The organism is Caballeronia grimmiae (assembly GCF_022879615.1).
Lineage (GTDB): Bacteria > Pseudomonadota > Gammaproteobacteria > Burkholderiales > Burkholderiaceae > Caballeronia > Caballeronia grimmiae.
The window spans coordinates 803890-861560 of sequence record NZ_CP084273.1 but is presented as its reverse complement, the minus strand read 5'-3'; the positions used below and the strand labels follow the sequence as shown (position 1 = coordinate 861560).

The 57671-nt window shown below is 61.4% G+C and carries 44 protein-coding genes and 1 pseudogene (2 of these 45 only partly in view); 19 read left to right on the top strand and 26 right to left on the bottom strand.

Annotation, left to right across the window (positions count from 1 at the left end):
• From glyA to LDZ21_RS23135, 4 genes are all read left to right on the top strand, one after another.
• Window positions 1-938 carry the 3' portion of a serine hydroxymethyltransferase gene (gene glyA, locus LDZ21_RS23150; RefSeq protein WP_244796292.1) on the top strand. Its footprint begins 325 nt before the window's first position, so 938 of the gene's 1263 nt are visible here — the last part of the coding sequence; its start codon lies off the left edge, out of view; the stop codon is at window positions 936-938.
• A gap of 593 nt (window positions 939-1531) precedes the next feature.
• On the top strand, window positions 1532-2332 hold the full coding sequence (locus LDZ21_RS23145) for a DUF4118 domain-containing protein (protein ID WP_244796291.1): 801 nt from the start codon (window positions 1532-1534) through the stop codon (window positions 2330-2332).
• On the top strand, window positions 2329-3210 hold the full coding sequence (locus LDZ21_RS23140) for an alpha/beta hydrolase (RefSeq protein WP_244796290.1): 882 nt from the start codon (window positions 2329-2331) through the stop codon (window positions 3208-3210). The genes LDZ21_RS23145 and LDZ21_RS23140 overlap by 4 nt, the downstream gene beginning before the upstream one ends.
• 11 nt (window positions 3211-3221) lie before the next feature.
• Window positions 3222-4016 (top strand): MipA/OmpV family protein, encoded by a 795-nt coding sequence (locus LDZ21_RS23135; protein WP_244796748.1) that lies wholly within the window; start codon window positions 3222-3224, stop codon window positions 4014-4016.
• Between the two features lie 82 nt (window positions 4017-4098).
• Here the strand turns inward: LDZ21_RS23135 and LDZ21_RS31215 are convergent, their stop codons facing one another.
• Both LDZ21_RS31215 and LDZ21_RS23120 read right to left on the bottom strand, forming a co-directional pair.
• Entirely contained in the window at window positions 4099-5769 is a 1671-nt protein-coding gene (locus tag LDZ21_RS31215; protein ID WP_280519434.1) for a methyl-accepting chemotaxis protein, read from the bottom strand.
• A 258-nt stretch (window positions 5770-6027) separates the two neighbouring features.
• Window positions 6028-7473: a glycosyl hydrolase gene (locus tag LDZ21_RS23120; protein ID WP_244796289.1), complete on the bottom strand. Its 1446-nt coding sequence runs from the start codon at window positions 7471-7473 to the stop codon at window positions 6028-6030.
• A gap of 414 nt (window positions 7474-7887) precedes the next feature.
• On the opposite strand from LDZ21_RS23120, the gene LDZ21_RS23115 reads away from it, so the two are divergent.
• On the top strand, window positions 7888-8301 hold the full coding sequence (locus LDZ21_RS23115; RefSeq protein ID WP_244796288.1) for a hypothetical protein: 414 nt from the start codon (window positions 7888-7890) through the stop codon (window positions 8299-8301).
• Between the two features lie 201 nt (window positions 8302-8502).
• On the opposite strand, the gene LDZ21_RS23110 is transcribed toward LDZ21_RS23115, so the two are convergent.
• Window positions 8503-9390: a LysR substrate-binding domain-containing protein gene (locus LDZ21_RS23110; protein WP_244796287.1), complete on the bottom strand. Its 888-nt coding sequence runs from the start codon at window positions 9388-9390 to the stop codon at window positions 8503-8505.
• A gap of 100 nt (window positions 9391-9490) precedes the next feature.
• Between LDZ21_RS23110 and LDZ21_RS23105 the strand changes: the two genes are divergently transcribed.
• Window positions 9491-10084, top strand: a complete 594-nt coding sequence (locus LDZ21_RS23105; protein WP_244796286.1) for a LysE family translocator — start codon at window positions 9491-9493, stop codon at window positions 10082-10084.
• 2 nt (window positions 10085-10086) lie between these two features.
• Window positions 10087-10479, top strand: coding sequence for a cupin domain-containing protein (locus LDZ21_RS23100; protein WP_244796747.1), 393 nt, complete (start codon window positions 10087-10089; stop codon window positions 10477-10479).
• Between the two features lie 29 nt (window positions 10480-10508).
• Here the strand turns inward: LDZ21_RS23100 and LDZ21_RS23095 are convergent, their stop codons facing one another.
• From LDZ21_RS23095 to LDZ21_RS23080, 4 genes are all read right to left on the bottom strand, one after another.
• Window positions 10509-11960 (bottom strand): MFS transporter, encoded by a 1452-nt coding sequence (locus LDZ21_RS23095; protein ID WP_244796285.1) that lies wholly within the window; start codon window positions 11958-11960, stop codon window positions 10509-10511.
• Window positions 11961-12062: 102 nt separating this feature from the next.
• Entirely contained in the window at window positions 12063-14021 is a 1959-nt protein-coding gene (locus tag LDZ21_RS23090) for an aconitase family protein (protein ID WP_244796284.1), read from the bottom strand.
• 95 nt (window positions 14022-14116) lie between these two features.
• Entirely contained in the window at window positions 14117-15007 is an 891-nt protein-coding gene (locus LDZ21_RS23085) for a LysR substrate-binding domain-containing protein (RefSeq protein WP_244796283.1), read from the bottom strand.
• A gap of 10 nt (window positions 15008-15017) precedes the next feature.
• Window positions 15018-15923 carry a LysR family transcriptional regulator gene (locus tag LDZ21_RS23080; RefSeq protein ID WP_244796282.1) on the bottom strand — a complete coding sequence of 302 codons (906 nt, stop codon included), beginning with the start codon at window positions 15921-15923 and terminating at the stop codon, window positions 15018-15020.
• 99 nt (window positions 15924-16022) lie between these two features.
• On the opposite strand from LDZ21_RS23080, the gene LDZ21_RS23075 reads away from it, so the two are divergent.
• Complete coding sequence (locus tag LDZ21_RS23075; RefSeq protein WP_244796281.1) at window positions 16023-19511, top strand: indolepyruvate ferredoxin oxidoreductase family protein; 3489 nt, start codon at window positions 16023-16025, stop codon at window positions 19509-19511.
• A gap of 67 nt (window positions 19512-19578) precedes the next feature.
• Here LDZ21_RS23075 and LDZ21_RS23070 read toward each other — a convergent pair whose 3' ends face one another.
• Complete coding sequence (locus LDZ21_RS23070; protein ID WP_244796280.1) at window positions 19579-20469, bottom strand: LysR family transcriptional regulator ArgP; 891 nt, start codon at window positions 20467-20469, stop codon at window positions 19579-19581.
• A gap of 112 nt (window positions 20470-20581) precedes the next feature.
• Between LDZ21_RS23070 and LDZ21_RS23065 the strand changes: the two genes are divergently transcribed.
• Window positions 20582-21202: a LysE/ArgO family amino acid transporter gene (locus LDZ21_RS23065; RefSeq protein ID WP_244796279.1), complete on the top strand. Its 621-nt coding sequence runs from the start codon at window positions 20582-20584 to the stop codon at window positions 21200-21202.
• Window positions 21203-21444: 242 nt separating this feature from the next.
• Here the strand turns inward: LDZ21_RS23065 and LDZ21_RS23055 are convergent, their stop codons facing one another.
• Both LDZ21_RS23055 and LDZ21_RS23050 read right to left on the bottom strand, forming a co-directional pair.
• Window positions 21445-23523: a TonB-dependent siderophore receptor gene (locus LDZ21_RS23055; protein WP_244796278.1), complete on the bottom strand. Its 2079-nt coding sequence runs from the start codon at window positions 23521-23523 to the stop codon at window positions 21445-21447.
• Between the two features lie 356 nt (window positions 23524-23879).
• Window positions 23880-25115 (bottom strand): RtcB family protein, encoded by a 1236-nt coding sequence (locus LDZ21_RS23050; RefSeq protein WP_244796277.1) that lies wholly within the window; start codon window positions 25113-25115, stop codon window positions 23880-23882.
• 714 nt (window positions 25116-25829) lie between these two features.
• Here LDZ21_RS23050 and LDZ21_RS23045 point away from each other — a divergent pair.
• On the top strand, window positions 25830-27371 hold the full coding sequence (locus LDZ21_RS23045; RefSeq protein WP_244796276.1) for a methyl-accepting chemotaxis protein: 1542 nt from the start codon (window positions 25830-25832) through the stop codon (window positions 27369-27371).
• A 1177-nt stretch (window positions 27372-28548) separates the two neighbouring features.
• On the opposite strand, the gene flhC is transcribed toward LDZ21_RS23045, so the two are convergent.
• The 3 genes from flhC to LDZ21_RS23025 all read right to left on the bottom strand — a co-directional run bounded on the left by flhC (window position 28549) and on the right by LDZ21_RS23025 (window position 31231).
• Window positions 28549-29133, bottom strand: coding sequence for a flagellar transcriptional regulator FlhC (gene flhC / locus LDZ21_RS23040; protein ID WP_244796275.1), 585 nt, complete (start codon window positions 29131-29133; stop codon window positions 28549-28551).
• Between the two features lie 2 nt (window positions 29134-29135).
• Window positions 29136-29438 carry a flagellar transcriptional regulator FlhD gene (locus LDZ21_RS23035; RefSeq protein WP_035963108.1) on the bottom strand — a complete coding sequence of 101 codons (303 nt, stop codon included), beginning with the start codon at window positions 29436-29438 and terminating at the stop codon, window positions 29136-29138.
• 983 nt (window positions 29439-30421) lie between these two features.
• Window positions 30422-31231, bottom strand: coding sequence for a PhzF family protein (locus tag LDZ21_RS23025; protein ID WP_244796274.1), 810 nt, complete (start codon window positions 31229-31231; stop codon window positions 30422-30424).
• 245 nt (window positions 31232-31476) lie between these two features.
• Between LDZ21_RS23025 and LDZ21_RS23020 the strand changes: the two genes are divergently transcribed.
• On the top strand, window positions 31477-33990 hold the full coding sequence (locus LDZ21_RS23020; protein WP_244796273.1) for a bifunctional diguanylate cyclase/phosphodiesterase: 2514 nt from the start codon (window positions 31477-31479) through the stop codon (window positions 33988-33990).
• 126 nt (window positions 33991-34116) lie between these two features.
• Window positions 34117-35454, top strand: a complete 1338-nt coding sequence (locus LDZ21_RS23015) for an MFS transporter (RefSeq protein WP_244796272.1) — start codon at window positions 34117-34119, stop codon at window positions 35452-35454.
• Window positions 35455-35539: 85 nt separating this feature from the next.
• Here the strand turns inward: LDZ21_RS23015 and LDZ21_RS23010 are convergent, their stop codons facing one another.
• Entirely contained in the window at window positions 35540-36646 is a 1107-nt protein-coding gene (locus LDZ21_RS23010) for a hypothetical protein (protein ID WP_244796271.1), read from the bottom strand.
• Window positions 36647-37195: 549 nt separating this feature from the next.
• Window positions 37196-38311 (bottom strand): purine-nucleoside phosphorylase, encoded by a 1116-nt coding sequence (locus LDZ21_RS23005; protein WP_244796270.1) that lies wholly within the window; start codon window positions 38309-38311, stop codon window positions 37196-37198.
• A 655-nt stretch (window positions 38312-38966) separates the two neighbouring features.
• On the opposite strand from LDZ21_RS23005, the pseudogene LDZ21_RS23000 reads away from it, so the two are divergent.
• Window positions 38967-39820 (top strand): annotated as a pseudogene (locus tag LDZ21_RS23000) (oxidoreductase).
• A gap of 143 nt (window positions 39821-39963) precedes the next feature.
• On the opposite strand, the gene LDZ21_RS22995 reads toward LDZ21_RS23000, so the two are convergent.
• The 11 genes from LDZ21_RS22995 to ehuB all read right to left on the bottom strand — a co-directional run bounded on the left by LDZ21_RS22995 (window position 39964) and on the right by ehuB (window position 51526).
• Window positions 39964-41157: a putrescine 2-hydroxylase Put2H gene (locus tag LDZ21_RS22995; RefSeq protein ID WP_244796269.1), complete on the bottom strand. Its 1194-nt coding sequence runs from the start codon at window positions 41155-41157 to the stop codon at window positions 39964-39966.
• 37 nt (window positions 41158-41194) lie between these two features.
• Window positions 41195-41989: a siderophore ferric iron reductase gene (locus LDZ21_RS22990; RefSeq protein WP_244796268.1), complete on the bottom strand. Its 795-nt coding sequence runs from the start codon at window positions 41987-41989 to the stop codon at window positions 41195-41197.
• Window positions 41986-43875, bottom strand: coding sequence for an IucA/IucC family protein (locus tag LDZ21_RS22985; protein ID WP_404980707.1), 1890 nt, complete (start codon window positions 43873-43875; stop codon window positions 41986-41988). Before LDZ21_RS22985 ends, LDZ21_RS22990 begins: the two co-directional genes overlap by 4 nt.
• Window positions 43876-43896: 21 nt before the next feature.
• Entirely contained in the window at window positions 43897-44499 is a 603-nt protein-coding gene (locus LDZ21_RS22980; RefSeq protein ID WP_244796267.1) for a GNAT family N-acetyltransferase, read from the bottom strand.
• The gene (locus LDZ21_RS22975) at window positions 44489-45718 is read right to left on the bottom strand and encodes an MFS transporter (RefSeq protein WP_244796266.1); all 1230 of its coding nucleotides are present in this window, start codon (window positions 45716-45718) and stop codon (window positions 44489-44491) included. The genes LDZ21_RS22980 and LDZ21_RS22975 overlap by 11 nt, the downstream gene beginning before the upstream one ends.
• The gene (locus LDZ21_RS22970) at window positions 45715-47076 is read right to left on the bottom strand and encodes a lysine N(6)-hydroxylase/L-ornithine N(5)-oxygenase family protein (protein ID WP_244796265.1); all 1362 of its coding nucleotides are present in this window, start codon (window positions 47074-47076) and stop codon (window positions 45715-45717) included. Before LDZ21_RS22970 ends, LDZ21_RS22975 begins: the two co-directional genes overlap by 4 nt.
• 651 nt (window positions 47077-47727) lie before the next feature.
• Complete coding sequence (locus tag LDZ21_RS22965) at window positions 47728-48180, bottom strand: monooxygenase family protein (RefSeq protein ID WP_244796264.1); 453 nt, start codon at window positions 48178-48180, stop codon at window positions 47728-47730.
• Window positions 48181-48374: 194 nt separating this feature from the next.
• Complete coding sequence (gene ehuA, locus LDZ21_RS22960) at window positions 48375-49199, bottom strand: ectoine/hydroxyectoine ABC transporter ATP-binding protein EhuA (protein WP_244796263.1); 825 nt, start codon at window positions 49197-49199, stop codon at window positions 48375-48377.
• A 73-nt stretch (window positions 49200-49272) separates the two neighbouring features.
• Window positions 49273-49941 (bottom strand): ectoine/hydroxyectoine ABC transporter permease subunit EhuD, encoded by a 669-nt coding sequence (gene ehuD / locus LDZ21_RS22955; protein WP_244796262.1) that lies wholly within the window; start codon window positions 49939-49941, stop codon window positions 49273-49275.
• Window positions 49938-50621, bottom strand: coding sequence for an ectoine/hydroxyectoine ABC transporter permease subunit EhuC (gene ehuC / locus LDZ21_RS22950; protein ID WP_244796261.1), 684 nt, complete (start codon window positions 50619-50621; stop codon window positions 49938-49940). The genes ehuD and ehuC overlap by 4 nt, the downstream gene beginning before the upstream one ends.
• Window positions 50622-50671: 50 nt before the next feature.
• Window positions 50672-51526, bottom strand: a complete 855-nt coding sequence (gene ehuB / locus LDZ21_RS22945; RefSeq protein WP_309774892.1) for an ectoine/hydroxyectoine ABC transporter substrate-binding protein EhuB — start codon at window positions 51524-51526, stop codon at window positions 50672-50674.
• Window positions 51527-51759: 233 nt separating this feature from the next.
• On the opposite strand from ehuB, the gene ehuR reads away from it, so the two are divergent.
• The 6 genes from ehuR to LDZ21_RS22915 all read left to right on the top strand — a co-directional run.
• Window positions 51760-53157, top strand: a complete 1398-nt coding sequence (ehuR, locus tag LDZ21_RS22940) for a MocR-like ectoine utilization transcription factor EhuR (RefSeq protein ID WP_244796260.1) — start codon at window positions 51760-51762, stop codon at window positions 53155-53157.
• A 76-nt stretch (window positions 53158-53233) separates the two neighbouring features.
• A complete protein-coding gene (eutB, locus tag LDZ21_RS22935) occupies window positions 53234-54196 on the top strand; it encodes a hydroxyectoine utilization dehydratase EutB (protein ID WP_244796259.1) in 963 nt (320 codons plus the stop codon).
• A 5-nt stretch (window positions 54197-54201) separates the two neighbouring features.
• On the top strand, window positions 54202-55206 hold the full coding sequence (locus LDZ21_RS22930; RefSeq protein ID WP_244796258.1) for a cyclodeaminase: 1005 nt from the start codon (window positions 54202-54204) through the stop codon (window positions 55204-55206).
• An 11-nt stretch (window positions 55207-55217) separates the two neighbouring features.
• Window positions 55218-56435 (top strand): ectoine hydrolase DoeA, encoded by a 1218-nt coding sequence (doeA, locus tag LDZ21_RS22925; protein WP_244796257.1) that lies wholly within the window; start codon window positions 55218-55220, stop codon window positions 56433-56435.
• 4 nt (window positions 56436-56439) lie between these two features.
• Window positions 56440-57471 (top strand): N(2)-acetyl-L-2,4-diaminobutanoate deacetylase DoeB, encoded by a 1032-nt coding sequence (doeB, locus tag LDZ21_RS22920; protein WP_244796256.1) that lies wholly within the window; start codon window positions 56440-56442, stop codon window positions 57469-57471.
• Window positions 57468-57671 carry the beginning of an Lrp/AsnC family transcriptional regulator gene (locus LDZ21_RS22915; RefSeq protein ID WP_244796255.1) on the top strand. 276 nt of this gene lie beyond the right edge of the window, so only the first 204 of its 480 coding nucleotides appear in the window; its start codon is at window positions 57468-57470; its stop codon lies off the right edge, out of view. Before doeB ends, LDZ21_RS22915 begins: the two co-directional genes overlap by 4 nt.

Below are 57671 nucleotides of genomic sequence, written 5' to 3'. Positions count from 1 at the left end.
CGATGCTCAAGCCGGGCGACACGATCATGGGCATGAGCCTCGCCGAAGGCGGCCACCTCACGCACGGCTCGCCGGTCAACATGTCGGGCAAGTGGTTCAACGTCGTGAGCTACGGGCTGAACGAAGCCGAAGACATCGATTACGAGAAGACCGAAGCGCTCGCCAAGGAACACAAGCCGAAGCTGATCGTCGCGGGCGCGTCGGCGTTTGCGCTGCGCATCGACTTCGAGCGGCTGTCGCAGATCGCCAAGAGCGTCGGCGCGTACTTCATGGTCGATATGGCGCATTACGCGGGTCTGATCGCCGCGGGGCTTTATCCGAACCCGGTGCCGCATGCGGACTTCGTCACGACCACCACGCACAAGAGCCTGCGCGGGCCGCGCGGCGGCGTCATCCTGATGAAGGCGGAGTTCGAGAAGCAGATCAATTCGGCGATTTTCCCCGGCATTCAGGGCGGCCCGTTGATGCACGTGATTGCGGCGAAGGCCGTCGCGTTCAAGGAAGCGCTCGCGCCCGAGTTCAAGGCGTATCAGCAAGCCGTGATCGACAACGCGCGCGTGCTCGCCGAAACGCTGGTCAAGCGCGGTTTGCGCATCGTGTCGGGCCGCACCGAGAGCCACGTGATGCTCGTCGACCTTCGCGCGAAGAAGATCACCGGCAAGGCCGCGGAAGCGGCGCTCGGCAACGCGCACATCACGGTCAACAAGAACGCGATTCCGAACGATCCGGAGAAGCCGTTCGTCACGAGCGGCGTGCGTCTGGGCTCGCCCGCGATGACCACGCGCGGTTTCGGCACGAAGGAAGCGGAGATCGTCGGCAATCTGATTGCGGACGTGCTTGAAGCGCCGGAAGACGAGGGCACGCTCGCTCGCGTGAAACAAACCGTCGCGGACTTGACGCGCCGCTTCCCGGTTTACTCGGGCAAACAAACTGGTTGATACGAGTGAGCGGCGGCGCCTGTAGCATCGGCGCCGCCGCTTTGGCAAACGAGCTTGCACGCTCGACAGCCCGCTGTTCTTCGAATCGTCTGTCCCGCCTACGTCCGGCTTAATATGCGGGCAAAATCACAACGAGCTAGCGAAAGCTGCGCTCATCCATCTCGGCGCACCCGCGCCTCATTCCGCCTCCTCTCCATACAACGCGCGGCACGTTCCTGCCCAAAGCGTCACGGTGAGGATTTTTCGGAATTCAGCCATTTGTCGTTCGACATTCTTGCTAGACAATCCGAGGCCCGTCACAAACGGAAGCCGTCTGTAAGCCGCTGAACTGACTCGTCACCGGGTAGACCCGAAGCAAGTCATAAGCGCGCCTTAAGCAAGGCTGCAATAGCGTGCTGTTGGAGTGGACGGCAAGCCAGAGTGATAACGAGGCTCGCGATTCGCAATCGTCTTTACCGCCTTTACTGCGCTCGGTGAAAGCACAGACGCAACGAATGCCATAACGATGAGCGCAGTTTACCCGCCAGTCATGCGGATTCGCTCTGCTTCAAGCCGTGCGTATCTGTCTGCCAGCAATTCTTTTATTCGAGTGAATGCGAGTCAATAATTCCCGGCGCTGGGCGCCTCGTGGTGTCAGGCGATGGATCATCGCGGCGGCCGCGCTTCTTGCCGCGGCTGTCGTTCGCGCACTGTTGCATCCGGTACTCGGCCCGGTCATGCCGGGGACCGCCTTTCTTATTGCAGCCGTACTCGTGCAGTACTATTGCGGGCTCGCGCCTGCTGTCTGCGTGATGCTGGCTGGTTTGTGCATCGCGGATTATCTTTTCGTTCCGCCTTACGGACGCCTCGATTTCATCGATCAGTCCGATATCGTTCTGTTGGTCTCTTACCCATTCATTACGGTTCTATTCATTACGCTCGTCGAGCGGCTCAGGCGCGCGCAGTATCGCGCAAAGCTGCTTGCCGCAGTGGCGCAGTCGCGTTATGAAATGCTGCTGCGTCACGACAACGAGCGGCTGCTGGCTCAACGGTCGACCGATGAGATGCATCGCTTGCTGCATCACATCGCTCAATACAACCGCTCACTCATTCTGATCAAGGCTCTCGACGCAGCGACCAGCGTCGAAGGAAGCCTCCTGGCTGCGTCGTCGCCTGTGATTGCCGATGCTTCCATCGACATGCAGTCGTTCAGCGCAGGCGTCGTGTTCGGCCGGAAGCATGCACATGTTCATCAGGAAGACCTCGCTCGCGTAGCCGATCGCCTGGTTCCCGGGCGGCATCGCATGCGCTTTCGTTCGGATGGCCATGACTGGCGCCCGGCCGAATGCGTTTGTGAACGATTCACTACGCCGCCTGGCGATTTTCTTATTCTGCGAATGGAAGAGCGATCGTGACGCAGCCCAGCTTCAAGACATCACAAAGCGGCGATCACGCTGTTCTCCTTCTACATGGGCTTTCGAGTTCGCCGCTCGAATTGCGCTTCATTGCCCGCTTTCTTGGCGACGAAGGTTTCGCGACGCACACGCCGGAGTTGCCCGGTTACAGCGCGGGCACCGGACACCTGTCGATGGAACAGTGGATCAGCGCAGCGGTGAGTGAGTTCGACGCACTCGCCGCCCGCTATCGGCATGTATCGATATGTGGACTTTCGATGGGAGCCACGCTCGCGGCAGCCGTGGCGCACCAGCGGCCGGATGCACGAGCGCTGCTGCTACTTTCGATCACGCTCGACTATGACGGCTGGGCGATTCCGTGGTACCACTTCCTAGTGGACTGGTGTTACTACACGCCACTGCGCTCGCGGTACAGGTATCGCGAGCACGAACCCTATGGCCTCAAGAACGAAGCGTTGCGGTCGAAGATTGCACGTGCGATGCAGAAGAGCGGTATCAGCGAGGTCGGGGCCGCGTCGATCGCGATGCCCGCGCTTCACGAAGCGAGCCGTCTCGCTTCTTTAGTAAAAAGGATAACGAAGGAAGTTTCGAGCGATTGCCTGATCATTCACGCGATCGACGATGAAACGTCGAGCCCGCACAATGCGGAATTCATCGGGGCGAATGTCGGCGCTTCATTCCTTAGAACGATCTGGCTCGATGACTCCTATCACATGATCTCTTCGGATAACGAGCGCGAGGTCGTGGCACGCGAATGCGGGCTTTTCTTGCGGGAAAGCGCGGCTGCCAGCACTTGCGCCGACAATCCCACGCCCGTCGTGTCACGCGCGCTGGCGCGTCGGCTGCGGCAACTGGCTTCAATTGCGGAAAAGGCGTGAAGGGCACCGTCATGTCACGCGGCGTTCGCACGCGCGTTGCAGGATGCATCGCTCATGCATTGTTATGGGCCGCTGGCAGCGTCAGCGCCGTCGAACCGCAAGCACAAGCACCAGCGCAAGGTGACTGGAAAGTCGCCGTCGGGCCAGGGCTATACATTTTTCCGGCGTATCCCGGCTCCTCCCGGCTCAAGCTGTTTCCGCTGCCCGCGCAGGACATCTCGTGGCGCGATCGCATCTTCTCTCAGGGACCGGATGTGCTCGGCATCAACGTGCTGCAAGGCGAGAACTATCACGTCGGTACGTCTATAAGTTTCGATTTCCAGTCACGCAGCGCATCCGACGATGCCCGACTCAAGGGCTTGCCCGATGTGCATTACGGGCCCAAGTTGCGCCTCTTTGCGGATTACACCTGGTGGGCGTTCACCGGCGCGGCGGCGGTCTATCAGGACATCGCCGGAACCGGCCAAGGGACGACCGCCATGGCGGATTTCTACATGTCCGCGCCGCTCGGCAAATGGCTCGTGTCGATGGGGCCGGGAGTCACATGGGCCAGCGCGACGTACACGGCGACGTTCTTTGGCGTGAATGCGCAGGAAAGCGCCGCGTCGGGACTGCCGCAATACGCAACTCGATCGGGCCTGCGTGACGTCCACCTGAATGTGAACGCCACGTATCAGATCGACTCACACTGGTCCGCGAACGTTGCGGCGGTAGTCGGACGCCTCGAGAAATCCGCCGCGGGTAGCCCGATTACGCAGCGGCGACTGGATGTCAACGGAATGGCGTCGGCGGTGTACCGGTTTTAGAACGTTCGTTGCGGTATGGCATTAAGCCGTATCATTCGCCAGCGCGTTTCCGCCGCGACGAGTCAAGCGTGCCTGTCGAAGCTCAAAAGGCCGACCAGTCCGCGCCCGATAACGCCGGTGTAACCGGCGGCTTCACGGCGCCCGTTGCCTTGGGTTGTTTCTCACGGAGCAGCGGTCGCGTGACTTGAGGAGCTACCGCAAACGTCTGGCCAGTGCGAAACACGGCGACCGCTTCGCTCAGTTGTTTGGCCTGATCCTCCATCGATCCCGCCGCGGCCGCCGCCTCTTCGACCAACGCGGCATTCTGCTGCGTCACCTCGTCCATCTGCGAGATGGCCTGATTCACCTGCTCGATACCGCGCGTCTGCTCATTCGATGCCGACGCAATCTCGCCCATGATGTCAGTGACGCGCTGAATCGCAGTGCCGACCCGCTGCATCGTTTCGCCTGCCTTTGCCACTAACTCCGTACCGGTCTGAACGCGATCGCCCGACGCTTCGATCAGTTCTCTGATTTCCTTCGCCGCAGTCGACGATCGCTGCGCCAGGCTGCGCACTTCACTCGCGACGACTGCGAAACCGCGGCCCTGTTCGCCCGCGCGCGCGGCTTCGACGGCGGCATTGAGCGCGAGAATGTTGGTTTGAAACGCGATGCCCTCGATCATGCCGATGATCTCCCCGATCTTGCCCGAGCTTTGCTCGATCGCGTCCATCGTTTGAATGACTTGCCCGATGATCGCGCTGCCTTCGTTTGCAACGCCATTCGCGTTGTCGGCGAGGCCACTTGCCTGCGTCGCGTTCTCGGAGTTCTGCTTGACGGTCGCAGTGAGTTCTTCCATGCTCGCCGCAGTCTCTTCCAACGATGCCGCTTGCTGTTCGGTGCGCGAAGACAAATCCGTGCTTCCAGCCGCGATCTCACCCGATGCCGTTCGAATGACGTCGACAGACTCCTTGATTCCATTCGCGAGCGAAGACAGCTTGGCGAATGCGGCTTGTATCGCACGCATCAGGGTGGCGAGTTCGTCGCGGCCAGCGGCTTCGACGCGATGAGTCAGATCGCCTTGCGCCAACGCGGTCATCGCATCCAGCGCGTCTTTGACCGGCTTCGTCACCGATCGCGTGATGACCAGCATGGCGGCAATCGCCATGAGCACAGCCGCGATGGTTGCCCCAAACGAGAGCAGGCACGCGCGATCGTAGGCGGCGTTCGCTTCCTTCGCGGACTCGTCGGCCAACTGAAACTGGTAGGCAACCATCGCGTCCAACGCCGCGAAATACTGGCCTTGGGCTGTTGTGAGCGGTCCGGCGATGTGCGCACGGGCATCGTCGACTTGACCTGCGGTCAACATGTCGACGGCGACATTGCGCGCGGCGGTGTTACGGCCACGCGCTTCGACAAGCGCGTTGAACAGTTCATGACCGCGTGATGACGAAATTAGCCGTCGAACGTGTTCAAGGCGCTTTGAAGTGGATTCGGATGCCTCAATAATACCGGCCTTCATCGCCTGAATATCTTCCTGACGTCCCGTGATTGCGGCGCGCTGCAATCGCAGAACGGTCTGACTTGCCGAGTCCTTGGCTTTGGATATCTCGGCCGCTTTGACCATCCGGTCTTCGGTGATAAGCGCGATCCCATTGTTGAGCGTGCGCATGTTGAAGAAGCTGATCGCAGCCACGATCACAAGCATCGCAACGACGACGCCAAAGCCAACGGTCAGCCGCGTGCCGACCTTGAGATGATGCAAGTTGAACATTGATAAATCCCAGAGCCGGTTATTGATATTAGGGCAGACGCAGGACGGACCGGTGGACAAAACCGAACAGTCAGAATGCCGGTACCTGTCGATGTCCTTTCAGTTATCGACGGCTCAAGCGGAAACTTTATCTATTTGGTTAATTCTTCAGCCGGAGAAAATGTAATAGATACCTAATACATGGGTATTTATCGCTAGCTACTGAATGCGACGCCAGCGCAAACAAATGGTGGACAACTTAACTAACTCGAAGATTCATCACAACGCTCTCACAGGATTCACGGCGATGAAGTGCTTGAATGTTTCGTATGCCGGGCCCTTCGTCACGCCGTCGGCGAGGATCAGGCCGTAGTCGACGTCGATCATCGTGAAGATCATGATGCTTTCGAGGTTGTACGTGTCCTTGATTGCGTAGTACGACGCCATCGTTTCCTGCACATACGCCGATTGCGCCGTCGCCGAATCCGCCGAACCGGACCAGCCCCATTCCGTCAGCCAGATGGGCACGTTGAACGAGTCCTTCAGCACTTGCAGCACGTTGATGCACGCGTTGTTGCGCCCGCCGCACTCGATCTTGCCCGAGCTGTGATACCAGTGATAAGTCGTGTAGTCCCACTGGAGCGTCGCCGCACCCGATACGCCGGTTGCCGTCCCGTTCGGCGTGATGCCGTTCCAGAGCATTTGCAATGCGCGATAAGCCATCGGTGTACCGACGTTCACGCCGCACTTGATGGTCGGATCGACCGCCTTCACGCCCGCGATCATGCCGCGGATCACGCCCCGGAACGATGGCCATTCAGCCGGGTTCCAGTCCAAAGTCTGGCTGCCGTCGCCGCCGATTTGCAGGCCGACCGTATCCAGTTCATTGCCGCATTCGATATGCGTGACGAGGCCCTTCAACGGTTGTGTGCAGCGCACGGCAAGGTCATAGCCGAGCGAATGTGCGGTGGCCTCCGTGCCCCTCGAATTCCAGTCTGACGACCGCGGATTGAGCACCGGCATGATGCCGACGCCGCTGCCTGCGAACGCGCCGCGCAGGGCCATCGCGAGCGTCGTGGACATGCCGGCATCGGCCGTGTCGCAGCGATACATCGTCACGCCGAGGTCCTTCAGGATGGCGAGTTGCTGCTCCGCCGACATCGTGTAGTAGACGCCCGCGTTCCAGGCCATGTGGCCGTTGACGCCATAAAACAGCGACTTGTTCGACGGCTTCACCACGTTGCGAGGATCGATCGTGCCGATGTTCTTCCACGGCACGCCGTTCTGATACCAGACGCCGCGCGAATTCTGCGCGAAGACAATGCCGTTGAAATACAGAATCAACGCTAGCGTGACACTCGAGCCAGTCAGGATGTTGATGCCGTTTTTCATTACACGGCCGCCGACCAGCGTCCAGATGTCGCCCGCGCTGTCAGTGATGGATGCAGCGCGCGGAATGGTAATGCCGGGCGAATAGGTTGCGGCCGCCGAAACCCCGGTGCTGGGCGGACGAGTTGCATCCCCCGAGACGGTGGTACCGGGCGAACGGATGGCATCTCCCGAGACCGTGGTAGTGGGCGGGCTGATCGCGTTCGCTGGTTCAGATACGCCGTTTGCGGCTTGCGTCGCGGGCTCCTGGTCGCCGCCGCCTCCACCTCCGCATGACGACAACGCAGCGCCGCCCGCTCCCGCCATCAGCAGACGCAGGAAGTCACGGCGAGACAAGATTTGGTGGATAGATGCGTCGGGTGAAAACCGAGTAACGTCTTTGCTGCGCTTGTTCATTGAGCGATGCGTATGCAATTAGTTTAACCATGCACGGTTTTGCTTTTAAATCGAAGCGGTCCAATTCACTTCCGGATGATTAAAAAGGAAGACTAACGATGTGGATTGAGTCGGAACAGGACTTTGAGACGCGGCCCCGTGCATTCAGTAGCTAGTCAAGTCTGGGTGAATCCGCCGCGCTTCGCCGCAATGCGAACGACAACTCAGATTTACGGGATCAACACTTGCAGTCGGAATCGTTTCCTGGATCTGACATGCGGCACCGGGACCGGGTCGTTTGTTGCAACGAGGAACCGCATGCACTTTGTCAACGGAGCGTCGTATAGTTCACAAACGGGGCACCCGAGGACGATCATGGCCAACGACTGGAAGCATCGCGCCGCACGGTTCATTCAGCGTTTCTGGCAGCCGACGTGCGCTTGCATGACATGCATGCCGGGCAGCTGGAGCCAGGTCATGAGTCTCGCGCACTGGACGATAGCGCTCAGGACCGGTCTCTTCACTGGCCTGTTGGCGGTGCTCGTCACGTTCACTCCCGCGCGCAAGCTCTATACGAATCGCTATGGCAATGCGGCCGTTGTCGCCGTGCTGAGCATGTTGGGTGATGCCTATTCGCACGCGAGCCGCTATCGCGTCCCTTATCTAGAGCACGTCCTCACCGGAGCAATCGCAGGTGTGCTCGCGCTAATTGCTTCTTACGTGTTCGAAGACCGCGCCGTTCGCGTGCGAAGGGCGCTAGACCGCGTTCTGCATTGCCGCGCCCACTGAATCATTCAATCGCTTTACCAAACACACCCGGGAGCAGGGCGAGTTCGGTCATGGCTGAAGCGTTTAGGTGCAATGCAGAGCTTTTCCCTTTCGGGTTTTCACGCGTATCACCGGAAGGCGTTTCAGCATGAGTCGATCGCGCGCGCAGTCGAATCCATGGCCTAACGCTGACGAGAAGCGAACCATTGAATGGCGCCGGCGTCACGCAACGCTCGCCAGTTGCCCGCTCGAAGCGACGTCACCCGCCATCGATTCCCGCACGCAGCGTGCGAACTCGAGCGCCGCCGGCTGAACCGACTTCGGCAACAGCAGGCAGATGGCGAACGATGGGAGCGCAGGCAAACCGGCTACGCGAGGCGCGAGCGTCTCGAGGTCGGCGGGCACCGTGGACACAAGCCACGCAGTAATCGCAAGGCCCGCTCGCACCGTCGCGGCAGTGGCCTCGATGTTGCCGCTCTCGAACACGGTGCGCCAGAGTATGCCTTCGTCCGCGAGGGCACCGAGCACGACCGGGCGAAAGGCGCAGCGTTCGTCCACCATCGACAGAGGCAAGGGCCGCTTCCGCCACGCGTCGCTGTCACGCCCCGTCACCCAGACGAGCGGCTCCACGCGAATCACTTCGCCCTCGGCCTCGCTCGCAGCGTATTCCGCCAGCGATACATCCACCCGCCCGCCATCCAGCGCCTCGCGCAATTCCGGCGACGCGCCGCAGACCAGTGAGATTTCCACCAGCGGATGCGTCTCGGCGAACGCTTTCATCGCCGGGGCGAGCGGCGTCACCAGATCGTACGGCACGCCGACGCGCAGACTGCCGCTCAGCGACTGCCCGGTCAGGTCGCCCCATATTTCATCGTTCAGCCGCATCAACTGACGCGCCTTGACGAGGAACTGCTCGCCTTGTCGCGTTAGTTCGAGCTTGCGCGTCTTGCGCACGAACAACAGGCAGTCCAGCACGTCTTCGAGTCGTTTGACCTGCTGGCTGACGGCGCCTTGCGTGAGGTGCAGCCGGTTCGCGGCGACCGTCATGCTGCCGCTGTCGGCGACGGTGACGAAAGTGCGGATCAGATCGAGATCGAGGTTTCGAGGCATACATGCATTATGGGGCGTAATGCGCGGCATCAATATTATTGGTTTTGCTGATGCATCCGCGACCGATAGAGTGCAGGCTGGCTCACTCGCATGCGCACCGATGGCTTCGCTCGATCTCTCGCTTCTCTTGTTCGCGGTTGTCGCGACCATCACACCCGGCGGTGCGACGACGCTCGCCACCGCGTCGGGAGCACGCTTCGGCTTCAGGCGCTCGATTCCGCTGATGCTCGGCATCGCGATCGGTCTTGCCTTGCTCGCCGCCGTCGCCGCACTCGGTCTAGGCAGCATGCTGCTAGCAATGCCCGCGCTGCAAATCGTTGTGAAGACGCTGGGGTCGGCGTACCTGCTGTGGCTCGCATGGCGCGTGGCTCGAAGCGGCCCGCCGACTGCGAATAGCGGTCCCGCGCAGCCGGTCACGCTCGCGAACGGCATGTTGCTGTTGTGGCTGAACCCGAAAAGCTGGGCGATGACCGTCGGCGCGGCGGCTTCGTTCGCGATGCTTGCGAGCAGTCCTCGCCAGCTCGCGGTCCTGCTTGGGGCGGCGTTTGGCGTGGCCGCGAGCGGCTCGCTTGCGCTATGGTGCGCGCTCGGTGCATTGCTTGCGCGGGTGCTGCGAACGCCGGCTCACTGGCGCATGCTCAATCTTGCGATGGGTGCGCTGCTGGCCGCATCCGTCCTGTCCATCTGGAGATGATGATGTCCGTTATTGCGTTTGCCGAATCGTTCAACCTCGAAGCCGCATTCGGCGATGTGTCCGAATACTGGTCGCCCAAAGTCGTCGCGCAGGTCAACGATCAATACGTAAAGGTCGCAAAGGTGCGCGGCCAGCTCGTCTGGCACGACCACAAGCACGAGGACGAACTCTTCTTCGTCGTGCGCGGGCATTTGAAGATCGAGTACGAAGGCGGCCGCGTCGTCGACTTGCCTGCTGGTTCGATGCACGTCGTGCCGCGCGGCACGCTGCACAATCCCGTCGCCGATGAAGAATGCTGGATCGTGCTGATCGAGCCGGTGCAGACGAAGCACACGGGCGACGTGCAATCGCCGCTAACGAGGACGATCGACGAGCAACTGGGGCAAGCGCGCTGAGAAGGTCCAGCGCGCTTGCCGCCGGTTCGCTAGTGGGAGATGCTTTCGAGAGACTTGCCCAAGGTTCGGGGACCCATCAGGCCTATCGCGAGAATCACGCAGAACATCGCGCTCGCAATGAACACGAAGACACCGTGAACGCCGAAATCTCGCAGGACGAACGCAATCACGAACGAACTGAAGACGGCGGACAGGCGGCTCCACGAGTACACGAACCCAACGGCACGGGCGCGAATCGTCGTCGGATAAAGCTCCTGTTGATAGGTGTGATACGTGAATGAAATGATATTGCCGGCCAACGTGAGGAGCACGCCGAGGACGACGATCGTGGCGGGCGAGCCTGCCTGACTGAAGAGCAAACCAGCGGCGATATTCACCGACGCCATCGCGACGATCACGTGCTTGCGCTCGAAGCGGTCGGCGATCCAGTAGCCCAGCAACGGGCCGATCGGCGCCGCGAGTCCGATGACCGTGGTGTATAGCAAACTGGACGTGACCGTGATGCCTTGCTTCACCAGCAACGTCGGAACCCAGTTCGCGAAGCCGTAGAAGCCCACTGTCTGGAAGATGTGGAAGATGATGAGCATCAAGGTCCGGCGGCGATAGGGCGGCTTCCACATATCGGCGAAACTCGCGCGTCGCGGAACGGGTTCGGACGGACCCGGCCGCGGCAGCGGCTGCCCGAACTGGCTTTCGACTTGCGCCTCGAGCTTCTTCAGGGCGGCGTCGGCTTCATCGACGCGGCCTTTGCTTGCGAGCCATCGCGGGCTCTCGGGAAGGTTGCGGCGGAAGTACCAGACAAACAGCGCGCTGACACCGCCGATCAAAACGACCCAGCGCCAGCCGTCGAAGCCGAACGGCGCGACGGGCACGAGCAAGTAGGACAGGTAAGCGACGACCGGCACAGCCGAGAAGCCGATGGCCTGACACACCGCGAAGGCCCTGCCTCGCAAATGCTTCGGCGCGAGTTCGGACATATAAGTGCCGATGGTGATCAACTGGACGCCGATACCCAGCCCCGAGATGAAGCGCCACAGGTTCAGGCCGAACGCGGTGTCCTGAAACGCCATGATCGCGTTGGCCGCGACGTACCAGAGCAGCGAGTAAGTGAAGATCGCGCGGCGGCCGAACTTGTCGGCAAGAAAGCCACATGCCGCCGTGCCGATGAACAGGCCGGAAAACAGCGCCGCAATGAAGCTCGCGACGCCCGATGTGCCGAACAGCCCGTGCGTGGTCGATGAAAGGATGCCGCTCTTGACCAGTCCCGGCGCAATGTAGCCAGTGAAGAGCAGGTCGTACAGTTCGAAGAAGAAGCCGAGGCTCAGAAGCAGGATGAGTTTCCATACCGCCTTCGTCGCGGGCAGCCGGTCCAGCCGGGCGGAGATTTCACCGACTTCACCGCCGGTTATGCCGGTGATCGCTTCGCCTGACGCGCTTTCGGCTGGCGCTCGAAAGCCCGGGGTACTTTCCGCGATGGCCATAGGTGTCTCCTGAATAGTATTGTGGTGGTCGGGTGCGCTGAAACTGAAGCATGCGGGGCGGCTGCTCGCCTCATTGCTGCATCGAAGCGAGCAACGAACGCGTCAGGCGTAGAGCCGTTGCAACTCGTCGAACGACGTCACCTTGCCGGCGATGGCGCTCGCCGCGACGGTAGGCGGGCTCGCGAGCCACACTTTTCCCGGTCCCGACCGGCCGTTGAAGTTGCGATTGATCGCGCTGATCGTGACCTGCGACGACTCCGTCGACGAGCCGGGGCCGCAGTTCGCACACGCGCCGCAAGCGGGCTGCAGCAATACCGCGCCGACCTGCTCGAACGCCTTCAGATAGCCACGCGCGACGCAATAGTCGCGCACGTCGGAGGTTCCGAACTGCAGGAAAAGCTGCACGTTCGATGGCACCGACAGCCCGCGAGCGGCAGCCCAAGAAAGCACTTCGTGATAGTGATCGAAGTCCTCGCGCTTTCCGGCCGTGCACGATCCGCCGTAGGCGATGTCCACCGCCGGCCGCTCGCTGAGCGCGGACAAGGGCACACCGTTGCCGGGATCGCCGGGCGCCGCGAGCATCGGCGTGATGCCGGAGCAGTCGATATCGATCACGGCTGCGTAGGCCGCGCCGTCATCGCTGCACATCCACGGTTCGAGCACGAAGTCGATGCCGCGTCGTTCCTTCAGAAAGCGGACCGTCTCCTGATCGGGTGCAACGATGCCGGTGAAGCCGCCGAGTTCGGCGGTCATGTTGGTCAGCGTGGTCCGTTCGTCGGTGGTCAGGTCGGCGATGGCCGGGCCAGCGAATTCGAAAACCTTGCCCACGCCCGAGCCCTTGCGAATCGCGGGATCGGCCAGAAGATGCAGGACGATGTCTTTCGCTGTCACGCCTGCAGGCACGCGACCGTTGAGATTGACACGCAGCGACTGCGGCACGGTCAGGCGAACCGCGCCCGTGACGAACGCATTCGACATGTCGGTTGTGCCGACGCCGAAGGCCACGCATCCCAGCGCGCCGCTGTGCGGCGTATGCGAGTCGGTGCCGACGACGACCTGGCCCGGCAGCGCGTACTGCTCCGCCATCATCGCGTGCGAGATGCCTTCCGAGCCTTCTTCGATGCCGCCGTCGCGTTCATTCAGATAACCGTGATTAACCAGCCCGTAGTCCCTCGCGAACTGACGATGCGCGCTCGACAGTTCGCGCACGTTGGGAAGCAGGCCGTTCCTGATATGAAGCTCGCTCTTGTGCGAATAAGACAGGTGATCTTCGAACGCTAGGATCGTCTCCGGCTGATGCAAAGTCAGCGGACGGCCGAAGGTCTTGTGCAGCATGTGCGCGGCCATCCCGGTGTAGTACTCGTGGATGAAGCGCCAGTCGGCGCGCACGAACGTCCCCGAGCCGGGAGCAAGCGTCCCGTCGGTTCCTTCGGTTTTCAGCGCATGACGCTCGAGTATCTTCTGGGTCAGCGTGCGCGGCCCGCTGCTCGGTTCGGCCGATACCGGAACGATCTCCTTCATGTGCGCCGCGCCGTATCGAAGAAGCCCGCCGTTACGAAGGATCGCGGCTGCGAGAGCGTCGCGGGAACCGACCAGCTCTTCGATGTCGACCGCCTCGCCGCGCTGGATGCGCTCGATCAACCCGAAGTCTGTCGATGTGAAGAGTCCGAGGTTGTCCGCATTCTGCCGATAGATCCGCTCGAAGCTGTGAGCGATGACGAGCCGAATGCCGGCGCTGTATTCGGCGAGCGGGCTATGCTCGCGCGACGATCCCTTGCCGTAGCGATTCCCGCCGACCGTCACGCAGAACTTGCCGTCGCGGACGGCGTTGTGGCCGATGGGATTGCGCTCGCCCGTATGAAACCCGACGTAAGGCACCGCGCCGAGCCGTTCGTCGAAGCGCGTAAGGACGCTCATCGGCGTGATCTCGTCGGTCGAGATGTCGTCTCTCAGCGCGCCCGCCGTGGCGAGCGTGAGGTCGTGGCCTTCGAGCTGTCGTTGCACGAGGTCCGGGTCCGTGCTGAGAAAAAGAATCCGGCCCGTCAGGGTTAGGCTTGCCATCGAACGTCTCCTTGGGAGGAGACTGTAGACGGCAAGCGCGCAACGGTGGAAGTGCTGATTGAGCAAGGGCCCTCTCGCAGATTGCGAGATCGGAATTAACCCTTATGCGTGAGGAAATCGATGAGGGCCTGAACCGCGCGCAGTGCCGGCGTCTTCCGGTGCGCGTGGACTTGCAGCGAGCGGTTGCGGGCCCACGCTTCATCGAGCGGCTTGCGGACGAAATTGCGCGATCCGGCGAAGGCCGACGCGGCGCTCGTCGGCACGACGCCAATGCCGAGACCGGCTTCGACCATCCGGCACTGCGCGTCGAAGCTGTTCACGGTGACGACGAGTTTCAGCGGCGTTCTGGCCGCTTCAGCCCGCTCCTTGAGGACCTGATCCAGCGAGCCGCCCGCCTGCAATGCGACCACCGGGTAGCGGATCACATCGTCGAAAGCGACCGTGTCGTGCTGCTCGAGGTCGTGCCCCGGCGGCAGCACGACCATCAGCGGGTCATCGGCGAAGTGCCACGTTTGCAGTTGTGACGGCGCCTCGGGATTCGCCGATATCCCGACGTCGGCGCGACCGTCGAGACATGCGCGGACCACTTCGTCGCTGATCTGCTCGGTGAGCGCAATCTCCACGAGCGGATACGCAGCCTGAAAGCCCTTGAGCAGCTCCGGCAGGAAGCCAACGATCGCTGAAGCGTTCGCGAATAGCCGCACCGTCCCGGCCACCTGCCCGCCGAGCGACTGTATCTCGCGCGCCATCTGCCGCAACTGGCCGTCGACCGACTTCGCGCACGAAAGCGCATGACGTCCCGCTTCCGTCAGTTCGACGCCGGCCGCCGACCGGATGAGCAGCGGCAGGCCCATCACTGCTTCGAGATCGGTCAGCCGCCTGCTCAGTGCGGATGCAGCAATGTGATTCAGGCTCGCCGCCCGCGCGATGGAGCCGGTCTCCGCAACGGAGATGAAGAGTTCGAGGCTGTAGTGATCGATGCGCATCTGGCGTCCCCTAAACTCCGCGCCCGTAGCCGAGGAAATCGACGAACGCGCTCGCCGCAGGAGACAACGGCGAGCCCTTCTTCCACAACATGCCTACGTCCATCTGCGGGACGGGATCGGCGATCTCGCGCGCCTCGATGCGCTTGCCTTCGAGCGACCACGGCCGGAACACCATCTCCGAGAGAATCGTCACGCCGAATCCGTGCGACACCAGTCCGCGTAAGGCTTCCATCGATCCCGTGCGCAGGAAGACGTCCGGCTGAGGCGTGACCTTCTTCCAGTAGCGCAGTGCGGATTCCTCGCCCTCGTCGACGGTCAGCATGATGTAGCGATGCGCCGCGATATCGCGAAGAGTCGGCCGCTGGATTTTCGCGAGCGGGTGCGAAGGCGCGACCCACAGCTTTCTTGGCGAACTGACGAGGCTGCGATGTTCGAATCGGCCGATGGACTCCAGATTTGACAGGATGGCCACGCCCACGTCGATGCCGCCCGACGCCACCGACGCTTCCAGTGTCGCCCGGTCGAGGTCGTGCAATTCGAAGTGCACTTGCGGATAACTCGCGGCAAAGCGCGCGAGCACTTCGGGAAGGAAGTATCCGAGCACCGTGTACGAAGCCCCGATGCGCACCGTTCCCTGAGCTTCTTTCGAGCGGGAGCGGGACTTGTGAAGCGCATCACTGAGCGAGTCGAGCACGTGCCGCGAGTGATTGTAGAAGTCGTGGCCGTCCAGCGTCAGCGCGACGCCATGGGGCAAGCGTTCGAAGAGCCTCGTCCCGAGCGCGCTTTCGAGCGACGACACCGCGTTCGTCACGGCCGACTGCGACACATGCTCGTTTGCCGCGGCCATCGAAATCTGACCGCTTTGCGCGGCGGCGACGAAGTACCGCAATTGACGGATCGTGATGTCGCTCGGCATTCGAAAAAGTCATAGCGGGTTTCCGAATTTATGATTTTACGATGAGCGAGGCGCTTCCTACACTCCGTGGAAACCAAAGACATACCCGGAGACTCGACGATGTCCATCTCGCTGGAAGACAAGTATGTGAAGCCGCACGGACGCGTCTATATGACCGGCACTCAGGCGCTCGTGCGGATGCTGCTAGCCCAGAAACAGCGCGACGAGTCTCAGGGCTTGAAGACGGGAGGCTTCGTATCCGGTTATCGCGGTTCCCCGCTGGGCGCGGTCGATCAGGAACTGTGGAAAGCCAGGAAACACCTCGATGCGAACGCCATCCGGTTCACGCCGGGCCTCAACGAAGAACTGGCGGCCACGGCGGTCTGGGGCACGCAGATGGTCAACCTCGATCCCAACGCGACGGTCGATGGTGTGTTCGCGATGTGGTACGGCAAAGGGCCGGGCGTCGACCGCAGCGGCGACGTGTTCAAGCACGGCAACATCGCGGGGACGTCGCGGCATGGCGGCGTACTCGTCATCGCGGGCGACGATCACAGTTGCAAGTCGTCGAGCTTGCCGCATCAAAGCGAACATGCGTTTATCGCCGCGATGATGCCGGTGATGAACCCGTCCGGCGTTCGGGAATTCGTCGAATTCGGCCTTCACGGCTGGGCGATGTCGCGCTATTCGGGATGCTGGGTCGGCTTCAAGACCATTACGGACACGATCGAAACGTCGTCGTCTTTCGAAGTCGATCCGGCTTCGGTCGAGATCAACATCCCCGACAGCTATCCCGTTCCGCCCGACGGTTTCTCCTTGCGCTGGCCCGACGCGCCGCTGGAACAGGAAAACCGGCTTCAGCGCGAACGGCTTTACGCGCTCCTCGAATACGTGCGATTGAACCGGCTCAATCGACAACTCTGGGACGCGCCGCAGGCACGGTTCGGCATCGTGACGACGGGCAAGAGCTACCTCGACACCCGCGAGGCGCTTGCGCTGCTCGGGCTCGACGAGGATGCCGCAAGCGCGCTCGGCATTCGCCTGTTGAAGATCGGCGTCTCGTGGCCGCTCGAGCCACAATGCGTCCGAGCGTTCGCGGACGGTCTATCGGAGATTCTCGTCGTCGAAGAGAAGCGGCAGATCATCGAGTATCAGATCAAGGAGCAGTTGTACAACGAGCCGGTATCGTCGCGTCCGCGCGTGGTCGGCAAGTACGCCGAAGTGGGCGAATGGGTGCAGGTCCCCAAGGACGGCATTCTTTTATCGCCGAATGGAGAACTCAACGCTTCGACGATCGCGGCCACCATCGCGGCGCGGCTCGCGCGCGTCTTCGGACCAGATGGCTTGCCGTCGAGCGTTCACGCTTTTCTCGATACCCTCGCAGGCAACAAGGCGCGTCCTGCGCTGGACATGAAGCTCCCGCAGCGCGTGCCGTATTTCTGTTCCGGGTGTCCCCATAACACGTCCACCAAGGTGCCCGAGGGCAGCCGGGCGGTGGCAGGCATCGGTTGCCACTTCATGTCGATGTGGATGGACCGCAGCACGGAGACGTTCACGCAGATGGGCGGCGAAGGCGCTTCGTGGATCGGACAGGCGCCCTTCACCACGACGCGCCATATCTTTGCCAATCTCGGCGACGGCACGTATATGCACTCCGGTTCGCTGGCAATTCGGGCGGCGGTCGCGGCGGGCGTCGACATCACGTACAAAATTCTCTACAACGACGCCGTCGCCATGACGGGCGGACAGCCCGTGGAGGGCGGGCCGAGCGTGCTGCAGATCGTGAATCAGGTCGCCGCCGAAGGCGTGAAGCAGGTTCATCTCGTGACGGACGAACCCGGGCAGTTCGACGCGGCTGCGTTGCCGGCGGGCACGCGGCTTTTGCATCGCGACAAGATGGACGAACTGCAGCGCGAGCTACGCGACGTGGCGGGTGTGACGGTCATCGTCTACGCGCAGACGTGCGCCGCTGAAAAACGCAGGCGCCGCAAGCAGAAAAAACTCGCTGATCCTGCACGCCGCGTGTTGATCAACGAGGAAGTCTGCGAGGGATGCGGCGATTGCGGCACGCAGTCGAATTGCGTGTCGATCCTGCCGCTCGAAACGCCGCTCGGCCGCAAGCGCGCCATCGACCAAAGCTCCTGCAATAAGGACTTCTCATGCGTGAAGGGTTTCTGTCCCAGCTTCGTGACGGTGGAAGGCGGCACGTTGCGCAAGTCGCGCAAGGCGGAAATTGCCATTCCGTCCGGCCTTCCGGCGGCGTCGCTGCCTGACTTGAGCGAGCCGTACAACGTGGTGGTGACCGGTGTCGGCGGAACGGGTGTCGTGACGATCGGTGCGTTGATGGGAATGGCAGCGCATATCGAAGGCAAGGGCGTGCTCGTCCTCGATATGGCGGGCATGGCGCAGAAGGGCGGCGCGGTGATGTCGCACATCCGGATCGCACGCGCGCCCGACGCGCTGCATGCTGCGCGGGTTGCATCCGGGAAAGCGCACTTGATCCTCGCCTGCGACTCGATGGTGGCTGCGGGCAAGGATGCGGTTGCACTATGCGATTCCGCTCGCACGGTGTCCGTCGTGAATACCGATGTCGCTCCGACCGGCAGCTTTGCCCGCGATCCGGACTGGTCCGCATCGGCGCAAGGCTTGCTCGCGCAGGTGCAAGCGCATTCGCTGCGCACGGATTCACTCGAAGCGACGCGCATTGCAACCGCGCTCATGGGCGACGCCGTTGCGACCAACATGTTCCTGCTTGGCTTTGCATGGCAGCGCGGGCTCGTTCCGCTCGAAGAAGAATCGTTGATGCGCGCGATCGAACTGAACGGCGCGGCCATCAACATGAACAAGACGGCATTCGCGTGGGGCCGGCAAGCGGCGCTCGACCTTAGCACGGTGAAGACAGCGGCGGGTATCGGCGACCCAGTGAGCGTCGTTTCGATGCCGCCCAGGAGACAATCGCTGGAGCAGATCATTGCTGATCGCGTGCGGAGGTTGACGGCTTATCAGAGTGCCGCATACTCGCATCGCTATGAGCGTTATGTCAGAGAAGCGGCTCAAAGAGAACGCGACCGCGTGGGCGGTGAGAAAGTCAGTCGCGAGATTGCCGTGAGCTTATACAAGCTGATGGCGTACAAGGACGAATACGAGGTCGCGCGGCTGTACGCGGACACGGACTTCGCCCAGCGCGCGACGGCGATGTTCGAAGGTGATGTCAGGCTTCGATTCCATCTCGCGCCACCGTTGCTGGCGAAGAAGGACAAGCAAGGGCGATTGCTCAAACAGGAATACGGAAGCTGGATGCTGACGGTGTTCAGGATGCTGGCGAAAGGCAAAGTGCTGAGAGGGTCCGTGCTCGATCCGTTCGGATATACGGCTGAACGTCGGCGGGAACGCAAGGCGATCGACGCGTACGAAGCATCGATGCGCGAGGTGCTTGAATCGCTCGATGCGCCACGGCTTGCGACGGCTGTCGAGCTTGCGAAGTTGCCGCAAAGCGTTCGCGGTTTCGGGCATGTCAAGGAGCGTCACGCCGAGATGGCCGAAGCGAAGCGTACGGCGTTAATGGAGCAATTTGAGCGGGAGAATGCGGTGACGAAAGCGGCGGCTTAAAGCTGGGACGTAGGCGCCGTAGGCCGATCGCTTATGGCGCGGCTTCACCGAAAAATCGAACCAGACACTACCCGAGCCACTCGGCGGCGCGCGTTCGCAGCATCGCGCCGAACTCGTCGAGCCAGCCGATGGACAGCCGCCAGCTTTGCCAGTACAGCGCCACGTCGAGGTGACGGCCGGGCGCCATCTGCACGAGTTCCCCGCGCTCGAGATGTTCGCCGATCATGCGCTCCGGGCACATGCCCCAACCGAGTCCGGCCACGCATCCACGCAGAAAGCCCGCGACATGCGGTATCCAGTGCAGCGGCGGGTTGACTTCCGCACGTGTCACGCGCCGGATGAAGCGCTGCTGCAACTCGTCCTTTGCATTGAAAGAAACGCACGGCGCGGCGCGCAACGCTTCGCGCGTCACGCCGTTGGCAAAGTACGTCTCGTGGAAGTGCGGCGAGCAGACCGCGAAGTAACGCATGCGTCCGAGAGGCGTCGAGCGGCAGCCTTGCACCGGCTCCGCCTGCGTGGTGACGGCGGCCTGCACCGCGCCTTCGCGGATGAGTTGCGCGGTGTGATCCTGATCGTCGATGACGAGATCCAGCAGAATCTGCCGCTCGACACAGAAGGGCGCAACGGCATCGACGAACCAGGTTCCGACGCTGTCGTCGTTGACGGCGACGCGCAACGTAGGCCGCCCGTTGTCGAGTCCAGGCACATTGGGCAGCGTGCCCGCAAGCTGTGCTTCGAGAATCTGCACCCGCTCGGTATGGCGGCACAGGAGCGCACCGGACGGCGTCGCGACACAGGGCGTGCCGCGCTTGACGAGCACCGTGCCGACTCGCTCTTCCAGCAGCTTGACGCGCTGTGAGACCGCCGAGGGGGTCACGTTGAGCGCGCGCGCCGCCCGCTCGAACGAGCCGTGACGAACGACGGCGCACAGGGCATCGAACAGGGCGTAGTCGAGCATTAGCGTTGCTTAATCGGATTAAAGGGAATTAGCTTTGCTTCGTCGAAGCTGTCGGGCAATCTAGCGCAACTCGTCGGGTCTGTCCAACTCTCTTCCGATTCCCATTGCATCCATGAACTGGCTTTCCTTTTCTCACGGCGCGGTCCTGTGCGCGTCGCTTATCGTCACCATCGGTGCGCAGAACGCTTACGTCCTTCGGCAGGGCATCATGCGCTCGCACGTCGGCAAGATCGTCGTTTTGTGCGCACTGTCGGATTTCGCATTGATCGCAGCAGGGGTGGGCGGGGCATCGGCATTGGTCGAAAGCTATCCGCGCGTGGTGCATGCGCTGCTCTACGTCGGGCTTGCCTACTTGCTGTGGTTCGGTCTGAATGCACTGTGGCGCGCATGGAAGCCGTCACACGCGACGATGGATGCCACGGTCGGCGGCCAGACGGCGTCGACGGTCGGTGCGCGTGCGGCCATTTTGACGACGCTTGCGTTGACGTGGCTGAATCCGCATGTGTACCTCGACACCTTTTTGCTGATCGGCACGGCCGGCGCTCGCGAACCCGCCGATGCGCGGTTGGCGTTCGCCATCGGCGCAATGGCTGCGAGTCTGGTGTGGTTTATCGCGCTCGGTTACGGCGCGCGGTTGCTCGCTCCGCTGTTTCGGCGTGCGGGCGCGTGGCGTTTGTTCGATGGCGCGATTGGGGCGATGGTGATTGGCATCGCGGTGACACAGATGCGTTGAGAGGTGCGTTATCGGATGGCGTTGGTGCAATCGCTATGTCATAGGCGGGCGCATTCTGCATATTGCATCGATGGGCGGCTCGGTCACGACGCCCGGTATCGCGGGCTACTGTGAGAGTTCGTTCGCGCTGGAAGGTATCTGCGAGGCGATTCTGGAATACTCCATATCGACGCCGATTGAAAGAAGGAGGCCGCGCCGCTCACCCACGACCACCCTTCCCGAATCCAGACGAGCTACAGTCCTCAGAACTCCACGCGAGCATTGACCGCCAGGGTGCGCGGTTCGCCCGGTTGAATATAGTCGGCGTACTGGAATTCCCAATAGCGATGATTCGTCAGGTTATCGATCGCCGCACGCACGCCGACGTTATGTCCTGCAATCTTCGTCGTGTAAGTCGCGCCGAGACTGTAGATCATGTAGCCCGGAACCTTGATGTCGCCCGCAGGACGCAGGCTCGTGTTGCCCGTGAACTTGGCCGATGCACCCAGCGTCAGACCCGGCACCACCGGCACCGAATAGGCCGCGTGCGCAGTCGCAACGAAGCCCGGCGCGCCCGCCACGCGATTCCCGTCGTAGTCCGAACCTTTCTTGTACTTCGTCGCAATCCACATCACATCGCCGCCGACGGTCCAGTCGCGGCCTAGCCGCACGTCCGCGCCTGCTTCCACGCCCTGAAACACGGACTCGCCATCTTCGACGAAGACGTTGTCGCTATTCGCGTACTGCGCACCGCGCTCGATGCGGAACAGCGCGGCAGTCGCGCTCCAGCGTTCGTTTTGCGTCTTGACGCCGACTTCGTACTGCTTGCTGCGCAGCGGGTTCAGCACCGCGCCCGAATTCGCGTATGTCGTGCCGACGACGTTCCCCGCTTCGAGCGATTCGACGTAGCTCGCATAAAGGGTCGTGCCGGGCGTAAGTTTGTACATCAACGCGACCGACGGTGTGGCGATCCCGTTCTTCGAGTACGTCGAAGTCGTCGCGCCGTCGACACCGTAACCGTGCTGTTCGTAATTCGTGAAGCGCACGCCGCCGAGCACGGACCAGCGCGACGTCAGCGCGATCGTATCGCTCGCAAAAAGCGCCTTCTGCACGATGTCCGCATTGCGATAGGTGGTGTAGCCGCCGCCGCTGTAGCGGTTCGTGTTCGGCTGATAAATGTTGCCGATGCCGATCTGATCGTAGAACGAGTTCGCGGTGTTGTCGTTCGTCTGCTTCTGATACGACGCGCCGAACACGAGTTGATGCTGGAACGGCCCCGTCCTCACCAGGCCCTCGGCCATGATCTGCCACGCGTTCAGCTGATGCCCCTCCTTGCCTTCGTAGCGCGTATCGTTGTAGTCGCCGGCGGGATCGGTCAGGTAGAACGTGCTCTCATTGCGGTAACGCGTGCTCTTGCTAAAGCTGTAAGTCGCCGAGATCGTCCAGTCCTGATTCAGGTTGTAGCGCAGGCCAGCCGTATAAAGCTGCAGGTTCGTGTTGAGGTGCTGATCGGGTGTGACGAGCGTGCTGCTTCCACCGCTCAATGGCACGGGCAGTGTGTTCCCCGTGAGTTCAGCGGTCGATATCGCCGTCGTGATGCCCGATGCATGCCGCTCCTGGTACAACGCGCCGAACGTCGCGGTGAGATCGCGGGTGAGGCGGGCGTCGGCGGACAGCGAGAATGAATCGCGCCGCACGTTGCCGTCGTTGTAGGTCTTGCCTTCCTCATGCGTGGCGTTGAAACGGTAACCGAACATGGCGTTGGGTCCAACGCGCCCCCCGAGGTCGATATGCTCCGACCACACGTTGGTGGACGCATAGCCGACATCGACGCTCGCGATCTGCCGGTCCATGAGCGGCGGCTTCTTCGTCACGTAGTTCACGACGCCGCCCGGCGCACCGAAGCCATACATGAAGCCGGAGAGCCCCTTCAGCAATTGCACGCTTTCAAGTTGCTCGTAGGGCATCGTGATGCCGTAGGCGTTGAACGGCTGACCGTCGATGCGAAAGCCGTTTTGCCAGTCGAGCTGCATGCCGCGCACGGTGATGTAGCTTGCCCATGCGTTATACGGATTGCTGTTGTCCGACACGGACGCGTCCTGCGAGAAGACATCCCCGAGCTTCTTCGCTTGCCGATCCGCGAGTTCTTCGCCGGTGACGATGGTCGTCGAGTAGGGCGTGTCGAGCTGCGTGCGCGTGCCAAGCGCGCCGGAGCTGACATCGCTCTGCAAGTGCTGCCCCTGGTCTCTTTCAGTGGTCGCGGTGACTGAGACAGCGGGAAGCGTCGCATCGGCCGCCCCCGGCGATGACGGCGATGCCGCGGCATCGTTTTCTTGCGCCATTGCGCAGTGAGTCGTGGCGAACAGGAGAAGTACCGCCAAGGTCGAGGGCCGCAGGGTCCATCCGCCGCATGCTGCTGTGGTCATTTTTCTTCGTCGTGAATGTGTGTGAAATGCGAACCATTCGCATTTGAAGGACGCATTCTGACGGAGCGACAAAACTTTGTAAACCGGTGGATGGAAATTCGTCGGCGGCGGCTGGAAGGGCGTCGAGCCGGCAAGCCCCTTCGTCGTGGCGTCTTGCTGCGAAATGGACCGGCGGTGGTTCAGCTTTCTTCTGTCGAATCACTCTGTTCGGTGCAACGCGAGTACACGTTGCTGCCGTCGCACTCGCATGGTCTTCGAGCCGCATGCCGCCCTCAACCCTTCACGCAAACGACCTGCTTGAGGGTATGGACAACTTCAACCAGATCCCGCTGCGCTTCCATCACCGCGTCGATGTCCTTGTAGGCCATCGGGATTTCATCGATCACGTCCACGTCCTTGCGGCATTCGACACCTTGCGTCGCCCGCATCTGATCGTCGATGGTGAAGCGGCGCTTTGCTTCCGTGCGGCTCATCGTGCGTCCAGCGCCGTGGCTGCAGCTATGGAAGCTCTCGGGATTGCCCTTGCCGCGAACGATATAGCTCTTTGCCCCCATCGAACCGGGAATGATGCCGAGTTCACCTTCGCGCGCCGACACCGCCCCCTTGCGCGTCAAAAGCACGTCCTTGCCGAAGTGATGTTCCTTCTGCACATAGTTGTGGTGGCAATTCACCGCTTCGACGTGCGTTTCGAACGGCTTCGTGATGACCGTGCGAACCGCGGCGATCAGGTTGAGCATCATCACTTCGCGGTTTATGCGAGCGAACTTCTGCGCCCAGCCGACAGCCTCGACGTAGTCGTCGTAGTGCTGCGTTCCTTCCTGCAGATAGGCGAGGTCCTGATCGGGAAGATTCACGAAATGCGTGCGCATGTCCTGCTTTGCGACTTCGATGAAGTGCGAACCGATGGCGTTCCCCACGCCTCGGGACCCGGAGTGCAGCATCAGCCACACGAAGCCTTCTTCGTCGAGGCAGACTTCGATGAAGTGATTGCCTGTTCCAAGCGTGCCCAGATGCGTGTAGTTGTTCGTGTTCCTAAGCCTCGGAGTCTTCTGCACGATCACATCGAATTCGTCTTTCAGCTTCGCCCAGCCCTGATCGACAGGCTGCGGCGGCTTTTCCCACGATCCTTTGTCCCGGCCCTTGAACCCGCGCGTTTTAGGCGACATGCCGTGAGGAACGGCCTGCTCGATGGCGCTGCGCAATGTGCCCAGATTGTCCGGCAGATCGTTTGCGCTCAAGGTCGTCCTGGCTGCCATCATTCCGCACCCGATATCGACACCGACGGCGGCCGGAATCACCGCGCCGAGCGTCGGGATCACGCTGCCGATCGTCGATCCCTTGCCGACATGAACATCGGGCATCACCGCTATGTGCTTGTAGATGAACGGCATCCGGGCCGTGTTGCTCAGTTGTCGCCTGGCTTCGTCTTCGACGGGGACGCCCTTGGTCCACATCTTCACCGGGCGGGCGCCGTCGACATTCATTACGTCGTATTCGTCGTGCTTCATCGTGATTCTTCTCAAAACCAGAATGATAGGTGACGAGAGCGGGCGATGAGATATTCCAGTTGCCGTTTGCGGCTGGCGTCGGGGTAGGGGCGGCTTATGGTCCGGCGCGCGGCTGGCGCGTAGTGGTAGTGGTCAGCGTGCGCTTCTGCTTCATGGAGCAATCGTCCGAACGCCGATAAGGCCGACACGATAAGCACGTCTTTGCGCGTAAGTTGTTGTCGAACGAGCGTTCGATCAACGTCTGCGCGATCCGTCAATCCTGCAATGCTTGTCCGCGCACTTCTGAAGCGCTGCTCTCCGGTCGCCCGCAGTCGCATCCTGTTGCGCGCCGTGGCCGCAGTTTGCTCTCAAGGCGAAGTCTTGCCGCTTGCCTTTCGCGTCCAGGCTGACATATATATCGGCGGCCGCGTGCGAAAGCTTTATAGGCCAGATGACCGAACAACCACGTGCGAAGCCAGTTCCGACGAACCAGCATCTTCTATCGAACGCCATCAAATCATGCTTATTGAAGTCGGTCGATGAAGCCGAACTGGCTGGCCGCATGCGTCGCATTCCTTCGCCCCGATAGGAACACGTCGCCCGAAAGCTGTCCCGCCCGGCGATCGAGCGTGCGTCCCCTGTCAAGTCACGCAGATCACAGCCGTTAATGCGAATGTACGCCAAGACCCTATGACGGTTTCCACGCAATCAACGACATTCAACGACTAACGACGCATGACTTTCTCTAGAAAACTTTGGCTGCCCCTGCTGCTTAGCCTCGTATGCCTTGCAGGGATCTCCATTGCTGACGCTTACCGCATGCGAGCGGTGCGCATGGAACAGACCCAGTTGGGCATCAAGCACGCCACCGAGGTTGCGAACAGTATCATCCGCGAATTCGCGCAGCAGGCGACTACCGGCGAGATCACGCAAGAGCAGGCCAGGCAAGGCGCGCTGAACGCAATCCGCGATATTCGGTTTGGCGACAACGGCTATTTCAGTGTCTTCGATTCGCAGGCGAAGGTGCTGGTGCATCCGATGAAACCCGAATTTGTCGGCAAGACGATGATGGAATTCAAGGACCCGAACGGCGTCTATCTGTATCGCGATCTGATCGATGTAGGCAAGCGCCAGGGCGCAGGCTACACGTACTATTCGTTCGCGAAGCCCGGCAGCAATGAGATCCTGCCGAAGATGTCCTACGTGTCGTGGTATCAGCCGTGGGACTGGTTTATCGTCACGGGCGTTTATATCGACGACATCGATGCGGCGTTCTATAGCTCGCTCGGCTGGAGTCTCGGCGTGCTGGCTGTGATCGCGGTGTCGTTGAGCCTTGTGGTGTCGCGCCTCAATCGCGGCATTCTTCGCTCAATGGGCGGCGAACCGGCATATGCCGCCGAAGTAGCGAACCAGATCGCGGATAACAATCTCGCCGTTGATGTCGCGACGGCAGCCGACGACCGTTCGAGCCTGATGTATTCGATGGCTCGCATGCGCGGTCAGTTGTTGGCTGCGATCGAAAGTGTGAAGACGTCCGCCAACGCGATTGCAAGCGCGAGCCGCGAGATCGCGGTCGGGAATACGGACTTGTCCTCACGCACCGAGCAGCAGGCAGCATCGCTCGAGGAGACGGCGGCGAGCATGGAGGAGTTGACCGCGGCCGTGAAGCACAACTCCGAAAACGCGCGTCAGGCGAGCGGGCTGGCTGGAACGGCACGCGATGTTGCTCACGAAGGCGCGACTATCGTCGGGAACGTCGTCGGCACGATGGCCGAGATCGAGCAAAGCTCGCACAAGATCGCGGAAATCATCGGCATGATCGAAGGCATCGCGTTTCAGACCAATATTCTGGCGCTCAACGCGGCGGTGGAAGCCGCGCGTGCCGGTGAACAGGGGCGCGGTTTTGCAGTGGTCGCGGGCGAAGTGCGCAGCCTGGCGCAGCGTTCGTCTACGGCGGCGAAGGAGATTCGCGAACTGATTGAAGCATCGAGCACGCGCGTTCACGCGGGCACCGAGCTTGTCGGTCAGGCCGGAGAAACGATGGCGAAGATCGGCTCGGCAATCCAGAAAGTGACGGACATCATGGATGAGATCGCGTCTGCTTCCAACGAACAAAGCCGTGGCATCGAGCAGGTGAATCAGGCGATCAGTCAGATGGACGAGGTCACGCAACAGAACGCGGCGCTCGTTGAGCAGGCTGCGGCTGCGGCGGGTTCGCTTCAAGATCAGGCTGAAACGCTGCGGTCGACGATGGGCGTGTTCAAAACTGCAGCTTGAGGTGGCGTTTTAAGCTGAGGCTGCTGTCGGTTCAGCCCGAGATCAGGCGCGACACTCTGCGCGTGACGATGGGTGTGTTCAAGACCGCCGATTGATTGCTCTGGCGTTGTCGGCGCGGCGCGGCTGGCGTCATTGGGCGGGGGTAGTGGGACGCGCATGCCGTTCCAAAATTCCCGTAGCCGACGGCACGAAGCGATGCAGGGAAAAATCTAGTGCGCCGTGATGGAGTTGCTTGATCAGGGCTTGTTGGTTGACAAGACCGGGCCAGCCTTGGCGAGAGCGTCTTCGCGGTGGAAGGGCTGCTAAGCACGAAACGCCGAGTTTGAGAGGGATTGACCGTTTCCACTGTTTATCGAGCTACGGAGTGCGGGAGCTTCTCTCTCTCGGCAAGCGTCAAGTCGTTGAACCGCTTTGTTGCTATTTGGAAGTTTGGGGAAGCTCAGGCATTGGCGCGCGGGCCCTTCTGGTGCGACTTGCTATTGCGGGTTATCGAATGCATCGACTACTTGTGTGCGCTCGCTCGACGTCAACGCTCGAGGCTCGAGCCTTCGATGTCATATGGACAATTCATCGGGCGAGGGGACTCGAATGGAAACGCGTGCGGATCGACATTCCGCTTCCGAAGGGTCGACGGTCGATTCACGTTGGACGAGCAGCGGCTGCTGCACGTTGCGCTCACGCGGGTGCAGCACGTAGTGAACTTTTCCGATGTGAAGATCAACAAGCCAAGCCCGCTACCTTCGACAAATATTGGGCGAGAGGACTTGAATGGGAGCGCGAGCGAATCGTCAACGACATTCCGCTTCCGAAGGGTCGACGGTCGATTCACGTTGGACGAGCAGCGGCTGCTGAAGGTCACGTCCACGCGACTCGACTTCTCGGATGTGACGATCGATAGGCCATGTGCGCTGCCTTCGACATCTAGCGGGCGAGTCGATCTGAATGGGTGCGAGCGAATCGTCAACCGCTTCCGCTCCAGAAGGATCGACGGTCGATTCACGTTGGACGAGCAGCGGCTGCTGTATGCGTGAGCAGCAAGTACTCACCTTCTGCAATGTGACGAACGATAAGCGAAGCCCGCCGCGTTCGACGTCCGACTCAGCGCGCAAGAAGCGCTTCGGGATAAGTTTCTGCGGCTCTCAAACCTGCAGAGAGCCGCTTGCAGCCGGTAAAAGATTCAGGCCGCCTGGGCCTGCAATGCCGCGCTTCGCTCGAGCGCTGCTTTCGCGGCGGCCTTGGTTTTTCCTGCTCGCGACGGCGGCTGGCAGATCCCGCAAACCATCGAGTGCGACGGTTCATGCGCGTGCGCGACGAACTTGCCGCGGCAGCGCGTGCAACCCGCGAGACGCAGAATTCCGGCATCCTTGAAGCGGATAAACGTCCAGGCGCGCGTCAGGTCCATCTGTAACGGCTCGCCGTTCATTTGGAAATGCTCTGCGTAGAGCGCGTAGGCGCGAGTCAGCAGGTCGACGCGATCCATTCCTTCGCTGTTCGCTTCGAGGAAAGCATAGACGTTGGCGAACATCGACGTATGGATGTTCGGCGCCCATGTCAAATACCAGTCTTCCGAGAACGGCAGCATGCCCTTGGGCGGCGATGCGCCTTTGACTTCCCGATAAAGGCGGATCAGTCGTTCACGCGAGAGCTTCGGGAACTCGGACTCCAGCACCTGCATGCGAGCGCCAAGCTGAATCAGCTTGACTGCGCGCAGTACGTCGGCGGCGTCATCAGCAAGGCGCTTGGTGGACGTGGTCGTGCTCATGGTTAGGCTGCGAGAAGAACGTGATTGGACACGGACGCCGCAGCCGTCGCTTCGTGGCCGCGGCTCGCGAGACCACCGAGCATCGCATCGGCGCTCAGGCGGAAGAAGCACAGCAGTTGCGACGACGACGCGAGCTTTTCCGTCTGCGCCGGCGAGAGCTTGAGCAGCGTGTCCGCCATTTCCGACGACAGACCCAGATGCGCCTGTGCCGCCTCGCGGTCGGCCGCCAGAACGCGTTGAGCGAGCATGAGATACGACATATTCAACTCGCGGATGGAACCGAGGTCGGAGGAAGCGTGGATCATGGCGGCGGACCAGTTAGAAGTTCGACTTGCTCAACGCGCCGCATCGTCGAGGCGCAAACAAATTGTCTGACTACGCACCGGTATTTGCAACATTTAGTTACATCGAGCAATCGTTTGCTACAGAAAATCCAACGCACGCAATCGTGCGCGAAGAGAGGGATATTTTCTTCACTTCGACGGTTAAAGCGTGATTGAATGCTGATAGGCGGCTTTAGCTTTCGGTTTCTTCTTGCGCTGCGCCTGATTCTTTTTGTTACTTCTTCGCACGCATGGGGCGCGTAGAGGCGAGAATCGGTAACAACTACTCGATAAGGTGTTACCCGACTGATGCGAGAAAACGACAGAGTTACTTCTGTCGGCAAAGTTGTGGTCGGTACGCTACCGCGGTCCGCGACCTTCTTCTATCCGCCACACCGCGGTAAGCGCTCGCGACTCGCCTGAAGGTAAGGCCGCAAGCATCTCAAGCTTTTGCGCGCCTCGCTCACGGCGATTTCTCCGGCGAACGAGCGTCTTGTTTTTGCGGGTACGAGGGGGTGGCCTGTTTCAAAACGCCGGCTGGATCGGCGTCTCAGGCATGTAACCGGTTCAGCCGTAGCGCGCGTGACCAATCTGCGGCCGGCAGGTCGCGCACGACGAAAGGATCGGCCATTTGTGTGTGTATGCGCCTGCCAGGCCACATACCAGAGAAGCGAAGCCCCGACTAAGCGAAGCGCGTCGTATGCATAGAATGCCGCGCATATAAAAGCCGTGAAGCTTGAAGGCCGCGCACAGTGCGCAAAATGACAAAGCTCAGGGCGATCCCGCCCGGCAAACACGATCGGCGCGCGTACCTCGGAAGGTGGAACGAGAGATCAGAACTCGAATTTGCTGCCGGTATCGCGCCTATTCGCGGCGTTGCGATCGCAAGCGTCTCAAGCTCGTGAAGTCCGGCATGACTTCTCTAGCTCAACAATGAAATGGCGAGGCGCGGATCGAATAGCGCCTCACGACAATTGTGCAGCCGACAAATCGATCGTTCCTTCCAGATATTGCACCGCATGACCCGATATCAGCACTCTGTCCGCTTCAAGCTCGCAATACAGAATGCCGCTCCGTTCCGAAGCCTGTAGCGCAACGAGTTTTCTTTTACCGATCAAGTTCGACCAGAGCGGAGCAAGAGCCGCGTGAATGGACCCGGTCACCGGGTCTTCAGCGCCGCCGTTTGCCGGCCAAAAGTAGCGAGACACAAAGTCGTGACGGTCTCCGGGCGCAGTCACCACGACGTCTCGTGGACCAAGCTGCGCGATGAGTTCCAGGTTGGGCACGACGGCGCGTACATCGGTCTCCGTGTCGTACAGGGCAATGTAGGCCTGCTCGCTCGTAAAGACCGCTTTAGATTGAATCGATAAACCGCGCACAAGGTCGCCGGGAACGTCCTTCGTTGGCTCGTACTCGCGCCGTGGAAAGTTCATTTCTATCAGACCTTGTGACCGGCGGTGCACCGAGAACGCCCCGGTCGCTCGAGCATGGAAATCTATGTGGGTAGCTTGAGGAAGGTGCTTGAATAGAACGAAAGCAGTTGCGAGCGTCGCGTGCCCACAGAAGGCGATTTCCTTGAGCGGGGAAAACCACCGGATATCGAACTCTCCATCATCCCGGCGCACGACGAACGCCGTTTCCGACAGATTGTTTTCGCTAGCGATCGCTTGCATCAGGGAAGCGGAAAGCCATGAGTCCAGCGGAACGACTGCTGCGTAATTTCCTTTGAAGAGGTCGCTTGTAAACGCGTCGATCTGATAGAGCTTCAGTTTCATGGGCACACTCGGGCAAGCGGACGGTATGGGAAGTGATCCGCATGGTATCGACCAACGCCCTCTGCAAACAGACACACTTTGAAGCGCGCACGCCGAGAATTGACAGCAATGCGCCGATGAAAGAGCTTCGCCACTTCAAGATACTTAATCACTCAAGTTTCCAGACCCACACGCCGACATAACGCTTAACTCGTTTCAAAACACCCTCGCGCTGCAGCGGCACCAGCTACAAGAACCGGACAAAAATGGAACATAAGAACGCACCGGGCCTCCGAGTCATCGACTGCATTCTTCACGCGCACGACACGAGGCTCATGCTGCTTGCTTGCCTCGTATGCGCTATCGGCATTTACGCATCCTTCGCAGTCGGACGACATGCCGCCCGCGCGTCGGGCAAAGCGCGGATTCACTGGGGCGTGGTCAATGTCGTGGCAAGCGGATGCACGGCGTGGGCGACACACTTCATCGTGCTGCTCGCTTTCGAGCCGCACATGCCCGCGGCGTTCGAACCATTCCTGACGGCGGTGTCGCTGGCCTGCGCGATCATCGGCATCGGCGCGGGCGCAACCGTGTCGATCTCCGATCCGCGCTCGCCACGACAGTTCCTGGCCGGGATGATCATCGGTACTGGCGTGGCGGCCCTTCACTACATTGGACAGAGCGCCTATCTGGTACAGGGCACGGTGTCATGGGACCTGGAACTGGTCCTGTCGTCGATTGCAGTGAGTCTGCCGTTGTTCGGCCTGTCCATGGTGGCGATCGCCAATCGCAACCGGCGCATCCGGCAGTGCGCCGCTCCGCTGATGCTCTTCGCGATCGCGCTGCTGCATTTCTGCGGCATGGCGGCGATGAGGTTGCGCTACGATCCCAGCGTTGCCTTTCCCTCCGATGCCGTTTCTCCCCAGGCCGTTACGCCCGTCGTCGCTGGCGTCTCGCTTGCGCTGATCATGCTGGCGGTGCTCGGCTGGCGATTCGACCTCGCGGCGAAAGCGCGAATCCGGCAAGACAGGCGACGGCTGCGCGACCTCGCCGACGTTGCACTGGAAGGCCTGCTCATCACCCAAAGCAACGTGATCGTCACGTCGAACAGCAGTATCGAGCGCCTGTCGGGCTTTGAACAGGACGATCTTGCAGGGAGGCATGTCAGCGCGCTGCTTCCGCACATCGATCTCGCCCGCTTGCCCGAGAAAGAGGAGCTCGAAACGGAACTGGTCGGCGCGACAGGGCAGCGCATCCCGGTTCGCGTGCTTCGTTCGGAAGTACCGCTGGGCCACAAATTGCAAACCGTCATCGCGGTGCGCGACCAACGGGAACGCCTGCGCACCGAGGCGAAGATGCGCGCGCTCGCCTTCAACGATTCGCTCACGGGCCTGCCCAACCGCGCGAGCTTCTATGAGCTGCTTACGCTGCAAACCGCTCTTCCCGCCGATGCCGGCAAGCCCTTTGCCGTCGTCATGGTCGACCTCGATCGCTTCAAGCAAGTGAACGATACGTTCGGTCATCTCACAGGCGACACCGTCCTGATGCAGATAGCTGATCGGTTGCGGGCGCTCGTCAAGGCCGACGACGTCGTCGCGCGCCTTGGCGGGGACGAGTTCGCGGTAATGCACAGCGGCGCCCATGCGGAAGCGGCGTGCGCGCTGTGCGTCGGCATCGTCGAAGCATGCAACAGCGAGACGTTCGTCGTGGATGGTCAGTCGATTCACCTCGGCGCAAGCGTCGGCTTCGCGCTTTACCCGGCAGACGGCGCCGTTCCCGCTGAACTGCTGCGCAACGCGGATCTCGCGCTCTATGCGGCGAAAGCGGACGGCAAGGGCACCTATCGGCGTTACGAGTCCGCATTGAACGACAAGACGCAGGAAAGACAGGCGCTGGAAGCCGGATTGCGGCGCGCGCTGACGGACGGACAACTGGAGCTTCACTATCAGCCGCTGGTCGATGCCAAAACCGGGCGCATCGCCACCGCCGAAGCGCTGGTGCGTTGGCGGCATCCCGAGCGCGGGCTCGTTTCTCCGGCGGAGTTCATCGAGATCGCGGAAGAGACGGGCCTCATCATTCCACTGGGCAACTGGGTGCTGCGAACAGCTTGTGCCGAAGCGGCGACGTGGCCTGCGAGCATCGGCGTGGCGATCAATCTGTCGCCCGTGCAATTTCGCGACAAGGCGCTGGCGTCGAATGTCGTATCGGCACTCAAGGAAGCCGGACTCGAGCCACAGCGATTCGAGCTCGAAATCACCGAAGGCGTCCTACTCATGGACGAGGCTCGCACGCTTCATACGCTGAACCATCTGCGTGCCATGCACGTGAGAATCTCAATGGACGATTTCGGCACGGGCTACTCGTCCCTGAGCTACATCCGCAAGTTTCCATTCGACAAGATCAAGATCGACCAGTCATTCGTCCGCAACATTCCTCACGACGCAGAAAGTGTCGGGATCGTGCGGGCAATCATCACGATGAGCGCATGTCTTGGGCTTCCGACCACGATGGAAGGCGTGGAGACAGCCGAACAATTCGGCTTCGCTGTGTCGGAAGGCTGCAGCGCGATACAAGGCTATTTTATTAGTCGCCCGGTTCCGGCTGCTCAACTTCGGACGCTGTTGGGATGCGAAACGCTACGTGCGAGCTTGGAGCGTGACAGTGCCGGGCGTTCAATACTTGCAGATTACCGCGACGAAGGGTTAGACAGTGCATCGAGCGATGAACTGGTCTTGCAGCATTCGGCTACTGACCGCAGCATCAACCGATATCACGCCTAGCAGACACGCACGACAAGCAATCAACGATCGCCATACCCGCACGGTATAGCCTCAGTCCGCATCGGTATTGGACGCGCCCCGCGCCGCTCGCTTACGCTCCGACGCATAACTCACAACGGAGACACCATGAGCACGCCTCTCGATATCGCGTCGTTGATCGATCGCGAACGCGTTCGTCCGTTTCAATGGACGATCTTCCTACTGTGCTTCGCGACCACGCTGTTCGATGGCTTCGACACGCAGGCCATCGCATACACCGGTCCTGCGATCGTCGCGGCATTCCATCTCGCCCCTGGCGATCTCGCGCCGATCCTCATCGCGGGCACGCTTGGCATGACCATCGGCGCAATGACACTCGGGCTCGTCGGCGATCGCGTGGGGCGGCGTCCCGCGTTGCTCGGCGGCGTTGCGCTGTTCAGCATCGCATCGCTGGCGACAGCATTTGCGAGCGGCACGACGCAAATCCTCGCGCTGCGCTTCATCGCGGGCCTCGGCATGGGCGGCTGCACCCCGGTGCTGCTCGCGCTCGCGGCGGAGTATGGTCCGGCGCGGCATCGCGGCGCGATCATGACCGGCGTGCTTCTCGGCCTGCCCGCCGGCGCGATGCTCGGCGGCCTGCTCGCGGCGCGGATGCTGCCGGTAATCGGCTGGCAAGGCGTGTTCGTGGTCGGCGGCGCGGCGCCGCTCGCGTTACTCGTGGTGCTCTGGTTCGTGCTGCCCGAATCGCTGCATTACCTCGTGACGCGCTCGCGCGGCGATCATCGCGCGGTGACTGCGGTGCTGGCGCGCATCGTGTCGCAACCGCTCGCGCACGACGCGCGCTTCGCCGTGAAGGAAGCCGCCGGGCGCGCGAGCGTCGCCGCGCTGTTTCGCGAGGGCAACGCCCGCAACACCGTGGCGATCTGGGCCGTCTATTTCTCCAACTGGATCGCGTGGTTCATGTTCCTGTCGTGGCTGCCGACGGTACTGAAAGCCGCAGGCCTGCCCGCCGCGCAAGCGCCGCTCGGCACGGTCGTCGTGAATGCTGTGTTCATCGTCTGCGCGATTCCGCTTTCCTTCGTGTTGCCGAAAGTGAGCACGCGGCGGCTGCTGATCGCGCTGCTTTTGCTCGGCATCGCAATCGCGATCGGGCTCGCTTACGCCGATACGTCGTGGGGACTCGTGTTCACGCTCGCGGGCGCGGCGGGGCTCGGCATCGGCGGGCAGCAGATCGCGCTCAACTATCTGGTCGTGAGCGCGTATCCGACGACGCTGCGCGCGACCGCCACCGGCTGGGCCATCGGCATGGGACGCGTCGGCGCGATCGCCGGATCGGCCGTCGGCGGCACGTTCCTCAACATGGGCGGGCCGAGCGGCTTCTATCTGACGCTCGCCGTGCCGCTCGCGGCGGCGCTGCTCGCCGTCATCGCGATCCGCACGAACGCCCGCGAAGCGGACGCGTCGCTCGTGAGCGCCGCGCACTGACTGCGGCACGAGGGCGGCGCGCGTCGCGGACGCTGTTCAGCATCGCCGATGCATGAACGGCGTCCGTCGCAGACCGCAGCGTGCGTTACTCGTTCGGCACGCCGATTTGCGGATCGGCGGGCGTCGCCGGATCGGGACTCACGGCAACCGGCGCATAGTTGACGACGTTCGGCAGCCGCGGACTGCTCGAGTTCGTACTGTCGAGGATGCGGGACTGAATCGTCGTGGTATCGGTCACGCCCCAGAAGTTGTTCGAGAAGTCGAGCGTGTGAGTCGCCGATGCAGCGTACGTGCCGTGAGCCGCAATCACCATGCGGTTCGTATTCGGCGAAGTCTTCTTGAACAGGAACGAATTGTTCTTCGCGATGCCGGCAGGCGCGCCGCTCGCCGGGAAATTGTCGATGAGCACGAGCGGATCGACCATGTTCACGAACAGGTTGTTCTGCACGATCACCGAAGGATCGAAGGCGAAGGCGGCCGAATCGACGAACGTGTTGTACTTGATCGTCGAGTTTTTGAAACTCGGATAGCCGTTCGTTCCCGCCTCGTAGGTGGTCACACCGGCGCGAACGATAGGCGTCACGTTCAGGCGGTAAGCCTGCGTGTAAGTCATCGCGAACGGCGCAGCGGGGCTGATCTGCACGAACGCGTCTTCGAGACGCGCATGCTGGATGCTCACCGTGCCGCCGCCCACATTGGCGTCGACGTTGCTGACAGTCACCCCCAGCAGTTGCGACTGATCGCTGCCACCCACGTTGAGCTTCCCGGCGACGTTGATGATGCCGTTCGTCGGAATCTTCCCGATGCAGTCGGCCGTGCATGGCACGGGCTTCATGCTCTCGACGATGACGCCATCCGGGATCGTGAGCGTAGCGCCCTTGGCAACCTGCACCGTGCCGGCGATGTAATAGGGCGAACCGCTCGCCGGCCACGTCGTGTCGGCCGAGATGACGGTGCCGTCAGCGATGACCGTTTGTGGCTGTGCGTAGACGTAGGCGGTGACGAGCTTGCCGGACGCATCGGAACAGACCTTGGCCGGGTCCGTCGTGAAGGGGCCGCCCGAACATGCGGCGGCAGTCGAGCTGGATGCAGGCGCCGCTGACGCTGCGGACGTCGCGCTGGTTTCACCGCCACCGCCGCCGCCACATGCCACAAGCAAAACGCTCAGTCCAACCGCCATGCGTGATTTCATGATTTTCCCCGTGGTCTTTTCGTAGAAGCTCGCCTGCTCCGAGGCGATGAGACACGAGGTTATCGAATGCGACGCGAAGCGATTGTGCGCTGTTCCACTTATCGCGATGATTCGTCTAATGTATCGAAGTCGCGCCGGGAAAGGTCGACGGCCGCGAAGGTACGGGTTTAGAAGACGTATGGACCGATGGTTGGCCGTTCCATCATCCTTGACATGGATGGCGGAAGCATTCGCCTGTTGCAGAACGGCGTGTCAGCGTGGGACGCTTCGTCGCTGTCGTACGATCGCGTGGTGCCCCAGGAGCGCGTCGAGATCCTGCGCTGGCCGGCGCGCTGCGCTGCGGTGATACAGCGATCGCTTTCGAAATGGGCTGACGAAGAGCCTCAGGTTCGCCTTGTCGTTCCCGGGCAGTACGGCAGCGGTGCCCGCAATTCAAGGCCTCGGTGAACCGGCTGTATCGCTTCCAGCGCATCAGCCGGCTGCCGATGTGGGCCGAGCAGCGAACGGTCTCGCCAACCGTTCGCCGCCTGTCCTGAACGGATGCGTTCTTCAGTGCGACGGCACGCCTTTTCGCCATGCGCCCCAGTGCGTGACGATCTCCTTGACGACCGGGCCGCCCGTCAGATACAGATTCTGTATCGCCGGCGCGAAGCCGCCCTGCGAAGCGTAGTTGAGCAGATTGTCAGCAGCCGTCTGTCCTTGATACGGCCGGTCGAAGTCCGATCCGGTACGCAGCACCGCCACGCGCGACAGGTCCACCCGGTTCACGCTGGCCGCGCGCTTGAGCGCTTCGAACGTCGCGTTGTCTTCCTGCTGCGTCGTGCAATAGACGCCTTTACCGTCGGTCAAAAGACGTGTCCAGTCACGCGCTCGCTCGCCGATGTATTTGCCGGACCACCACGTATCGCCGGCGAGCGTATCGCACTGGATCACGGCGGGCGGCTGGTTCGCGGGCGCGTAGCTGAACTTCGCGCGAGCCACTTTGGCTTCATCGCTGTCGGACAGCTTGACGTTGCGCGATATCGCGTAGGCCGCGTCCGCGAGCGATGCGTTGAGCGCGAACACTTCAGTGCGGTAATCGAGCGGTGGCTTCTCCTTCGGGCCTTTGGTGTTGATGCCCGTGAAGCCGGTTTCCCAGTCGGCGGGTTTCTCGCGTGCGTCCAGTTCCCACTGAATGCCGAAATCCACCAGATACTTCGCCCATGCCGCCGAGCCGACCGTGCCGCGAGCCGGATCGATGCCCGCGATTCCCGCGACCAGAAAGTACGTGTGCCGCAAATCGAACTGGTCGGAGAAGCCCAGCGCCATGATGGACGCCGCCGCATTGGTGTGGCCCATGCCCGTCGTCATCACGCAGACATCGTCCCGATTGCAGTTCACGTTCGGATAATCCGGCGATAACCCCGGCACCTTGACGGGCTGCCATGGACCGAGGTTGTCGAGCCAGACCTGACCTTCGGGGCCGAACATGGAGATGATCATGACCTTGACGTGCCCGCCGCCGCCGCCATGCCGGTCGTAGCCGCGGTCGGAGTCGTCCTGTGCGAACGCGCAGCCGGTGATGACCGAAAGACTCGTCAGGGCGACGGCGGCGATCCTTGGAGTGAGAGCTTTGCGGACGTGCCTTGCATAGACGTTCGGTCGAAACGCGGCAACTATTCTCATGGCTGGGTTCATCCTCTTGAAGGTTCGAACTTCGAAGGAAAGCCGCACGGCAAGCGACCGTTGCGGCGCGCCGAGCGATTATAGTCGGCATCGCGAAGGAAAGCGGTGGTTGACAAATGTGTCCTGTCGGCAGGCCGCGCGCCCCACAAGCAAGCTCGTTGTCAGGCACCGTCAGCGGGATTGAAAGCACCATCCTTGGTGATTCACGACCTCGAATGGATCAGGCTCGATTCAGCACGGACAGGCCGCGCTGCGTCAAGTGTTAGAACATTGCTGCGAAGTGCGGCATTTACATCGTGGACTCGTGCGCGCGAGCGGCAAGGCGAGATGGTGCGCGCTTACAACGAGGTAACGGAGCGCATCGGCATCGTGCGCCGCCTGACTCATTGAAGCCGCATCGCGACAGCGCGAATCACGACGAGCTTGCGAAGATGCCTCGCTCATCAATCGCGGCAGGTACGGCGAAGCGGGCATGCTGTTGCGCGCGCATATCGCGTGTCGATGCTGAGCGAGGCACGCGCGAAGAAGCTGCCTTTCGTCGGATGAGACGAAGAGGTGAGAGGGTTGCCGAGTCCGGCGAAACCGCCGCGAAACGGATAGCATGAAGCCCCACGGTCGACGACCGGACGCTGTCCACACTCAATGGAGCTCGAACATGATGAATCGCGACAACCCCGTCTGGCTGATCACTGGCTGTTCGACCGGCTTTGGCCGTGAACTGGCGAAGGCTGTGCTCAAACGCGGCTGGCGCGCGGTCGTGACGGCCCGCGATGCGTCGAAAGTGCAGGATATCGTCGAGGGGTAGAGGATCGCGCGATCGCGTTGCCGCTCGACGTACAGAAGGCCGATCAGATCGCGAGCGTCGTCGAGCAGACGAAGCAACGCTTTGGCCGCATCGACGCGCTCGTCAATAACGCGGGTTACGGCTATCTCGCGGCGATCGAGGAAGGCGAGGACGATGCCGTGCGCGACATGTTCGAGACGAACGTGTTCGGTCTCGTCGACATGACCAAGGCAGTGCTTCCGGTCATGCGGGCGCAGAAGAGCGGCATCGTCATCAATGTTTCGTCGATCGGCGGGCTCGCCAGCTTTGCCGCGACGGGGTATTACCACGGCACGAAGTACGCAGTCGAAGGCATATCGGAATCGCTCGCGGTGGAGGTGAAGCCGCTCGGCATCGACGTGCTGATCGTCGAGCCCGGCCCGTTCCGCACGAACTGGGCGGGACCGTCGATCAAGGCGTCGGCGATCGAGATTGCCGACTATGCCGCGACAGCCGGCGAGCGCCGCAAGCAGACCTCGGCGCGCAGTGGCAATCAGGTTGGCGATACGGTGCGCGCCGCGCATGCGATCATCGAGGCGGCAACCGCCGACGCGCCGCCGCTGCGTCTGCTGCTGGGCAAGACCGCGCTCGAACTGGCGCGCAAGAAGCTCGATACACTCAAACGCGACTTCGACGCGTGGGAGAAGACAACTCTAAGCGCGGACTTTCCGGAAGATCAGGGGTAAGCGCGTCGTTCACCAGCAGGAGGCAGGGCCGTCGCCGGTCCTGCCTGGCTGGCGGGTTCAGAGCGTGCGCCTGGCGCTCGGCCACGGTTCGCGTATCTCCTGCTGAGACACGCTGCCAGCACGACTTCGTTGCGCATACGCTGTCACTCCCTCCCCTCACCAAGCGCCCGGCGATACCACGCATGAAAGTGCCGCATGCCATCTTCTAGCGGCGACTGATACGGACCGGCATCGCTCACGCCGCGACGATGCAGCCGCAGGCGGCCCGCATCCATGCGTTCCGCGATCTCGTCGTCCTCGATCATCGTTTCCAGATACGCGGCGCGTTGCGCATCGACGAACTCGCGCTCGAACGCCGCGATTTCCTCGGGATAATGAAACTCGATGACGTTGAGCGTCTCCTGCGGCCCCTTGGGATACAGCGTCGAAACGACGAGCACGTGCGGATACAACTCGATCATGTGAGTCGGAAAATACGCGAGCCATATCGCGCCGAAAGCGGGCGGCTCCCCGCCGTCGAACGCCAGCAGCCGGTCGTGCCATGTTCCATAAACGTCGGAGCCGGCTTGAGCGAGCGCGTTGTTCACGCCGACCCTTTGCATGCTGTAGGTCTCTCCGAAATCCCATTCGAGATCGTCGCAAGTCACGAAGCGGCCGAGCCCCGGATGAAAGGGCGCGACGTGGTAGTCCTCCAGATAGACTTCGATGAAGGTCTTCCAGTTATAGCGGCATGTATGGGTTTCCACGTGATCGACGATATAGCCGGATAGATCGAATTCAGGGCGCGCGAAAACGTCGGCCAGGTCACGCGCCGGATCGCGCGGGCCTTCGTATAGCAGACCGTGGAAGTCGTGCAGTGGGAACCGCTCCAGATTGCGGCATGGCTTTCGATCAAATTCAGGAGCACCGATCAATTCGCCGTGGCCATCGTAGGTCCAGCGATGCAGCGGGCACACGATGTTGCCGCCCGTCGCTGTCAGATTGCCGCGCGTGAGCGAGATCGACTTTGCATCGCCGCCTGCCACGACGCCGACGTTGCCCGCCTCGCCGCCAAGCATCAACGCCTGCCGGTGACGGCACACGTTGGACAGCAACTGCACGCCGTCTTGGCCGCGCACGAGCACGCGCGCGCCATCGTCCTGAGGCAGACGTCGCCAGTCGCCTGCTTTCGGCACCGTCTGCTCATGCGCGACATAGCGAGCCGATTGCGCAAAGATGCGCGTCATCTCCCGTTCGAAAAGCGCCTCGTCGAAATAGGCGCTCGCAGGCAATTGCAAGCGGGTGTCCTGCGCATCGTCGGGCAGCGCGAGATGCGTGAGGTTGCTGATGTCGTTCATCGATCAATCCTTGTGCGTGGACACTGCGCACCTGCGATCAGGCGTCGAGTGCTGCGTCCCGTTCCATGTTCAGGCGCACGATGCGCTCCTGCTTCGCGAGGCGTGGACAGGTGCTGCACAGCTCGCCGTCGCCGCGTCGATAGTGATAGCAGCAGATCTTCCGGTCGAGTGCGAGCGCGCATGAACCGTCGGGGCGCTCGAACGCGAAATAGCCGCCGTGACCGTCGAGGGCAAGCGCGGCGAGCCATCGTTCGCCGAGTGCCTGCACGTGTGCGTCGTTCCAGTCGGGCCGCGCCTTGCGAGCGGCCAGCAACGCGGCAAGCACGACATCGGCCAGCGTGCCGTTCACCATCGCGGGATTGAGGCGGATGACCGGCATGAGGTCATCGCGCATCTGCCGCGAGCATGCGGCAATCTCGCTGGCCGCATGCGTGATGAGTGCCGCGCCTGCGCAGTGCTCGAGTGCGTGATCGGGCAAGCGGACTTCGCGGGTCCATCCTCGATTGATTGGCTGCGCGATGCGCGCGAGCGATAACGACGCGCCCGCCGCATGCACGCCGATCACGCTCAGATAGACCGGCTGCCAGATCAGAATGCCCCAGCAGCGCGACGCCCAGTACGCACGTCCCGCTTCGGGATATGCGTTCGCCCAGTAGGCAAGCAGCGCGTCGAGCGCGGCGCGGTTCAGCGCATATGGTCCTCCACGAACATGCACGTCATCGCCGACGCCTTCGCTCGATGCGCAGTCGTCGACGATACCGTTCAGCCCCGGCACGAGTTGCGCCGCGACATCGAGCAGATTCTTCAACGTGCAGTTCGTGCGCTTGCTCATGCGTCGACGGACTCCGCGTTCGCATGAGCCGCCGCCGGCCTTGCACTCAGCGCGGCGCGGCGTCCGGCAAGCGGATTGCGCAGGTTGGCCGCCATCTTCAGATTAGCGGCGGGATCGGCGAGATTCACCATCTGCAGGTTTTTGCCGAGCTGAAGGCGATTCAGACACGAATGCAGAAACTCGGGCGCGAAGAGGTCGTACTTGGCGAACTTCGCGGCAAGTTGCGGATGTTCGTCCTGATAGCGCGCGACGCAACGCGCCACTGCGTTCCAGAAGTCGTCTTCGCTGCACATCCCATGCTCGACGAGAATCTGGTTCACGTAGCGGAAAAAGCCGTCGAAGACGTCGATAAAAATCGCGAGCAGCTTGACGTTTTCGGGCACATCCACGGCAAGGCGCTGCACATTGGCCGGCAGCTTCGCGTCCTTATTGAGAATCGCGGATTCCTCGGCGATGTCCTTCATGATCGCGCGCACCGGCACGTTGTTCTCGAGCACCAGAATCAGGTTCTCGCCGTGAGGCATGAAAACCAGATCGTGAGCATAGAAGCAATGCACGAGCGGCGCGAGATAGGCATCCAGATAACGCTCGATCCACGCTTGCGCGCCGAGTCCGGATGCCTCGATCAGCGCAGGCAGCAGCGCGCGGCCATTGCGGTCGGTGTGAAGGAGCGCGGCCATCGTCATCAGGCGCTGTCCATCGGAGACGAGCGAGAGCGGATTCTCGCGCCACAGCGCGGAGAACATCTTCTTGTAGGGGCTATCCGTCTGAACGGCGGCCTCGTAGTAGCGATTCCTGAAGCCGAGCGACGCCACCTCGCGCAGTATCGTGAAGCCCTTGCCGCGCAAGTAAGGATCGGATTCGACCATGCCTTTGATGAAGTCATTGATAGCCGGTGTGCCCGACATGTAGTAAGGCGAAAGGCCGCGCATGAAGCCCATGTTGAGAATGGAGAGCGAGGTCTTCACATAACGCTTCGACCTGTCCGATACGTTGAAGAACGTGCGGATGGACTGTTGCGCGAGATAGCGGTCGTCGCCATAACCGAGACAGATAATGCGATTCGTCGCCACATACGACGCGAAAGCGATGGAGAGCTTGTTGAACCACTGCCACGGATGCGCGGGCATCAGATGATAGTCGTCGGGATTTCCACCGTGGGCTTCGATGATGCCGTGAAAGCGCGAGATGGCAGCGCCGCCGAGCTCTTCATTCATCAGCCGGTCATAGTCGGTATCTTGTGCGCTGTGAAATGCGGCGTTGTCCTTGTGCACCGCGAGCCATACGAGCTGGATCGGCGATGCCGCCTCTGGCGCGAAGGCGCGATAGTCGCCCGCGTCGAAGCCGAGCCGTCCGTTGTTCGCGACGAAGCCGGGATGGCCTTCGCTCATCGCGGTTTCGATTGCCTGAAAATCGGCGTTAAGAAGCGCAAGCGTATCGGGTCCGTCCTTCACCTGCTTATAGGCCGCACCGTAGAGCGTGCTGCTGATTTCATCGAGATAGATGGGAAGGTTGTCTTCCCTGATACCTAGACGCGCCTTCACATCGAGAATGAACGCGAGTGCGTCGAGGGATTGCGGCGCGCCCTCCTGCGTGCAGACGATGCTTTCTGCGCGAATGCTCCAGTGACGCAGCGCAAGCAGACGCGCTTCGAACCGATAGACCCGCGTGCCGTCGTCCGATTCGAGTTCATACTGCGCATAACCGTCGCCGGTTTCTTCGGCGAGACGGCGCGGTTCGACGATCAATTCGTGAGCGTATTCGGCGATGGCCTTGCGAATCAGCATGCGGTTCGCTCGCTCCCAAACCGCGGGCGTAAGATGATGCGCGGCATCGGCGGGCTGAAGAAGCGTGTGTTGCATCGTGGCGCGAGTGTCGATGGTCATAAGAATATCTGTCCTTGTTGATTAGTGATCCGTATGGAGTGAGCGGTAGAAATCGTCGCGGGTGCAGAATGCGAGCGATGCGGTCTTGTCGCGGAACGCCACGTTTTTCCAGTAGACAAAGCCAGCGGAACGATTTAGCGCATGGATGCGAGCGTTGCCGGCATCCGGTTCGACGACGATGCGCTGCGCGTGAAGGTGGCTGAACACGAACCTCATCACGGCGCGGAATACACGACGCGTATAGCCCGGAATCGGTGTCGTCGCCGGGCCGACGAACAGATGCATGCCGAGGTCGCCCCGCTGGGGGATGTAATGCTCGCCGACCTCTTCGTGCGCCGGGTCATACGTTTCGATGAGGAACGCGGGCTTGCCATGACGATGCGCGAGCCATGCATCGGCATGATTCGAATCGGCGATGTCCTGATAGAACGCTGCCACTTGCGCGACGCTCCAGTCGCGCATGTTCCAGAACGCAGCACGTTCCTCAATGAACCACCGATGCAGCGTCGGGGCGTCGCGTTGCGCGTCGAGCGGGCGGATGTCGAAGCCATCGATATGAGCTTCGGGCATCTCGCACGTTGCGTCGAGCAGGGCGATTTCGTGAGCGGCAATATCAGTTCGCACGGGCGCTGACTCCTGTGTCGGAAAGCTTGTCGGCATGAACGGATGCGGGCGCATCCGTACGCGGGCGGCCGAGGAGATACACGCTGATGAGCGTGATCGCCGCAAGGCCCGCTGCTGCTACGAAGAACGGCGCGCGCAGACCTGTCTCGTCGACGATCGCGCCCGCTGCGAAGGACGCGAGCAACACGCCGACGTTCTGGAAGAAGTTGACGACGCTATAGTCCGACGCATAGGACGCGGGCGTGCTCAACGAGAACATGGTGACGTCCAGCTTGACGACGATCTGGAACAGCGCCCAGCCGAGCATCACGCGGCCCGCGATGATCCATAGCGGCGCCTCGATGCCTTGCAACAGCATGCCCGTCCCGCAGATCAGCAGATTCGCGATCAGGTGATCCGGCAGCCGCTTGCCGCGTTGCGCGATGCGCTTGTTGAGGCGCAGGGCTGCCAGCGCGACCATGCCTGGAATTGCGAACACGAGACCGGGAACGAGCTCGCCCTGTCCGCCGGTGACCGACTGCCAGTACGAGGACATGAACGGACGGACCAGATACACGCAGAAGTCGAATACGAGCATGAGCAACGCAAGGCGCAGGATCGGCAGGCGCTTGCGCAGACTCGGGCGCACCGATGCGTCCTGCGCTTCGTCGGCGAAGCGGCAGCGTCGCGCGATGCGATGCGAGCGGATGAGGCCCATGCAGATGGCCATCTGAACGAAATCGCCAGCGGCCATCGCGAAGATGCACGCATGCGCGCTCCACACCTGCATGACGAAGCCGCCAGCCGCGGCGCCTGCAATCGCGCCGAAATGCACGACGACTGACAGCACGCCGATGGTATGCGCATGCGATTCCTTCGGCTCCAGTCGCATCATGTACGGATACATCAGCAGGTAGCTGCTCTTGCACATGAACATGGCGAGCGAGAGAACCCAAAACTGGGCGACCGTCGGAGCGAGATAGCTTGCCAGCGACAGCACGCCCGCCGCGCATTGCGTGTAGACCAGCAGATGCATGGCGTCTAGCCGCTTCGCGATGCGTGCCCATAGCGGCAGCGTCAACATGACGACGATGGAGATGAACGCCACGTAAGCGCCCGCGTGCAAGGGACTCGTCACGCCATATCGCGCGGCAAAGAACTGCGGATAGAACGGAATGAGGATCGCATCGCTTACGACGGCGAACGTCGTCATTGCGATGATGGTATTGCGCAGATTCATTGCGCCTCCAGCGGCGACTTCACGAACGCATCGGTATCCGGCACGGAGAAGTCCTGCAATGCGATGCGTCGCTCGATCTTGTAATGCTCGACGCCGGTAAGCTCGCGCAAGATGCACGAGTTGCGATAGCAGCTCATGCCGAGGTCCGGATTCGTCAGGCCGTGGCTGTAGAGGCCTGCGTTTTGCACGAAGATTTCGTGCTGGTTCAGGTCGATCGCATAGTTGCGCGAGAGCCGATAGCGTCCTTTTTCATCCCAGCGGATGCGGCTGTGAATGCCGTCGATGAAGCACGGCACGTTCTGCGCGTAGCCGGTGGCGAACACCGCGCCATCGGTGACGTGCGTGTACTGGACACCTTCATCGCGCTGAACGAAGCGCAAGTGATAGCAATCGTTTTCGTCGTAGAGACAACCTGTCAGCTCTGAATTGGTGATGAGCCGGGCGTTCATGCGACCGCGGCTTCGACGGTCGTCGAGAAGGTCGTAGATCTGGTTGATGAGTGATGCGTTGACGCCCTTGTACAGACTGTCCTGCTTCGCGATGATGCTTTCGCGCACGCTGTCCGGCAGGTTGAAGAAGTAGTCGATGTAGTCCGGCGAGATCATTTCAAGCGTGAGCTTGGTGTTTTCCATCTGGAAGAAACGGGGTGAGCGGGTGATCCACGTTAGGGAATAGTCGTGCTCGTCGCTCTCTTTCAGCAGGTCATAAAATATTTCGGCGGCGCTTTGTCCACTTCCAATCACGGCGATGGAACGCTTCTTCTGAACTTGTGCTTTCTGTGAGGTGTACTGAGCGCTGTGGACACAACGATCGCGAACGGGATCGCAACAGGCCGGCAACTGCGGAACCGACCCCACGCCGATGATGATGCGCTGCGCGCGATAAACGAAGGGTTCCCCGCTGCGTACATGTTTGCCGGTGATGACATAGTGTCCGTCGTTCTCGTCGTAATCGATCCGCTGCACGTCCGAGCCGAACGCAATGCTCGTTAGCTGGCGTATCGCCCATTTGCAGTAGCGGTTGTATTCAGCGCGGCTCAGGTAGAACCGCTCGCGAATGTAATACGCATACAGCTTGCCTTCTTGCTTGCAGTAATTGAGAAAGCTGAACTTGCTCTTGGGATCGGCAAGGCTCACGAGATCCGCCAGGAACGGGTTCTGCAACGTGGTGTCGTCGATCAGCATGCCGGGATGCCAGTCGAAATCCTCGTTGCGTTCTAGGAATACGCCGCGCAGATCGCGTATCGGATCGGCGAGACAGGCGAGACTTAGATTGAACGGCCCGAGGCCTATGGCGACGAAGTCGAGCACAGGCGAGCGCGACGCATGGCGGCTTGCTCGTACGCCCGGATTGGACATGAAGTGAGTTTTATCTGGACCGCACGTTGCCATGTTCAGCTACCTCATGGATGACGAAGGTGAAAAAGGGCGCGCGCCGGGACACATTGGTCGTGGGCACGAATCGGTGTTCCTTGTTCGTGAATGCGAATCATTCGCGTTGAAGGATGATAGGAAACGCCGCGTCGAAACGCAAGAGGGTTTCGTTAGCGGTTCGGTTATTGGACGAGTGGGAGCGTTGAACCAGAGCTGGAACCCAGGCAACCGTTATTCACGCGAAGTCTGCGTGATCAAAGGTTTAGCGCGCGTCCGACGTCAAGCCCGAGGGGGAAGCGCTGTGTTATCCACCACTAATTAATTCTTCTGGCCCGCTCGAAGACCCTGTGATAACTGAGGGGATACGCGACCGCGTGCTCGGTCACATGTACCATCCGAGCCCGGTAAGGGTCGACGATTAACGAATGAGTGCCCTGCAAGCAAGCCTCGCGAACATAGGCAACCCATGCTATTGCTCGCGTTGGATTGAATCGCAACGAACGTTCGAAGTCGACGCGTTCCGTCAATGACCTCCAGCGCATTCGCATTCCACCTGAGACGACCGGTATCGGGGGACAAGCAACACATTCGGAAAACGCAGTGCGCTAATGCGAGCGATCCACGTTTCGCAAGTGCCTAATCCGCTCCCATCCGCTGCCGCGCGCTCATGAAAGGACCGGTCGGCTGGCGTTCGGGCGCGAAGCGGTCGAAGCCCGCGGGCTCGGGCATGTCGATATAGACCGCTTCCATTCCTTGCCGGCTATAGGTTTCATGCCAGAAGCCAGCGCCGCGGCTATCGCGCAGGAAGTCGCGCCACCAGCGGGAATGGGGCTCGCTGCGAGTAAAGGCTTCGAGGCTGTCGAGATCGCGCCAGTACTGACGAATACCGATATGGTTGAGCGCGAAGAACACTTGCTGGCTCGAGAGCAAGCCATCGGGCGGATTCGATTCGATCTGCCGCAGCCCTTTGCCGATGCCTAGTATCGCCGCAATTCCTCGCAGCCGGCGCACGCGGAAGCCCAATAACACGACGACGAGATTCGGATAAGCACTGAGATCGACGGACCGGCGGACGACGGACGCTTGCATGGCGGCTCCTTGCTGTTGATGCTGTAAGCATAGTCGCCGATGATCCGCTTGTATGTGGCCAGTCGCGAGAGGTTTCGTCGTCGGCGCGAAGCAATTCTTCTCGCGTAATGACTAGTCGCTCGTTTCAGGCCGTGCTCTAAGTCCTTCACATGCAGCATTTGAAGCTGATTACGCCGATGCCCGACGATCGGCGTCTACAACGCCTCCGTTACCGCACGCAGAAACTGTTGTGTCCGCACATGCTGCGGCGAAGAGAAGAACTGCTGCGGCGGCGCTTGCTCGATAATCTTCCCTTGCGAAAAGAAGCACACGCGATCGGCGAAATCCTTGGCAAACCCCATCTGATGCGTGACCATCAGCATCGTCAGATCGTGCTCGGCGCCGAGACGGCGAATCACATTCAGCACTTCACCACACAACTCGGGGTCGAGCGCGGACGTGACTTCGTCGAAAAGCATGACCTTGGGACGCATTGCAAGCGCACGCGCAATGGCGACGCGCTGCTGCTGTCCCCCCGATAGCTGCGACGGATAGTGATTGCACTTCTCGTCGAGGCCAACCATCGACAATAGCTCGCGCGCGCGTTCGGTGGCTTCCTTCTTCGACAGACCCAGCACGCTGACCGGCGCTTCTATCGTGTTCTGCAAGGCCGTCATATGCGGAAAGAGATTGAAGCTTTGAAACACCATGCCGATCTTGCTGCGCACCTTGCGAACATGCCGCGGTGACGCCGGTATCAGCTTGCCACCCCGCATTTCATGCGTCAGCGGTTCGCCATCCACTTCGATGACGCCATCGGTCAGCGGGTCGAGCGTCATCAGCACGCGCAGCAGCGTCGATTTACCCGAACCGCTCGGCCCGATGATCGCCACTTTCTCATTGCGCGCGACGTCTAAGTCGAGGCCATCGAGCACGGTCAGCGGGCCATAGCGTTTCGTCACGTTGCGAAAGCGCACGATCGGCGTGTCGGCATTGGCGGCGGCCGCCGCGCCCAGTGCAGGGTCGAGGTCTCGTTTCATCTGCTGCTCCTGAAGATCCATTTCCGTGCGCCGTCCGCCGGGTTCGAGTGTTCAGCACGCGTGATGTCCTGCATCATGGCAAGCGCACGCGTCGTTCGACGTGACGCACGCCCGAGGCGAAGGTCACGCTGATGATGAGAAAGAAGATGCCGGTCATGGTGATCGGCTCCAGATACCGGAAGGTCTCCGAACCAATATTCTTGGCTTGCTGCATCAACTCGACGACCGTGATCGCGGACAGCACAGGCGTATCCTTGAACATGGCGACGAGATAGTTTCCAAGCGCGGGAATCACAGGACGTATCGCCTGCGGAAGAATGACGCCGCTATACGTGCGCCACGGCGAGAGCGACAGCGCACACGACGCTTCCCACTGCCCACGCGCCACGCCGTTGAGCCCCGCGCGATACACCTCCGAGACATAACAAGCGTAGTGAACCGCAATGCCGATGGTTCCCGCCGTCAGAGCGGACATCGTCAGGCCATAAAGTGGAGCGACATAGAACAGTACATACACCTGAATCAGCAACGGCGTGCTGCGTATGAACTCGATGAAAAAGGCCGTGATCTTCGCGACAGGCGCGATGTCACTGCGCCGCAGAATGGCGAGCACGAGCCCAAGAACCAGCGCAATGGCGAAGCCGATCAGCGTAATGCCGATGGTGTACGTCGCCGCGCGTGCGAGTTGGGGGAGGATATGCAGCGCATACTTCACATCGAACAATTGGCTCAGTGTGGTCATGATGCAGCCCTCGGAACGGCACGACGCACGGCGACATGGCTGCTGACGCGCCGCTCGAAATAGCGCATCACGGTCGCGATGATCTGCGCCAGGACGAAGTAGATGAGCAACGTGAGCGCAAAGATTTCGGCGGTCTTGAAGGTCGCTTCGTCGAGCTGGCGCGCGCGGAAGGTAAGGTCCGACAGCGTGATGAGCGATACGAGCGACGTCCCTTTCAGCAGTTCGATCATCAGGTTCGTCGCCGGCGGTAATGCATAGATCATCGCCTGAGGCAGCACGATCCGGCGCAGCCTTGCCGACGCCGGCATGTTCAGCGCGAGCGCCGCTTCATACTGGCCGCCCGGCACCGAACGCAACGCCCCGCGCAGAATCTCCGAACCATACGCGCCGTAATGCAGGCCAAGACCGACGATCGCGACCGTGAACGGCGTCAGTTGCAGATTGAACGGCGGCAAGGGCAGCACGAAGAATAGCCAGAACAACTGCACCAGGAGCGACGTACCGCGAAATATCTCGACGTACGCGTTGCCGGCCCACCTCAGAATTCGATACGGCGCCGCGCGCACCACGGTTGCAACGCACGCCATGAAGATCGCCAGAAGAATGCTAAAGATCGCGATCTGGATCGTGACCAGCGTGCCCTTCATCATCAAGGGTAGAAGCTCATTGAGGTCACTCATGACGGGTCCTCGTTAATGGTTGCATGCAGCGCGCGCTTCGACGGAAAGCTTTATCCGCCGCAGAGTTCAGGCGCTTTCTTGGCAGTCACGTTGGACTTGTCGAAGCCGAACGGACCGACCGTCTTCAGGTGATCGTCTGTGCCGATCCACGCATGAAGTTCCTTGTTGACGGCATCGCGCAAGTCGGTGTCTTCGGGGCGAAACGCCAGCGCTCCATAGCCCGTATGCTTGGGATCGTCATTGAACTGGCTGATGGCTTCGACTTGCGGTCCGCCCTTCGAGGCGAGACCCTTCATCGTCAGCGCGGTGCCGACGGCGGCATCTGCACGGCGTGCGCGCACGGCCTGCAATTGCGCGGTCGTGTCGGGTACCTGAAGAATCTGATCGTCCTTGATGCCCGCTTCGCGCGCGTAGCCGAGTTCCGCCGTTCCCGCCATCACCGCGAGCTTGGTGTCCGGCTGTTTGGCGACATCGGCATAGCTGTGAAGATTCTTCGGGTTGCCCTTCATGGTCAGCAGCGTGTCGGGGATCTGGTATTGCGGATCGGCAAAGGCAACCTGCTTGCAGCGTTCCGGGGTGATGTACATGCCGGCCGCGATGACATGGAAACGGCCCGCCTTGAGGCCCGGAATCAAGGCGCCCCATTCAGTCAGCACCGCATCCACTTTCTTGACACCAAGCTTCGCAAAGACCTTCTTGGCGATTTCGGGCGATTCCCCCGTCACGGTGCCGTCGGCCGTCGTATAGGCGAACGGCGTTTCGTTTGCATAGCCGATGCGCACCTCGCCCGTGCGCTGAATGCGCTGCAGCGTCGTCTCGGCGCTTGCGCTTGCTGCATAGCCCGTGAAACCCGCCGTCGCGACGCACGCCGCTACCAGCATTCCAGACAGTCGCTTCGTCTTCATATCGTTCCCGTTCGTATGGTTGGTCTTCGCTCGGAGAATCAGGCCGCATGACGCCGCGACACCGGAGAAACCCTTATGACTAAAGCCGTTGAGCAGCCTTTCAACGCAGCCACGATGCAGAATACAAAGCCATATTTGTGTTGCGATTGCTCTAGGACAATTATTTTCGAACGCACTTTTGCGCCACTATTGGGCATGGGAAAAGGGAACATGAGCATCAGGAGAGCGACAAGGTGAACGAACGATGGCGCGACGCGGTGCGCACGGGGCAAGGCGTGCAATCGAAATACAAGCGGCTCGTCAAGGCGATGGCTGCGGACATCGAGAGCGGCGCGCTTGCATCGGGCGCGCGTCTGCCGCCGCAGCGCGACGTGGCGGCGGACCTGCAAATCAGCGTGCAGACGGTCACCAACGCGTATAAAGAACTGGAAAGGCAGGGCCTCATCCGCTGCGAAGTCGGACGCGGCAGCTTCGTCACGGCACGCGTGACGGAGACGATGTCCAATTACATGCTCGATACGGCGGAGCGCTCCGTCGTGGATTTCTCGATCGCGCGCATCGTTCATACGCCGGAGCACGATGCGATGTGGCGCAAGGTCTGCGCGACCTTGTCGACCATCGAGGATCAACCCTGGATTCGCGCGTTCAGGCCCATTGCCGGCTTCGAGAACCACCGGCAGGCGGGCGTCGAATGGCTCGCGACGCTCAACATGCCCGCGAGCGCCGACACCTTGCTCGTGACCAACGGCGCCGCGCACGGCATTTTTCTGGCACTGGCATCGACTGTCGGTCCGGGCGATACGGTGTTATGCGAAAGCCTCACTGATCACGGCGTGATTGGTTCGGCCAACGTGCTCGGCTTCACGCTCAAGGGGCTGGAAATCGACGAATACGGCATACGTCCCGAACATTTCGAGGAAGTCTGCGACAGCGAGCGCGTCAGCGCACTCGTTTGCACGCCGACGCTGAACAATCCTACCGTCGCCTTGATGCCCGACTCGCGCCGCCGCGCCATCGCGCGAATCGCCGAGCGATATGGCGTGTATGTCATCGAGGACGACGTGTATGGCGCGTTGCCCACGAAAACGCAAACGCCAATCTCCAGCCATATTCCCGACCTCGCGTTCTATTGCACGAGCATGACCAAGTCGGTGCTGAGTGGCTTGCGCACAGGCTTCATGACCGTGCCGCGCCGGCTCGCCTTGCGGGCGGAAAGCGTGCTGCGCGTGAGCTGCTGGATGGCGACATCGCCGATGGCGGAAGTCACCGCGCGTTGGATCATGGATGGCACGGCGCAACGTCTCGTGCAGATCCAGCGTGAACGTCTCGCCGCGCGGCAGGCCGTCGTGCGCGAGTTGCTCGGCGAATACGTGCTCGGCAGTCATCCGAATGCGTTGTCCGCATGGCTGCGCGTGCCGGAAGAATGGGAAGCGGAGCGCATCACGCGTGAACTGCGCAACCGGAACATCGCGGTCACGTCGCCCGACCCCTTTCTCGTGCGCGGCGGTGAGCGGCCCAACGCAGTGCGTCTATGTGTCGGCGCGGAAGTCGGCGAGCGCACGTTCCGCAGAGCCGTCGAAACGATGCGCGAGGTGTTCGGACAATATCCGCACGTTCACGACTTCAATTGAACTAGGACATTCGAAATCGATTTTTTAGGACATTAGACTGAGTTGCATCGATCAACGGATAGCAACTCAGTCCCACATGTCCAGACTCTCGCTCGCCGATGTCTATCGCGCTCGCCAGCGCATTGCGGGCCGCGCGCTCGTCACGCCGCTCCTTCAATCGGCGGCGCTTAGCAAGGTGGCGGGCGTTCCGGTCTATCTCAAGCTCGAGACCGTTCAGCCCACTGGCAGCTTCAAATTGCGAGGCGCAACCAACGCGCTGGCGCAGCTGGCCGATGAAGGCTGCAAGCGTGTCGTGACGGCATCGACCGGCAATCACGGCCGTGCAGTCGCTTATGCGGCGCGCGCGCTCGGTATCGAAGCGGCCGTGTGCATGTCCTCGCTCGTGCCGAGGAACAAGGTCGATGCCGTCACCGCGCTGGGAGCGCGCGTCGTCATCGAAGGCAAGAGTCAGGACGATGCGCAGGCGGAGGCGCAACGTCTCGTACGCGAAGAAGGCTATGCATTCGTGCCGCCGTTCGATGACCCGCGCGTAATAGCGGGCCAGGCCACTATCGGCATGGAAATCCTCGAAGCGCTGCCCGACGTCGCGACCATCGTCGTGCCTTTATCGGGCGGCGGCTTGTTCAGCGGCGTTGCATTCGCGGCCAAAAGCATCGCGCGCGCCACCGAAATGGTTGGCGTATCGATGGAACGCGGCGCGGCCATGCATGCGAGTCTAGAAGCGGGCAAAGCCGTCCATGTCGATGAACTCGAAACCCTTGCGGATTCGCTTGGCGGCGGCATCGGCCTCGAAAACCGGCATACCTTCGAGATGACGCGCGAACTGATCGACCGTGTCGTCTTGCTCGACGAGGTATCGATTGCGCGCGGCATCACCCATGCGTATCGCGAGGAGCGGCTCGTCGTGGAAGGCGCGGCGGCGGTCGGCATGGCTGCGGTGCTCGATGGCGCGGTTCGTTCGCGAGGACCGATCGTGATCGTCGTCAGCGGCTGCAACATCGATATCGACACCCATCGCCGTTTGATTGGAGCCGCGTGAATTCCATGGCCGCCATTGATCAATTCACTGTGCTGCTCTCGCAAGCGCAACTACGCGAACTGGTGCCGCTCGATCAGGACGCGATTGAGCAAGTCGAGGCCGCGTTCCGCTCGCTGGCAACCGAAGCCGTTGCCATGCCACCGGTCCTGCGTCTGGACATTCCCGAGCACGCGGGCGAAGTCGACGTGAAAACCGCTTATTTGCGGCGCTTTTCGAGTTTCGCCATCAAGGTGAGTCCGGGGTTTTTTCATAATCCTTCGCTGGGGCTTCCGAGTCTGAACGGTCTGATGTTGGTGCTGTCCGCGCATACGGGACTGACCGAAGCGGTGTTGCTCGACAACGGTTATCTCACGGCGGTACGCACCGCGGCGGCGGGCGCAGTGGCCGCACGATGGCTCGCGCGTCGCGATGCGAAGCGCGTCGCGATCATCGGCGCGGGCGAGCAGGCGCGCTTGCAACTCGATGCCTTGCGCCTCGTGCGAGACATCGGGCATGTGACGGTATGGGCGCGCGAGCGCGAACGTGCGCTGCAATACGCACGCGAATGCACGGGGCTGCCGTGCGAAGTGGCGGACAGCGTAGGCGATGCGCTCCGGTACGCCGATATCGCCATCACGACCACGCCGAGCCGCGAGCCCTTGATTCATGCACGCGATCTGCGTCCCGGTTTGCACATCACGGCGATTGGCTCGGATGCCGAGCACAAGAACGAGATCGCGCCCGACGTCTTCACAAAAGCGCTCTATGTTTGCGATCGCCTTCAGCAAACGCGCGTGCTTGGCGAACTGCATCACGCCATCGAGGCCGGCGTGGTCGAAGCGGATGCGTCGTTTGCGGAGCTCGGACAAGTCATTGCTAACCAAGCGCCGGGTCGCACGAGCGACGAACAAATCACGCTGTGCGATCTCACCGGAACAGGGGCACAGGACACCGCCATCGCGACACTTGCGCTGCAGCGTGCGCGTGCTGCACGGGCAGGAACCAATTTCCACAACGACGTGACGCTCTGAGAGAGAGGACGATGTCCGAGATCAAGCAACAACGGGTAGGCGAGGCGCCGATGGTGCGGCTGCCGTTCGAGCGCGGCGAATACGATGCGCGCATCGCGAAGACGCGGCGCGCGATGGAGAAGGCGGGCATCGATCTGCTGATCGTGACCGATCCGACCAACATGGCGTGGCTCACCGGTTACGACGGCTGGTCATTCTACGTGCATCAGTGCGTGCTGCTCGCGATGGACGGCGAGCCGCTCTGGTACGGACGCGGGCAGGATGCGAACGGTGCGAAACGCACGGTGTTCATGGGGCATGACAATATCGTCGGGTATCCTGATCACTACGTGCAGTCGACGTTGCGTCATCCGATGGATTACCTGTCGAGCGAAGTCATCGCGGCGCGTGGCTGGAACACGCTGCGCATCGGCGTGGAAATGGACAACTATTATTTCAGCGCGAAGGCGTATGCGTCGCTCGTTCAGCATCTTCCCGAAGCGAGCTTCGTCGATGCCACCGCGCTCGTGAACTGGCAGCGAGCAGTGAAGTCGCCGCGCGAAATCGAATACATGCGCATTGCGGCGCGTATTGTCGAAAAGATGCATGCGCGCATTCTCGACAAGGTCGAGCCGGGTATGAGAAAGAGCGATCTCGTCGCGCATATCTACGAAGCAGGCATCACCGGTATCGAAGGATACGGCGGCGACTATCCGGCTATTGTGCCCTTGCTCCCGACCGGTTCCGATGCAGCAGCGCCGCATCTCACCTGGGACGACTCCAGATTCACGGCAAATGCGGGCACTTTCTTCGAAATAGCGGGATGCTTCAAGCGCTATCACTGTCCTCAGTCGCGAACGGTCTATCTCGGCAAGCCGCCGCAGCATTTCATCAATGGGGAAAGAGCCGTCGTTGAAGGCATCGAAGCGGGCCTCGCCGCGGCTAAACCCGGCAACAGGACAGAAGACATTGCCAATGCGTTTTTTGCGGTGCTGCGTAAGTCGGGCATCGAAAAAGACAGCCGCTGCGGTTATCCGATCGGCGCGAGTTATCCGCCGGATTGGGGCGAACGCACGATGAGCCTGCGTCCAGGGGACAAGACCGTCCTCGAACCCGGTATGACGTTTCACTTCATGCCGGGCCTCTGGCTCGACGACTGGGGTCTCGAAATCACGGAAAGCATCCTGATCACGGACACGGGCGTGGAGACCTTCTGCAAAACGCCTCGCAAACTGTTCGTGAAGGAGTAGCACGATGCGCGCGTCACCGATCAGCCCGACCGTCGACTTCGACGCGAACGGCGTTCAGCACGGCTTTCTGAAGTTGCCGTATTCGCGCGACGATTCCGCGTGGGGCGCGGTGATGATTCCGGTCACCGTGGTCAAGCGCGGCGAGGGACCGACTGCGCTGCTCACGGGCGGCAATCATGGCGACGAGTATGAAGGGCCTATCGCGCTGGCCAAGCTGGCATCGACGTTGAAGGAAGAGGACGTGAGCGGCAGGGTCATCATCGTGCCGTACATGAACTATCCCGCGTTTCGCGCAGGCACGCGCACTTCCCCAATCGACGCGGGCAATCTGAATCGCAGCTTTCCCGGCAAGCCCGATGGTACCGTGACGCAGAAGATTGCCGATTACTTCCAGCGTCACCTGCTGCCGCTCGCAGATTATGTGCTCGACATTCACGCGGGGGGCCGCACCCTGGACTTTCTGCCGTTTGCCGCGGTTCACGTGTTGAATGACTCGTCACAGCAGGCGCGTTGCGAAGCCGCGATGCGCGCATTCGGTGCGCCTTATTCGATGCGCATGCTGGAACTCGACAGCATCGGTCTCTATGACAGCGCTGCTGAAAATGCGGGCAAGGTCTTCGTCTCAACCGAACTGGGCGGCGGCGGTTCGTCGACGGCGCGCAGCGTTGCCATTGCAGAACGCGGCGTCTACGGGTTCCTCGCGCACGCGGGCATCGTGGAAAAGCAAGGGGCTCGCAGTGGCGAAGTGCGCACGAGCACGCTGCTCGATATGCCCGATGGCTCGTGCTATACGACAAGCGAACACACCGGCCTGCTCGAGATGTGCCGCGATCTGGGCGACATGGTGCAAGCGGGCGACGTGCTGGCACGCATCCATGACATCACGCGCTCGGGCGCGGCGCCCGTCGAATACACCGCGAAGCGCGCCGGACTGCTTGCGGCGCGTCACTTCCCCGGTCTCGTGCAAATGGGGGATACGGTCGCGGTCGTTGCCGATATCGTCGAGCGCAATATTCCGGTCTCCGTGTCGCAATGAAGCTCGACCGATACGATCTCGCCATCCTGCGCATTCTCGCGCGCGATGGCCGCATTACGAAGTCGCGTCTTGCCGAAGAGGTCAACCTCTCCGTCTCGCCCGCGTGGGAGCGCGTGAAAAAGCTCGAAGAGAGCGGCCTCGTCGAAGGCTATCGGGCGGAGATCGACTGGACGACTGCGTTCAAGGGCAGCCGCATCGTC

What these genes read in the sequence shown, in the direction of transcription:
- LDZ21_RS23145 (WP_244796291.1), top strand. Translation starts at nt 1,532, where the DNA reads ATGCGAGTCAATAATTCCCGGCGCTGGGCGCCTCGTGGTGTCAGGCGA.
- LDZ21_RS23135 (WP_244796748.1), top strand. Translation starts at nt 3,222, where the DNA reads ATGTCACGCGGCGTTCGCACGCGCGTTGCAGGATGCATCGCTCATGCA.
- LDZ21_RS31215 (WP_280519434.1), bottom strand. Translation starts at nt 5,769, where the DNA reads ATGTTCAACTTGCATCATCTCAAGGTCGGCACGCGGCTGACCGTTGGC.
- LDZ21_RS23115 (WP_244796288.1), top strand. Translation starts at nt 7,888, where the DNA reads ATGGCCAACGACTGGAAGCATCGCGCCGCACGGTTCATTCAGCGTTTC.
- LDZ21_RS23110 (WP_244796287.1), bottom strand. Translation starts at nt 9,390, where the DNA reads ATGCCTCGAAACCTCGATCTCGATCTGATCCGCACTTTCGTCACCGTC.
- LDZ21_RS23105 (WP_244796286.1), top strand. Translation starts at nt 9,491, where the DNA reads ATGGCTTCGCTCGATCTCTCGCTTCTCTTGTTCGCGGTTGTCGCGACC.
- LDZ21_RS23100 (WP_244796747.1), top strand. Translation starts at nt 10,087, where the DNA reads ATGTCCGTTATTGCGTTTGCCGAATCGTTCAACCTCGAAGCCGCATTC.
- LDZ21_RS23095 (WP_244796285.1), bottom strand. Translation starts at nt 11,960, where the DNA reads ATGGCCATCGCGGAAAGTACCCCGGGCTTTCGAGCGCCAGCCGAAAGC.
- LDZ21_RS23090 (WP_244796284.1), bottom strand. Translation starts at nt 14,021, where the DNA reads ATGGCAAGCCTAACCCTGACGGGCCGGATTCTTTTTCTCAGCACGGAC.
- LDZ21_RS23085 (WP_244796283.1), bottom strand. Translation starts at nt 15,007, where the DNA reads ATGCGCATCGATCACTACAGCCTCGAACTCTTCATCTCCGTTGCGGAG.
- LDZ21_RS23080 (WP_244796282.1), bottom strand. Translation starts at nt 15,923, where the DNA reads ATGCCGAGCGACATCACGATCCGTCAATTGCGGTACTTCGTCGCCGCC.
- LDZ21_RS23075 (WP_244796281.1), top strand. Translation starts at nt 16,023, where the DNA reads ATGTCCATCTCGCTGGAAGACAAGTATGTGAAGCCGCACGGACGCGTC.
- LDZ21_RS23070 (WP_244796280.1), bottom strand. Translation starts at nt 20,469, where the DNA reads ATGCTCGACTACGCCCTGTTCGATGCCCTGTGCGCCGTCGTTCGTCAC.
- LDZ21_RS23065 (WP_244796279.1), top strand. Translation starts at nt 20,582, where the DNA reads ATGAACTGGCTTTCCTTTTCTCACGGCGCGGTCCTGTGCGCGTCGCTT.
- LDZ21_RS23055 (WP_244796278.1), bottom strand. Translation starts at nt 23,523, where the DNA reads ATGGCGCAAGAAAACGATGCCGCGGCATCGCCGTCATCGCCGGGGGCG.
- LDZ21_RS23050 (WP_244796277.1), bottom strand. Translation starts at nt 25,115, where the DNA reads ATGAAGCACGACGAATACGACGTAATGAATGTCGACGGCGCCCGCCCG.
- LDZ21_RS23045 (WP_244796276.1), top strand. Translation starts at nt 25,830, where the DNA reads ATGACTTTCTCTAGAAAACTTTGGCTGCCCCTGCTGCTTAGCCTCGTA.
- flhC (WP_244796275.1), bottom strand. Translation starts at nt 29,133, where the DNA reads ATGAGCACGACCACGTCCACCAAGCGCCTTGCTGATGACGCCGCCGAC.
- LDZ21_RS23035 (WP_035963108.1), bottom strand. Translation starts at nt 29,438, where the DNA reads ATGATCCACGCTTCCTCCGACCTCGGTTCCATCCGCGAGTTGAATATG.
- LDZ21_RS23025 (WP_244796274.1), bottom strand. Translation starts at nt 31,231, where the DNA reads ATGAAACTGAAGCTCTATCAGATCGACGCGTTTACAAGCGACCTCTTC.
- LDZ21_RS23020 (WP_244796273.1), top strand. Translation starts at nt 31,477, where the DNA reads ATGGAACATAAGAACGCACCGGGCCTCCGAGTCATCGACTGCATTCTT.
- LDZ21_RS23015 (WP_244796272.1), top strand. Translation starts at nt 34,117, where the DNA reads ATGAGCACGCCTCTCGATATCGCGTCGTTGATCGATCGCGAACGCGTT.
- LDZ21_RS23010 (WP_244796271.1), bottom strand. Translation starts at nt 36,646, where the DNA reads ATGAAATCACGCATGGCGGTTGGACTGAGCGTTTTGCTTGTGGCATGT.
- LDZ21_RS23005 (WP_244796270.1), bottom strand. Translation starts at nt 38,311, where the DNA reads ATGAGAATAGTTGCCGCGTTTCGACCGAACGTCTATGCAAGGCACGTC.
- LDZ21_RS22995 (WP_244796269.1), bottom strand. Translation starts at nt 41,157, where the DNA reads ATGAACGACATCAGCAACCTCACGCATCTCGCGCTGCCCGACGATGCG.
- LDZ21_RS22990 (WP_244796268.1), bottom strand. Translation starts at nt 41,989, where the DNA reads ATGAGCAAGCGCACGAACTGCACGTTGAAGAATCTGCTCGATGTCGCG.
- LDZ21_RS22985 (WP_404980707.1), bottom strand. Translation starts at nt 43,875, where the DNA reads ATGACCATCGACACTCGCGCCACGATGCAACACACGCTTCTTCAGCCC.
- LDZ21_RS22975 (WP_244796266.1), bottom strand. Translation starts at nt 45,718, where the DNA reads ATGAATCTGCGCAATACCATCATCGCAATGACGACGTTCGCCGTCGTA.
- LDZ21_RS22970 (WP_244796265.1), bottom strand. Translation starts at nt 47,076, where the DNA reads ATGTCCAATCCGGGCGTACGAGCAAGCCGCCATGCGTCGCGCTCGCCT.
- LDZ21_RS22965 (WP_244796264.1), bottom strand. Translation starts at nt 48,180, where the DNA reads ATGCAAGCGTCCGTCGTCCGCCGGTCCGTCGATCTCAGTGCTTATCCG.
- ehuA (WP_244796263.1), bottom strand. Translation starts at nt 49,199, where the DNA reads ATGAAACGAGACCTCGACCCTGCACTGGGCGCGGCGGCCGCCGCCAAT.
- ehuD (WP_244796262.1), bottom strand. Translation starts at nt 49,941, where the DNA reads ATGACCACACTGAGCCAATTGTTCGATGTGAAGTATGCGCTGCATATC.
- ehuC (WP_244796261.1), bottom strand. Translation starts at nt 50,621, where the DNA reads ATGAGTGACCTCAATGAGCTTCTACCCTTGATGATGAAGGGCACGCTG.
- ehuB (WP_309774892.1), bottom strand. Translation starts at nt 51,526, where the DNA reads ATGAAGACGAAGCGACTGTCTGGAATGCTGGTAGCGGCGTGCGTCGCG.
- eutB (WP_244796259.1), top strand. Translation starts at nt 53,234, where the DNA reads ATGTCCAGACTCTCGCTCGCCGATGTCTATCGCGCTCGCCAGCGCATT.
- LDZ21_RS22930 (WP_244796258.1), top strand. Translation starts at nt 54,202, where the DNA reads ATGGCCGCCATTGATCAATTCACTGTGCTGCTCTCGCAAGCGCAACTA.
- doeA (WP_244796257.1), top strand. Translation starts at nt 55,218, where the DNA reads ATGTCCGAGATCAAGCAACAACGGGTAGGCGAGGCGCCGATGGTGCGG.
- doeB (WP_244796256.1), top strand. Translation starts at nt 56,440, where the DNA reads ATGCGCGCGTCACCGATCAGCCCGACCGTCGACTTCGACGCGAACGGC.